Genomic DNA, 55,226 nt, shown 5'->3' on the forward strand with positions numbered 1-55,226 from the left:
AACGGTTACGAACAGGAGCAGTACCCGACCGATGCCCGCCCAACTGTGATCCTCGTGCAGCATGTGGGAGAACTGGGTGAGCGCGAACACGAAGGAGACCAGGTCGCGCAGCGGCCCGACCAGGTCATGCTCGGTGGCTGAACTCAGCGGTTCCAGCCGGATCGACGACCGCAGCACCGCGACTCCGATGCCGGCGGCGAGGGCAATCTGGGCGTGGAGTAGGAGCTGTTGGCTGTCCGGATCGCCGGGACGCCACCCGCGGGCCGCTGCCAGTTGTTTGCCGGAACGGACCAGCACGCCACGCCGGATCTCGTCGGCCTCCGCGTGCCCGGACGACCGCAACAGCAGTGCGAGCTGGCTCGACAGGCCCGCCGCGCCGAGGCCGGCGATGTGCCGGGCGATGGCTTTGGGCACCCGGTCGGCGGGCGTCTGACCGGTGGTTCGGCCCAGTTCGTCGCCAGCGGCACGCAGGCACGCCTCGAACAGGCCTTCCTTGGACGTGAAGTAGCGGCTGATGAGCGCCACGTTGACGCCCGCGTCGTCGGCGATGTCCCGGACGGTGGTGGCCGCGTAGCCGTCCCGGGCGAAGCGTTGGCGGGCGGCGTCGAGCAGCAACTGGCGGGTCTCGGCCGCGTCCCGACGGCGACGCTGGGCTGGTTCGCCGGCGGTGTTGCTGGTCGCGGGGACGGGCGGTTCTGCTGTCACGACGCGCGTCCTTCCTGTCGCTCTGGCGCGGAGTCGGTGTGTTGCCGTCCATCCGCCGCTCGGTGCGGGCCAGCAAGTAAACATATGTTGACTTTCCGTCCACCGCAAGGTCCGGTACGACCCGAGGGTGACGTAAACGACTGTTGACATGAGTTCCGGGCTGCGGATACTGGCTAAGTCAGCAAACGTTTACATTTAGTTCGGGGATCTCATGACCCACACCATCGAGGAGTCGACGAACCTCGACTCCGCGTCCGGCGCCGCCCCGCGCGCCAACAGCAGCCTCCTGGTGCTGTACCTGTCGCTGGGCGGCCTGGCGTTCGCGGTGCTCCAGTCGCTGGTCGCGCCCGCGCTGTCGACCATCGGAAGGGACCTGGGCGTCTCGACCGGAGACATCAGCTGGGTGCTCACGGCGTACCTGTTGGCCGCCTCGGTGTTGACGCCCATCCTCGGACGTCTCGGTGACATGGTCGGCAAGCGCCGGGTCCTCATCGGCGTCCTCGCGGCCCTCGCCGCGGGCACACTGCTCGCCGCTCTGGCCCCCAACCTGACCGTGCTGATCGTCGCGCGGGCGCTACAGGGAGCCGCCGGAGCGATCCTGCCGCTGTCGATCGGCATCGTCCGCGACCAACTGCCCCGGGAGAAGGTCGGCGTCACCGTCGGCCTGCTGTCGGCGATCTTCGGGGTCGGCGCCGGTGTCGGCATCGTGGCCGCGGGCCCGATCGTGGAGCACCTGTCGTGGCACTGGCTGTTCTGGCTGCCACTGGTCCTCGTCGTCGTCGCGCTGCTCGGAACCATCTTCGGGATGCCCGAGTCGCGGGTCCGCACGCCCGGACGGCTCGACATGCTCGGCGCGGCCATCCTGTCGGTGTCGCTGGTCTCGTTGCTGCTGGCCGTGAGCAAGGGGCAGGGCTGGGGCTGGACCGAGCCGAAGACCATCGGCCTGTTCCTGCTCGGGGTGGTCGCGATGGTGGTGTTCGTCCGGGTCGAGCTGCGGGTACGCGAGCCCCTCATCGACATGCGCCTGATGCGGATCCGCGGTGTCTGGGCCACCGACCTCGTCGCCCTGATCCTCGGTTTCGCGATGTTCGGGACGTTCGTGCTGGTACCGACCCTGCTGCAACTCCCTGCGGCCACCGGGTACGGGTTCGGCAAGACGGTGTCCCAGGCGGGCCTGTTCCTGCTGCCCACCGTCCTGATGATGGTGGTCTTCGGCCCCCTCGCGGGTCTGCTGGACCGCCGCTTCGGCCCCAAGGTGCCGATGTTCCTCGGCACGGTCGCGGTCGTCGTCGCGTTCGCGCTGCCGGCGCTCGCGCACGGCGCGACCTGGCAGGTGCTGCTCTCCGGGGTGCTCACCGGCGCCGGCATCGGCCTGGCGTTCGCGGCGATGTCCAATGCCATCATCGAGAGCGTCCCGGCCGGGCAGACCGGCGAGGCGAGCGGCGTCAACACCATCGCCCGCACTATCGGCAGCAGCATCGGCGCGGCGGTCGTGGCGGCCGTCATCACCTCGAAAAGCACTCCACAGGGGCTACCCACCGACACGGCGTTCACCGCCGGCTTCTGGGTGTGCGCGGGCGTCGCGGTCCTGGCCGTCTTCGCGGCACTCGCCCTGCCCTCGGCGCGCCGCCGCCACGAGCAGGCCGTCGCCGCCGGTGTCGACGACCTCCCGCCCGAGCCGGTCGAGCTGCACCTGCCCACTCGGCAGCACTGAGCAAGCGGCTGACAGGCGCAGGCCGTGCCCACCAGGAGTGGGCACGGCCTGCGCCGTTCGGTGTGACCTCGACCTGCTCGCTATCCGCCCAGTCGAAGGTGCCAGCGCGCACCCTGGCTGGTGAGCCGGACGACAGCCAACGGCTCGACGTCCACCTGACGGTACGTCGCCATCGGAAGGCCGAGGGCGTGCACCACCGCGACCCGGATCACCAGTGGGTGGGTGACCGCGATGACTCGTCCACCGGCCCGGTGCTGCGCGTCCAGCCAACTGCCGACCCGATCCCGCACTGCCGTGACGGACTCACCGCCGTGCGGCGCGCAGTCCGGGGCGGACAACCAGTCGTGCAGCGCCTGCGGCTGCGATTCAGCGACCTCCTCGAGCGACCGCCCGGACCAGTCCCCGTAGTCACAGTCGGCCAACGCGGTCTCGACCGTCGGCAGCAGGCCGAAGGCGTCGGCGGTCTGTCGGGCGGCCACCGCGGGGCTGGACAGGCAGGTGGCGTTCTCCCCGAGGGGCCAACGCCGGTCTGCACCCGCGCGGGCCTGGACGAGCGCGGCACGCAGGCCACCCTCGTCCAGGCCGTCGTCGGCGCCGCCGAAGCGGGCCCGGCGCAGCGCGGCGGTGTGACCGTGGGCGACCAGCCGAAGGCTGGTGCCGGTCACGTGCTCGGCAGCGCGGAACCGGCCCGGCGACGCCGCTCGTGGTGCATCAGGGCCGCGAACAGCAGGCCGATGCCGGTCCAGAGCACGACCTGGGTGCCGAGCGAGGCAAGCCGGAAACTCCACAGCAGGGTCGCCGGGAAGTCCGCCGGAACCTCCTGGAAGGACGGCATCACCACGTACGACACTGCCGTGACCAGGAGGAACCCGCCCACGGCCGCCGCGGCGCGAAGCCACGTCGGTGCGTGGGCACCGACCGACCGGTAGCCCAGCGAGCCGGCCCACACGGCCACCAGCCCGAGCACCACCATCAACAGGTAGGTGACGGTCCGTTGGTTGATGGTGGCCGGGTCGCCGACCGCCGGTGGGTTCGCCGGGTACTTGAGGAACGGCACGATCACCGCACCGAGCAACGCCGCGCCGGCCAGCAGCAGACCCCACCGCCCGTCGTCGTCGCCGCGCCGCCGACGGGCCAGCAGGACGTACGCCGTGGCCAGCAGGCCACCCATCGCGGCCCCGAACAGGGCGGTGGCGAGGAACAGGCCGCCGCGCTGACCCGTCCGGCTGACCAGCGCGTCCTCGTGATCGTGCGCACCAGCAGCAGGCTCGGCGTGCGTCGCCGCCTCCTCGATGGCGATGGCCGCCTCGACGTGCGGTTCGCCGGCGACGTACGCGAACGCCCCGGCGAGCAGGCCGGCGATCAGGCCGGCCAGCAGCCCGCGGACGAGGACGGCGAGGAACGGGGGAGTGCTGGTGGTGGTCAGTGGCACGGGACGCCCAGCAGGTGCCGGCCGTCGTGCATCAGCTCGTGCAGGTACATCCCACTGCGCGACACCGCCCCCTGGTCGAAGGCGACGAGATACGTCAGCAGGGCGAGCGCGGCAACGGTCGCCAGAGCAGTCCACAAGAGACGGGCACTGCCGGCGGGGTACACCACCGGCTGGCTGGTAGCGGAGCTAGACATGAATACACGAACCTCCCCAGGGATGACGCGTCCCCATCGCAAGGCTGCGGACGACCGAGCGTCCTGGCTCGCGGACCCCGATGGTGATTGGGGAACCGCTCACAGTGGCGCGACCGCGCCGGATTCACACCGGCTTCCCTCGCGTCGCCGCAGATAGTGCGTCGACGGTATCGGTGCCGCCGCAGGCGGTCAACCCGGACCCGCGCCCGGACGCGTCCGTACACCGGTACGTCGACGAGGCGGACCAGCCGCAGGTGCCGGGTGGATTCGTCAGACCAAAAGGCGACACTGCCGGAGGCCGCTTGTGGTGCGCGTTCGGGACTCGACAACAGGCTGTTACCGCTAACATGGTCAATCTGCCAGATCGGCTCCGTGGCTCCGGGTTGACCCGGAGGGTTCGATCAGCGGCGGGGCGGGGTGTGCGGTGGACGGGAACGCGTCAGGGACGGGTCCGGTGACGACCGGCGAGGTCGCGCGACGAGCGGGCATCGTCGACGCGCACCATCACCTCTGGGTCCGGGCGCGGCACCCACAGCCCTGGATCGATCCGCACACCATGGCCGCGATCGACGACGACTTCACACCGGTCGAGCTCGCCCCGGCGACCCGGGCCGCCGGGGTCACCCAGACCGTGGTCGTCCAGTCGGTCGCCGTTCGGTCGGAGACGCCCGAGTTGCTCGGCATCGCGGCCGACGACCCGCTCGTCGCCGGGGTCGTCGGCTGGGTCGACCTCACCGCCGCCGATATCGGCCGTCGCCTCGCCCGACTACTCGGGGCGCGCGGCGGCGAACGGCTGGTCGGGATCCGGCACCTGGTCCAGTCCGAACCCGACCCGACCTATCTCGATCGCCCCGAGGTGCGGCGCGGCATCGCCGCGGTCGGTGCCGCGGGTCTCGCCTTCGACCTCCTGGTGCGCCACCGTCAGCTGCCGGCGGCCGTCCGGCTCGTCCGCGACCTGCCCCAGGTGCGGTTCGTCCTGGACCACCTCGGCAAGCCCCCGCTCGGACGCGCCGATCTCGGTGACTGGCAGCGCGACCTGCGGGCGTTCGCGGCCGAGTCCAACACCACGGCGAAGCTCTCCGGCCTGGTGACCGAAGTGGACGGTGGGTCCTGGACCGCGGCCGACCTGCGGCCCGCGGTCGAGCACGCCCTTGACGTGTTCGGGCCGGATCGGCTGATGTTCGGCTCGGACTGGCCGGTGTGCCTGCTCGCCACCTCGTACACCCGCTGGGTCGCCGTCCTCGGTGACCTGCTGGACCCGCTGTCCGACGCCGAGCGGGCCGCGATCTGGCGCCGGACCGCCGGCCGTGTCTACCGGCTGTCCCCGTCCTGAGACGGCAGCGCCTTCCCGCCTGGGGACATAGGATCTTATCGATAACATGCTGGCAGTGGCAGTCGGTGTCGATTTGGTCAGACGTATGGCTTCGGTAGCACAGGTAACGATGGCAAAACATGCTCGCAAGACCTTGGCAACATACGTGAATGCGTGGCAAGGTAACGCCTGATCGCGGGAAACATCCGATCTATCTCCAGGGTTGTGCGGGCACCTCGCCGCACCGCCGGCCGAGCGGGGTCGGTCGCTCACAGACGTTCGGCTCGTCGGCGGGTCCCCGTCGGACGCCGGCGCCACGCTTGGGGAGGTCAGGTCCGACGATGAGTAGCGCCGAGGCAACCGCCGGCACACAGCGCGGCGAACTCAGCGACTGGTTCCGGGAACGGATCTCGCACGCCGTTTCCGAGTTCACCGCCGCGACCGCGTTGGTCGTCCTGTTCATCGCCTTGACCTTCGCGAGTCCCTACTTCCTGACAGCGGACAACCTCTTCAACATCGGGGCCCAGACGGCGGTGATCGCCATCATCGCCACAGCCCAGACGATGGTCATCATCACGAAGGGCATCGACCTGTCCGTGGGGTCGGTCGCCGCGCTCGCCGGCGTACTGGGCGCGATGGTCGTGCGCGACCTCGGCTTCTCGCTCTGGGCGGCGACCGCGGTCGCGATCGGCGTCGGCGCGCTGGCCGGGCTGTTGAACGGGCTGCTGGTGACGGTGGCCCGGATTCCGCCGTTCATCGCGACGTTGGGGACCATGTCCGTGGGCCGAGGCCTGGTCTTCATCATCACCGGCGCGGTCGGCGTCTACGGCCTGCCCCGGTCCTTCCAACTGCTCGGCAACGGGCAGATCCTCGGCATTCCGTTCGCCGTGGTGATCACCGTCCTGGTCGCCGTCGGGGTCGCCTTCCTGCTCTCCCAGACCCGCTTCGGTCAGTACACCTACGCCATGGGCTCCAATCTGGAGGCGGCCCGCCGCTCCGGCATCCGGGTCGGGCGGCACCTGACCGGCGTGTACGTGCTGGCCGGCGTGCTGGTCGGGCTGGGCGGCATGATCGCCGCGTCCCGGGTCAACTCCGGCCAGCCCAACTACGGGATCTCGCTGGAACTCGACGTCATCGCCGCCGCCGTCATCGGCGGAGCCAGCCTGTTCGGCGGGCAGGGCCGAATCGTCGGGACCATCATCGGCGCGTTCCTCATCGCCCTGGTCCGCAACGGCGCCGTCCTGCTCGACATCAGCATCCACTACCAGCAAGTGATCGTCGGCGTGATCATCTGGGCCGCCGTCTACTTCGACCAGTACCGCCGCCGGCGGCTGGAATCACGGGGTTGACATGCCATTCCGAGAGTCCGAACGAGGAAGGACACACACCATGGCACACACCACCACCAGCCGGCGGACGCGAGGACGACTCCTGCGCGCGCAGGCGATCCTGGCCGCGGCCGCGGCGACCGCCCTGCTCAGCGCCTGCGGCGGGGTCGAGGTCCGTGACGGCGGCGACAGCGCGACCAAGGACGCGAGCGGCCCGTTGAAGCTCGCCGTCGTACCCAAGGCGGTCGGCGCCGACTACTGGAACACTGTCAAGGCGGGCGCCGAGTGCGCCGCGCAGCGCGCGGGGGACGTTACCGTCCAGTGGGACGGGGTGACCGCCGAGACCGACGTCGAGGGCCAGGTCAACCTGATCCAGAACTTCGTCACCAAGAAGGTCGACGGCATCGTCTACGCGGCGACCGACTCCAGCGCGCTGGCACCGGCGACCGACAAGGCGCTCAGCGCCAACATCCCGGTCGCCATGATCGACTCTGGCACCAGCCCGCAGCCGTCGAACGTGCCCCTCTTCGCCACCGACAACCGTGCGTCGGCGACCGAGGCGGCGAAGCTGCTCGCCACCGAACTCGGCCCCGGCAACCACGAGGTGGCGCTCGTCGAGTTCCAGCCCGGATCGCAGACCAACACCGAGCGGGTCGACGGCTTCAAGGCCGGCCTCGCCCAGTACCCCAACCTGAAGCTGGTCGGCCAACAGCCGAGCAAGAGCGACGTCAACGAGGCCCGACGGGTCACCGAGAACATCCTCACCGCCAACCCCAACCTGAAGGGTGTCTTCGCGGCCAACGAGCCGAGCGTGCTCGGTGCCGCGCAGGCCATCCAGGCCGCCGGCAAGTCCGGCAAGGTGGTCATCATCGGGTGGGACGCCGCCCCGGACGAGATCGCCGGGGTACGCAGCGGCCAGATCTCGGCCCTGGTCGTGCAGAACCCGTTCAAGATGGGCTACTTCGGCGTCGACAAGATGGTCAAGCACCTTCGGGACAAGGCGCCGCTGGCGTCGGCCGACACCGGCGTCACCTTCGTCACCAAGGAGAACATCGACTCGGCGGAGATCAAGGCGGTGCTCGAGCCCAGCTGCGCCAACCCGCCGGTGCAGTGATGGGCGTGAACCCCACGGCCACCCCGACCAGCGACCAGCAACCCACCGACGCGGAGCCGCCGGTCCTCGAAGCCCGCGGCATCGTCAAGCGGTTCGGGCACGTCGAGGCGTTGCGCGGCGCCGACTTCACGGTCCGCCGCGGTGAGGTCGTCGCGCTGATCGGCGACAACGGCGCCGGCAAGAGCACCCTGATCAAGACCCTGTCCGGTGTGCACCCGCCGGACGAGGGCGAGATCCGGGTCGGCGGCCGTCCGGTCCAGTTCTCCACCCCCGTCGACGCCCGACGGGCAGGGGTGGAGACCGTCTACCAGGACCTCGCCGTCGCCGACGACCTCAGCGTGGCCGCCAACCTGTATCTCGGCCGGGAGATCCTTCGCTCCGGACCACTCGGCCGGCTCGGGCTGCTGGACAAGCGCGCCATGCGCCACGGCGCCGCCGCCGCCCTGGACGAACTGGGCGTACGGATCCCCCGTGTCACCACCCCCATCGCGATGCTGTCCGGTGGGCAGCGGCAGTGCGTGGCGGTGGCCCGGGCCATCATCTGGGCTACCAACGTGGTCATCCTCGACGAGCCCACCGCGGCCCTGGGGGTGGTCCAGACCGGGCGGGTGCTCGACGTCGTCCGGCGGGCCCGCGACGCCGGCATGTCGGTGGTGCTGGTGAGCCACAACATGCCGCAGGTCCTCGAGATCGCCGACCGGGTCGAGGTGCTGCGCCTCGGCCGGCGCGCGGCCCAGCTCCGCGCCGACGAGGCCACCACCGACGATCTGGTCGCCGCGATGACCGGCAGCACCAGCGTGGGTCGGGACGAGCGGTGAGGGCCGCCGTCCAGGGAGGCGCCCGCGGTCCCGCGGGTCCGACGAGCCGCGGCGGCGCTGCACCGCCGCTGCGGCTGAGCCCACTGGGCTTCGGGGCCTCCCAGGGCGGCAATCTCTACCGGGCGACGTCCGACGAGCAGTTCGCCGCCGCCGTGGACACCGCGTGGGCAGGCGGCATCCGATACTTCGACACCGCACCGCACTACGGGCTGGGCCTGTCCGAACGACGCCTGGGCGCGGCCCTGCGCTCCCGCCCCCGCGCCGAGTACGTGGTGTCGACGAAGGTCGGCCGGCTGCTCGTGCCGTCACCGGAGACGGCGCACCAGCGGGATCCGGAGGGGTTCGACGTTCCCGCCGATCACCGCCGGGTCTGGGACTTCAGCCGCGACGGCGTCCGCCGTTCGCTGGAGGCGAGCCTTCGGCGCACCGGCCTGGACCGGATCGACGTGGTGTATCTGCATGACCCCGACGAGCACTGGCAGCAGGCCGCGAACGAGGCGATCCCGGCCCTGGTGGAGTTGCGGGAGCAGGGCGTGATCGGCGCCGTCGGGGCGGGAATGAACCAGTCGGCGATGCTGGCCCGCTTCGTGGCGGAGACCGACGTGGACGTGGTGATGTGCGCCGGCCGGTACACCCTGTTGGAACAGGGCGCGCTGACCGACCTGCTGCCCGCCGCGCAGGCCCGCCACGTCGGTGTGGTGGTCGCCGGTGTCTACAACTCCGGGCTGCTGGCCCGGGACATGCCGCCGACCGACGCCGTCTACGACTACCAGCAGGCGCAGGCAGAGGTGATCGACCACGCCCGCCGGATAGCGCGGGTCTGTCAGACGTACGGCGTCACGCTGCCCCAGGCGGCGTTGGCGTTCGTCCGTCGTCACCCGGCAGTGGTCTCGACCGTTGTCGGCATGCGCGACGACGTCCAGGTGACCGAGACCCTCCATCGGTCCGGTGTCGACGTCCCGGAGCAGCTCTGGACGGCGTTGTACGACGTGGGGCTGCTCGACGTACAACCGTGAGGGTCGGTCACGACCGGGCCGTCTCGATGCTGGCGTCAGCGTCGTCGGGTAACCCCTGCAACGACTCCTCCACACCGATCAGGTGGTTGGCCATCCGGGTGCGCGCCCGTTCCGGGTCGCGTGCCACGAGGGCCTTCAGGATCGCCACGTGCTCGTCATGGGTGCGCAGGTCCGCGCCCTCCTCGTGCAGACTCCGCCAGAGCCGGCCACGGATGGTGCGCCCGGCGAAGGCTTCGATCAGACCGACAAGCACCGGATTCTCGGCGTGCACCGCGATGATCCGGTGAAAGGCGATGTCGATTTCCATGATCCGCTCGTGGTCCGGCGGTGACTGGCCGACCAGCCGGGCCGCCTCGTCGAGCAGGTCACCCGCCTGGGCCAGGGCCTCGTCGGTGATCCTGGTCGCCGCCAGGCAGGCGGCCTCGCACTCCAGCAGCCGGCGGACGGTGTGGATGTGCCGGGGGTCGCCCTGGCCCTGGAAGTCGACCACGAAATTCATCGGGGCCAGCAGCTGTGGCGCGTCGAGGTTGGTGACGTAGGTGCCGTCGCCCTGACGGATGTTGACGATCCCCAGGATCGACAGGGCCGACATCCCCTCGCGCAGGGAACCTCGCGAGACGCCGAGCTGCTCGGCGAGGTCCTTCTCGATGGGCAACCGGTCCCCGGGCCGGAACTGCCCTTCGAGGATCATCCGTTTGATGCCGTTGACCACTTCGTCGGTGCGAGACATGATCCCCCTAGCGGCCGGCGGGGGTGGCCTTCCCACCCGCGATCACGTACGCCGCCTCCGGAGATGACACGGTAGTCGGGTCTGTCGCCGCCCAGTAGTGGCCGTCGGGGAAACGGTAGAGCGCCACCGACTCCTGACGCATCCGGGTGGAGTAGCCGGGCTGGCTGGGCAGGACGTATCCGCTGCCGGAACCGGTGTCGCGGATGATGCAGGGATCGGTGAAGTGCTCGTGCAGGTGGTCGACGAACTCGGTGACCCGGTTGGTGAGGTCCCCCGAGATCGCGACGTAGTCGAGCACCGACACGTGTTGGACCATCTCGCACAGCCCGACACCGCCGGCGTGCGGGCACACCGGGACGTTGAACTTCGCGGCGAGCAGCAGCACGGCGACGATCTCGTTGATGCTGGCCAACCTGCCGGTGTCGAGCTGGCAGAAGTCGATGGCCTCGGCCTGGAAGAGCTGCTTGAACATCACCCGGTTGTGGCAGTGTTCGCCGGTGGCGACGCCGATCGGAGCGACGGCGCGGCGGACGGCCGCGTGGCCCAGGATGTCGTCAGGGCTGGTCGGCTCCTCGATCCACAGTGGCGTGAAGCGGGCGAGGGCGGTGACCCACTCGATGGCCTGACCGACGTCCCACACCTGGTTGGCGTCGATCATCAGGTTGCGATCCGGGCCGAGGATCTCCCGTGCGATGGCGCATCGGCGGATGTCGTCGTCGAGGTTGGCGCCCACCTTGAGCTTGACGTAGCCGTAGCCGGTGTCGACCGCCTCCTGGCACAGTCGGCGCAGCTTGTCGTCGCCGTAGCCGAGCCAGCCCGCCGATGTGGTGTAGGCGGGGTAGCCGGTCCGGTCGAGTTCGGCGAGGCGGGCGGCCTTCGTGCTCTCCTTGGCCCGCAGGATGGCCAGTGCCTCGTCGCGGGTCAGCGCGTCGGACAGGTAGCGCAGGTCCGCGATGTCGACGAGTTGCTCGGGGGTCATGTCGACGAGCAGCCGCCACAGCGGTTTGTCGGCGACCCGGGCGACCAGGTCCCACGACGCGTTCAACACGGCGGCGAGGGACAGGTGGACGACGCCCTTCTCGGGGCCGAGCCACCGCAGTTGCGAGTCGGAGGTGAGCAGGCGGTAGACCGCGCCCATGTCCGCTGCCATCGTTGCCACGTCCTGGCCCACGAGGAGCTGTGCCTGGTGGACTGCCGCCGCCGCGACGATGTCGTTGCCTCGGCCGATGGTGAAGGTCAGGCCGTGCCCCGCGAGTGGCGCGCCCACGCCGTCGACGCCGTCGGTGTGCAGGACGACGTAGGCCGCCGAGTAGTCGCCGTCCTTGTTCATGGCGTCTGACCCGTCAGCGGTCAGGGAGGTGGGGAAGCGGACGTCTTCGACGGTGACGGCAGTGATCTGCGGCATGCGCTCCTCGCCCGGCTAGGCTAAAGATCAGATGATCACTGGGAGTATACGGAGGGCCGCTCCGGCGCGTCAACGTTGTCGATCACCTCGGGCGTGCAGACATATGATGTTTGCCCTCTCGGATCGCGCCGCCTTGACTCCGATCATGCCGGTTGGCGGGCGAAGGTGACGCGCGCGGCGGACCCTGGAGATTGGATGTTCCGGCCCGTCGCGAGGTATCGACGACGGCGTATGGGCCTGGTCTCCAGTGCTGTGGCCTCGATACGTCAAATCTTTGTCGAATGTCGACACCCGTGCGCAGAGCCTCGTCTCCGGTGCCCGGCATCGGTCGGCCGCAGTGTGCTCCCGGGGGTTGGTGACGGTGGTCACCGCATCGCCGTCGACACGCCCGAGACCGACATGTGGGGTGTGACAACGGCTGCGTCCCTATATATGGTGTCGAACGCAGCTGGTTCGGCCGCTCATCCGGTGCGGTTCGAGGCAACAGGGAACCCGGTGGAAATCCGGGACTGTCCCGCAGCGGTGAGTGGGAACGACAGCCGTCATCAGCACTGGGCCACCATCGGCCTGGGAAGCGACGGCCAGTAGGAGACCGGCGAGCCCGGTCGTGCCCGCGAGTCCGAAGACCTGCCAGCGCGCCGCGTACCCGCACCCGGGTGGGCGGCGGTCCGAGGCCGCGTGGGACGGCTGACGCCACCTGACCCACGCCGGTGCCGGCGTGGCGTCCGTCGGTGTCTGTCTCCTCGCGTCCGGGCCACCAGGTCTCGAACTCCGAGGAGCGAGTGGTGACAGTCACCGAGGTAGTCCCGGCCAGCGGCGACGCGACAGTGCGGCGGACGCCGATGCAGGTCCGCAAGCGCGACGGCGGCACCGAACCCGTGGACGTGAACAAGATCGTCCGGGCGGTCGAGCGGTGGGCCGACGACCTGACCGACGTCGACCCGTTGCGGGTGGCCACCCGCACCATCAGCGGCCTCTACGACGGCGCGACCACTGCCGAACTCGACCGGCTGTCCATCCAGACCGCCGCCGAGATGATCGGTGAGGAGCCGCAGTACTCGCGTCTGGCCGCGCGGCTGCTGGCCGGCTACGTCGACAAGGAGGTGCGGCGACAGGGCATCACCTCGTTCAGCGCGGCGATCCGGGTCGGCCACGCCGAGGGCCTCATCGGTGACGACACCGCCGCGTTCGTCGCCACACACGCCGCGACGCTCGACCACGCCATCGACCCGGACGGCGACCGCCGGTTCGAGTATTTCGGCCTGCGCACTGTGTACGACCGCTACCTGTTGCGCCACCCCACCAGCCGACTGGTGCTGGAGACCCCGCAGTACTGGCTGCTGCGGGTGGCCTGCGGCCTGTCCCGGACGGCGGACGAGGCGGTCGACTTCTACCGGCTGATGTCCAGCCTGGCCTACCTGCCCAGCTCACCGACCTTGTTCAACTCCGGCACCCGGCACACCCAGATGTCCTCCTGCTACCTGGTCGACTCTCCGCTCGACGAGCTGGACTCGATCTACGCCCGGTACGCCCAGGTCGCCAACCTGTCCAAGTTCGCCGGGGGCATCGGCATCGCGTACTCCCGGGTCCGCTCCCGGGGCGCGCTGATCCGGGGCACGAACGGGCAGTCCAACGGGATCGTGCCGTGGCTGCGCACGCTGGACGCGAGCGTCGCCGCGGTCAACCAGGGTGGCCGACGCAAGGGCGCTGCCTGCGTCTACCTGGAGCCGTGGCACCCGGACATTGAGGAGTTCCTGCAACTGCGGGACAACACCGGCGAGGACGCCCGCCGCACCCACAACCTGAACCTGGCCAACTGGGTGCCGGACGAGTTCATGCGCCGGGTCGAGGCCGACGAGCTGTGGTCGCTGTTCGACCCGCAGGAGGTGCCCGAGCTGCCCGACCTGTGGGGGGAGCGGTTCGACGCCGCGTACCGGCAGGCCGAGGCGCAGGGCCGCTACGTGCGGCAGGTCCCGGCCCGGGAGCTGTACGGGAAGATGATGCGGACCCTCGCCCAGACCGGCAACGGCTGGATGACCTTCAAGGACGCGTCGAACCGGCTCTGCAACCAGACCGCCGAGCCGGGCAACGTGGTGCACCTGTCCAACCTCTGCACCGAGATCGTCGAGGTGTCCAGTGACGCCGAGACGGCCGTGTGCAACCTCGGCTCGGTGAACCTCGCCGCCCACCTCACCGCCGACGGCATCGACTGGGAGCGGCTGCGCGCCACGGTGCGGACCGCTGTGACCTTCCTCGACCGGGTCATCGACATCAACTACTACCCGACCGCGCAGGCGGCGGCGAGCAACCCCCGCTGGCGGCCCGTCGGGCTCGGGCTGATGGGCCTTCAGGACGCCTTCTTCGCGCTGCGGCTGCCGTTCGACTCGCCGGCCGCCCGCGAGCTGTCCACCCGGATCAGCGAGGAGCTGTACCTGACCGCGCTGGAGACCTCCGCCGACCTGGCGCGCGACTTCGGCGCCCATCCGGCGTACCCGCAGACCCGGGCCGCGCGAGGCCAGCTCCAGCCCGACCTGTGGGGTGTCGAGGGTACGCAGACCGCGCGGTGGGACGCGCTGCGCGAGCGGGTCGAGGCGTACGGGCTGCGCAACTCGCTGCTGGTGGCGGTCGCGCCGACCGCCACCATCGCCTCGATCGCCGGGTGCTACGAGTGCATCGAGCCGCAGGTGTCCAACCTGTTCAAGCGCGAGACCCTGTCGGGGGAGTTCCTCCAGGTCAACACCGCTCTGGTACGCGAGCTGAAGGCCCGCGGTCTGTGGACCGAGCGGATCCGTTCGGCGATCAAGCGGGCGGAGGGGTCGGTGCAGGACATCGCCGAGTTGCCGGTCGGCGTACGGGAACTGTTCCGCACCGCGTGGGAGCTGCCGCAGCGGGCGCTGATCGACCTGGCCGCAGCCCGCGCCCCGTTCATCGACCAGTCCCAGTCGCTGAACCTGTTCCTGGCCGCGCCGACCATCGGCAAGCTCTCCTCGATGTACCTCTACGCCTGGAAGGCCGGGCTGAAGACCACCTACTACCTGCGCTCGCGGCCCGCGACGCGGATCCAGCAGGCCACCGTCAGCGCCGTCGCACCCGTCGCGCCAGTCGCTCTCGCGTCCGTGGCCCTCGACGCCGACGCGCTGGCCTGCTCGCTGGAGAACCCCGAGTCGTGCGAGGCCTGCCAGTGACCCCCGCCGACGCCGCCACGACCGACGCCAGCACCACCGACACGAGGACCACGCACATGCTGCTCGACCCCGGGATGGACCTCACTCTCCGCCCGATGCGCTACCCGCACTTCTTCGACCGGTTCCGCGACGCGATCCGCAACACCTGGACCGTCGAGGAGGTCGACCTGCACGCCGACCTCGCCGACCTGGACAGGTTGTCGCCGGCCGAACGGCACCTGGTCAGCCGCCTGGTGGCGTTCTTCGCCACCGGTGACACGATCGTCGCCAACAACCTGGTGCTCAACCTCTACCAGCACGTCAACAGCCCGGAGGGTCGCCTCTACCTGTCCCGCCAACTGTTCGAGGAGGCCGTGCACGTCCAGTTCTATCTCAACCTGCTCGACACGTACGTGCCCGACGAGACGGAGCGCTTCGAGGCCTTCGCGGCCATCGAGAACATCCCCTCGATCCGGCGTAAGGCCGAGTTCTGCTTCCGGTGGATCGACTCTCTCAGCGACCTGCGGGAGCTGCGGTCCCGCGAGGACCGGCGCACGTTCCTGCTCAACCTCATCTGCTTCGCCGCCTGCATCGAGGGGTTGTTCTTCTACGGCGCGTTCGCCTACGTCTACTTCCTACGTTCCCGTGGTTTGCTACACGGTCTCGCCTCGGGCACCAACTGGGTGTTCCGCGACGAGTCCATGCACATGGCGTTCGCGTTCGACGTCGTCGACACCGTGCGCGCCGAGGAGCCGGACCTGTTCGACGACGACCTCGCCGACCAGGTTCGCCGGATGCTCACCGAGGCGGTCGAGTGTGAGGTGCAGTTCGCCGAGGACCTGGTGGGCCACGGCGTGCCCGGTCTGACATTGGCCGACATGCGGGAGTACCTCCAGCACGTCGCCGACCGCCGCCTCGCCCAGCTCGGCATCGCGCCGCACTACGGGTCGAACAACCCGTTCGGCTTCATGGAGTTGCAGGACGTGCAGGAGCTGTCCAACTTCTTCGAGCGGCGGGTGTCGGCGTACCAGGTCGGGGTGACCGGCACCGTCGCCTTCGACGACGACTTCTAACGACCTCGGTCCCTGCGCTTCCGTTGATCAGGTGATGAAAAGTAGCTTGGAGACGACCTCAACAGCTACTTTTCATCACCTGATCAAGGAAGTGGCCCGTTCGGGGGTGGTCGCCTGCCAGGGAAGGAACGTGCTGATGGTCGAGATCACCGTGCGGCCCATGACCGACGCCGACGCCGACCGGGTCCTGGCGATCTACCAGGCCGGCCTGGACACCGGTGACGCCAGTTTCGAGGTCACCGCGCCGGGCTGGGCGGTGTTCAGCGCCGCTCGGCTGGGCGGGCACCGGTTCGTGGCCGTCGACCCGGGTGGAACGGTGCTTGGCTGGGTCGCCGTCTCGCCGACCTCGACCCGCGCGGTGTACGCCGGTGTGGTGGAGCACTCCGTGTACGTCGACCCGGCAGCCCAGGGCCGTGGCGTCGCCCGACTGCTGCTGGACGCGTTGATCACCTCCACCGAGGCCGACGGCGTCTGGACGATCCAGTCCGGGGTCTTTCCGGAGAACACCGCCAGCCTGGCGCTGCACCAGCGTGCCGGATTCCGGGTCATCGGCGTCCGTGAGCGGGTTGGTCGCCACCACGGACGCTGGCGCGACGTCATTCTGTTGGAACGGCGCAGCCCCACCATCGCCTGAGAAGTCCGCCGGTCGGCGGCGGCTGTCACCGTCGGGCGGCGCAGGCCACACACGTACGTGCTGACGGGCGGGCAGCCAGCCGTGCGGCGGGAATCGGGCGGCCACAGCCCTCGCACACGCCGTAGCTGCCGTCGTCGACCCGTCGCAGCGCGACGTCCAGCTCGGCCAGGCGTCGGCGGGTGGCGTCCAGGACGGCCGTGAGCTGCGCGCGTTCGAAGGCGATCGTGCTGCCCTCGGGGTCGTGCTCGTCATCGGCGTTGGACGAGCGGGACGCCTCGAAGAGGCTCCGGAGGTCGCCGTCCAGGGCGGTGGCCTGGGCCTCGGTCTGCTCGCGCAGTCGCAGCAGCTCCTCGCGGACCGCGCTGGAATCCCTGTTCATGGCCTCTCCACAGTACCTGGGGGATGACAGCTGTCACATCACTGGCATTCCGAGACGACCGGTCATATCGTGGTGTCTGTCAGGCAGTCGGAACCCTGGGCGGAAGGAGCGCACGAGATGCCACGACCGAAGTCGCCGACCTCCGCCGGAACCCGGCAACGGTTGTCCGACGCCGCGTTGGACCTGTTCCACCTGCGCGGCTACAACGGGACGAGCGTCCAGGACATCGTCGCTGCAGCCGGGGCGCCCAAGGGCACCTTCTACAACCACTTCGCCAGCAAGGAGGACCTCGCCCTGGACTCGGTGGCGAGATACTCCGCGGCGATGGGGCTGGAGATGCTCGACGAGAAGCAGGGCGGCACACCGCTTGAGCGGATCACCGATCATCTGAGATACGTCACCGGCCTCGGCGACACCATGGGTGATCGCGGATGCCTGCTCGGTAACTTCGCCACCGAGATCCCGGCGCACAGCGATGCCCTGCGCAACGCCGTCGACGCCGGCTTCGGCCGCTGGGTGGCCGCGCTCGCCATGGCGATCGAGCAGGCGCGGTCTGCCGGTGAACTGCACGGCGACGAACCTGCCACCGATCTCGCCGGCTTCGTCGTCTCCAGCTACGAGGGCGCGGCAGCCCGGGCGAAGGCATCCGGTGATCCGGCCGCCCTCCGGGAGTTCTTCACGATCACCACGGCCCGGATCCTCACCTGATCCGCGTCCGTTCCCGTCGGTAACAGTCCGGGTCTTTCCATCCGGGGCGACGTGTACCCAATCCAAGACGACCGGTCGTACGCCTTCGGCCGGGGCCAGCACCTGAATTGAGGAGTGAGACATGAGCACGTACCTGATCAATCACCTGCGTATCCCGGGCGGAGTGCCGACCGAGGAGTCCCTGCGGTACCTGGAGCAGGTGCAGGCCACCACCGAGGCGTACGGCGCCAAGTGGCTCGTCCTCGATGCCCAGGTGGAGGTCCTTGAGGGCAGTTGGCCCGGGTCGGTCGTGCTGATCGAGTTCCCCGACGCGGAGACCGCCAGGACCTGGTACAACTCGCCCGAGTACCAGGCGATCCTGGCGCTACGCGTCGATCACACCATCAACGACCTGGTCCTTGTGGACTCCGTCGGCCCGGACTTCACGGTGGCCGGCTACGCGCGTCAGATCCGCACCCTGCTCGGCCAGTGACCAGTTCTCGCTGACCTGCCGTACGCCGATTCCCGCGCACCGCACGTCGTGCGCGGGAATCGGCTACATGAAGTTGCGGGTGTGCAGGGCGGACAGCGCGGCCGCCTCGTCGGGCCGGAAACCCAGGCGGACCAGCCGGCGCTGACGGCCCTGATCCATGGCGTGTTGCAGAGCCCGCACCCGGTCGAAGCCGGCGGACACGTCGTCCGGGTGCCACCCACCCGCCGCGAGCACCACCAACGCGTCGAAGACGTCAGCGTTGAGGCCCGCCGTGTCGACGAGCGCGTCGTGACGGCGGTGGATGGCCGCCCGCAGCCGGTCGCGCAGCAGTGGATCCGACTGCGCCTGATGCTCCAGGTGTGCCATGCCGAACACCACGTGCCGGCGCTCGTCCTGCATGGCGAGCCAACAGATCCGGCGTGTCACCGGGTCCGGGGCGAACTCGTGCAGGAAGGACAGCAGATCGACGAAGCTGCCCTCGCCGAGCACGGAGAGCAGGAACGACGCCAGCGCGAAGTCCGACTCCGCGACGAGGGTGAACAGCGACTGCCGACCGCCGGCGGACGACGTGCCCATCTCGGTGCCCCGTAGCAGTGCCCGCCGGCTGAAGACCTCCATGTGTCGGGCCTCGTCGGCCACCTGCACGGCGAGAAGCTGCACGACCTCCCGGAAGTGCGGGTGGATACGCCCCAGGAACCGGGCCGGCACGACGAGCGCTGCCTGCTCGTTCTCGACCAGGTACGTCATCACCTGCACCACCGCGGCCTCGACGTCGGCCGGCAACGCGAACGGGTCGTCCCACGGCACCGCGGTCTGCGGGTCCCACTGTCGCGCGGCGGCCTGCGCGTACAGGTGGGGGGCGATGTCGGCCCAGACCAGGTCGCGGTCGTCCAGGTCGAACCGGGCTTCGGGACCGCCGGCCTCCAGGAGCGCGCCACGGGCACCGAGCCCCCATCGTCCGGGTGGCCGGCTGCTGAGCGCCGACGGCAGGGCCGGCCCGGCCCGCTCCGCGCCGAACCAGCGGTCGTCGTCCACCGACCCCCGGATGACGACGGCAACCAGGTCGCTCCGGTCACCCCGATCCGGCCACTCGACCCGGTGGCCCCGGCCACGACACCAGGCGGGCAGGTGTACGCGCAGCGCCGGGTCGCGACCGGAGACCGCCAACCGGCCTCCCGGCGGCATCCCGGCCAGGGCGCGCTGCACCAGCACGTGTGCGCCCCCGCCGAAACCCAGCACACCCAGGTCGAGCGCGGCGACAGGTGTCGCGCTCACGGCCGGTAGTCCGTGGCCGTCACCCGCCCGTCGGGGGAGTAGAAACCGCTGGTGTCGACGGCGTCGGCGAGGACGTCGTACCCCGTGATGCGGCCCTCCCGCCAGGCCGTCAACCCCTCCAGGTCCAGCAGCGGACGCACCTGCGGATCGGCGTACGACATGCCGAGCAGGAGCGTGCCGAAGAGCCGGACCCCGTCGGACTCCGGTGCGCGGACCGTCATGTTGCAGTGGTCGTAGCGTGCGGTCTGCGCCACGATCCGGGTTCCCTCGGGCGGTAACGTGCCCTCCTGGACGAACGCCAGATGGTTGGCGTCGATCATGCAGGCGGCGTCGACCTCCCCGGCCACCAGGGCGCGGGCCGCGTCGCGCTCACCGCCGATGTGGTCGCCGTGCAGGCCGACACCCACGTCGAAGCGGCGTACGTCGACAGTGACCCCGCGCGCGGCGAGGTGATGCAACGGGATCAGCGTCGCCTGTGGACTGTCGACCGCCCCGACGGCGACCACGCGTTCGGCGAGGTCCGCGAGTTGGCGCACCGGCGAGTCCGCGCGGACCACCACGACCGAGGTGAGGTCCTGGTCGGTGTCGCGCATGGTGAGCGCGCGTACGGCAGTGCCGTTGGCGGACGCCAGCCGCTCGGCCCGCAGGTAGGCCAGGGGAGAGTTCCAGGCCGCGTCGATCCGCCCGGCGATGAGATCCTCGACCTGTCGCTCGTAGTGCGAGTAGAGGACGAAGTCGAAGTCCAGGCCCCGCCCGCGCAGCCAGGTGCGGAAGCCCTCCCAGATGGTCACCACCTTCGGGTCGTACGCGACAGCGCCCAGCAGAACGGTTGGCGCGGGCATCAGCGGTTGGCCTCGTCGAGCAGTGGCAGCCCGGTGGCGACCCGACCGACGAAATCGTGCAGCGCGTCGGTGGTCGGTGCCATCACCCGGGCCGCGCGGGCGTCCCGGAAACGGCGCTCGAGGCCCAACTCCTTGCGGAATGCGCTGCCGCCGCAGAGCTGCAACGCGCCGTCGGTCACGTCGGCGACGGTCTCGCCGGCGAGCGCCTTGACCTGGAGCACCCGCAGCATCGCGTCGTCGCGGCCGGTCTCCAGGGCGGTGAGCGTGTCACGCAGGAAGGCCCGCAGCGCGTCGGTGCGGATCATCAGCCGGGCGAGGTCGCGTCGGGTGACGGGCGCGTCGCGCAGGGCGGCCCCGGTGTGCGCGAGCGTGGTCCTGGTGAGATGTCGGCCGGCCTCGGCCACCGCGCTGTCGGCCAGACCGAGACAGAAGGCGGCGTTGAGCACCAGGAACCAGGGCAGGACCGCGCCGAGCGCGGTGTCGAGCCCGGCCCCGTCGGCCGCCATCCTCGCCGTCGACGGAACCCGCAACCCGTCGGCGGTCATCGGGCGGGAGCCGTTGCCCCGCAGGCCCAGCCCGTCGAAGTCGCCTGCCACGCTGAGGCCGGCGCTGTCGGAAGGCACCAGCCACAGCGTCATCGGGCCGGCGTCGGGGGTCAGCGGAAGGCTCGACCAGACGTAGCTGTTGGCCTCGCCAGCCGCGGTGACCCAGCTCTTCCGGGCATCGAGGCGGACGGTGTCGTCGTCGGCCGCGGTAGCGGTGCCGGTCGGCGACCAGAAGTGGCTGCGCGAGCCGTACTCGGAGAACGCCAGCGTGGTGAGGTGATCGCCGGCGGCGATGGCCGCGCGGACGTCTCGTGGACCGTGCGCCTCGATGACGGCGGTCGCCGCGTAGTGCATGAGCACCACCATCGCGGTGGATCCGCACTCGGCGGCCAGCCGCTCGATCACCTCGGCGACCGCCCGCATGCCGTGGCCGGCGCCGCCGACCTCGGGCGAGGAGGCCAGGCCGAGGAGGCCGGCTGCGGCGAGAGCATCGACACCCGGACGGGGGAAGGCCCCGTCCCGGTCGACGATCGGCGCCTGCGGGCGGATCACGTCGTCGATCACCGTGCCGAGCGTGTCCGTGGAATCGGTGGCGGTCTGGGCATTGTCGACGCTGGCCGTCATGCCGGTACTCCTTCAGGAGGGCCGATGGGACGTCCGCCGACCCTATCCGAACGCGAGAACGCAGCGCGAGTGTCGAATCACCGTCTGGCGCGGGCGTTGTCCCGGTGGGATCGGCCGTGCCCGTCGTCGCGGTCGATGCGCAACTCGCGTTCCAACTCGGTGATGACCGCCCGCAGATCGTCCAGTCGTTGGGTGAGCGCGATCCGGTCCACCTCGTCCGGTACGCCGTCGCCGTCCTCGTCGTATCCGGGGGCCAGTCGCTCGGTCATCTCCAGCCGGCGGGCCTCCTCCATGGAGTTCACGATGACCGCGATGAGGATGTTGAGCAGCAGGTTGACGGTGACGACCACGTAGCTGACGTAGTAGAGCAGTGTCCACGGTGAGATCGCCATGCCCTGCTCGATGAGGTCCGGCAGCGTCTCCAGAGACAACAGCACGAACAACGTCAGCAGTGACCGGCCGATGTCGCCGTACTCCTCCGGATACCTGTTGCCGAAGATGAGCCAGCCGGCCATCCCGTAGACGTAGAGCGTCACCACGGCCAGGGCGAAGAACCCGGTCACGCCCGGCAGGCTGCGCCACAGCGCGGAGACGATGGTCCGCAGACCTGGCGAGAACCGCACCAGGCGGACCATGCGGACGACCCGGACGACCCGTAGCAGCGCCGGGTCGCCGTGCAGGCCCGGAATGAAGATCGCCGCGATCACCACGAAGTCGAAGACGTTCCAGCCGTGCCGGAAGAAGTCCTGCGGGCGTCTGCCGTACGCCGCCAACCGGATGGCGATCTCGACGACGAAGACGGCTCGGAAGAACAGCTCCAGCCCGTGCAGCACGGTGCCCGCCGGGCTCAGGTCGTCGTACGTTTCCAGGCCGAGAACGATGCCGTTGGCGAGGATGACCACGACGATGGCGATCTCGAAGGGGCGGGACCGGGCGAGCTGGTCGCACCGGTCGGCCCATCCCGAGCGCGGGCCCGGTGTGGACGGCCCACCCCGGGGGGCGGGCACGGGTGCGTCACTCACCAGTCGGCCGGCTCGATCGTGTGACGGTGCGAATGGTGTGCGGGCATGCCCACCAGCCTAGCCAAGATCAAGACAGTGGAGGTCGCGCGACCACTCAGGAGCGGGGCGTCCGCTCTGTCGTCACGGGCGCGGCGAAGAAGGCGGCGAGTGGTTCGACGGTTCTCGGGTGCGCCCGGTTGATGGCGTCGTGACCACTGCGCGGGATGGTCAGGGTCCGGGCGTGCGGCAGCGCGCGGGCCAGCGCCTCGTTCTGGTGCACGTAGTAGGGCGGGCCGTCGGCCCCGCAGGCCAGCAGCACCTCGGCGCGCACCCCGGCCCACCGGGTGGCCGGGCCGTCGTGCGCCAGGATCAGCGCCGCCTCGTCCAGCGTCGTCGGCAGCAGTTCGCCCATGGTCCGGCCGATCGGCGTACGCAGGAACGCACGGATGATCGCGGTCCGAATGCCGAGTGGGAGTTTCGCCCCCGCCATCTGCGAGTTGATCCCGGCGGTCGTGATGGCGAGGCTGCGGGCGGTGTCGCCGGCCTGTGCCGCCGCCCGGGCCGGCGCGAGCCAGCCCGACGGGAAGCTGCCGTCGATCGAGACGGCGGCGTCGTAGAGGGCGAGCCGGTCGATCGGCAGTCGGAGCGCGGCTTCGAGCGCCAGGAAACCGCCACCGCTGTGGCCGATGACGTTGCCGGACCCGGTGTGCTCCAGCGCGGCGGCGAGGTCGTCGACCTCCTGATCCGCGGTGTAGGGCATCGACCTCGGTGGCGCGTCGGCCCGTCCCCGTCGGTTGTAGAGGTGAACGCTGAACCGGTCGGCGAGTGCCGCGGCCAGCCGCCGGTAGACGTCGATCGTCACGCCGCCGCCGTGCACCACGACGATCCCCGGCCCCGTCCCGGTTGAGTGCAGCACGATCGTCGCGCCGTCCCGTGCTGTGACCTGCTCCATGTCTGGTCCACCCTTCTCCCGCCGACAAACAACTGCAAACGACGTTCGCAGTTTACAGTAGGTCAGTGAGCGACGCACCCGCGAGTACCGGCGACGGCCGCCCCGAGCCGCAGTCGATCTGGAGCAGACCCGAACGCGGCAGCCGCGGCCCCGCCCCGGCACACAGTCGGGACGCCATCGTGGAAGCCGCCATCGCCCTGGCCGACGCCGAAGGGCTGGCTGCGGTGTCGATGCGCGCGGTGGCCGCCTCGCTCGGCACCGGTGCCGGATCCCTCTACCGCTACCTGTCGTCCCGCGACGACCTGTTGGACCTGATGACCGACCGGGCCGTGGGGGAGCTGCGCCCGTACCCGCAGGTGGAAGGCGACTGGCTGGAAACGATGGTGCTGCTGGGGCGACGGCAGTTGGCGCTGTTCGGTGCCCACCCGTGGTTGCCCGACGTGATCCATCGGCCCTCGGGCGCCGGCCCGGAGAGCCTGGCCTGGTTCGACAACTGCATCCGGGTCCTGGAGCCCGTGCGCTGCCCGGTGACCGCCAAGTTCGAGGCCATCGCGATGATGACAGGCGTGGTGAGCCTCTTCGCCCGCCGCGAATCCGCCGCTGGGGCGTTCAGCTTCGCCGGGGTGGACCTCACGACGTACCCGCACCTCGTCGCGGCGTTCAGCCAGCCCGCCGGACCACCGCCCCGGGCGGACCTCGTCGAGCGGACCCTGCGCGGTCTGCTCACCGGCCTGCTGGTCGTGGAGTCGACCGAGTCGGGCTGAGCGGATCGGCGTACGGGCGGTGTCCGTCGTTCGTCCGCCACCGCGACGCCCGCTGGTCTAGGTTCTCGATGGTGAGCGGGACCAGCTGCGAAGAGGTGCGCGATGTCCGACCCTGATCTTGCCGACCTGCGCCGACGGGCCACTGACGGTGACCGGGACGCCGTCGACCAGCTCGTCGAGCTCGCGGGGGAGCGGGGTGACCTCACCGAACTGCGTCAGCTGGCCGAGGACGGCAACGCCGACGCGGCGGCCCAGCTTGTCGAACTCGCCACCGAACTCGGCGACATGGGCGAGTTGCGGCGTCTCGCCGACCGGGGCGACAAGGACGCCGCTGACCAGCTCGTCGAGTTGGCCGCGGAGCGGGCCGACGTCGGTGAACTTCGCCGGCTCGCCGACGGCGGGAACCGGGACGCCGCCGACGTCCTGGCCGAGCTCACCGAGGAGCAGGACGAGGCGGAGTAGTCGGCCGGGGCGGGGTGGCGGTCGACGTCACGTCGTGGCGGTGAGGTATCGGCGGTAGCCGAGGGCGGACTGCGCGAACCCGAGGGACGCGTAGAACCGGTGGGCGTCGGTACGCGCGGCGTTCGACACCAGTTGGACCTTGTAGCAGCCGGCCGCCGTCGCCTCGTCGAGCGCCGCCAGCATGAGGGCCCGGGCGACTCCACGACGACGCCAGTCGGACGTGACCACCACGTTCTCCACCACCATGTACGGTCGCGCCCCGTGGGTGAGGTTGGGGACGACGACGGTGTCCAGCGTGCCCACGAAGGTGTCCCCGGCGACGGCCAGCAGGAGGCGGCGGCCAGCTTGGGCGTGCAGGTCACGCCAGGCGGTGGCGAGCCGGTCGGCGTGCGGCCGTGCGTCGTTCGGAGCTAGCTGCCACAGCACGTCGAAGACCAGTTCGGGGTCGTCCTGCGCCACGGCGGCGCGGATGACGACGTCGCCGCTCACCGGGCCGACGCCGGACTGTCCAGATCGGACGATGCGGAATGCCGACGTCGTTGCCCCGCGTACCGGGAGAGCCGGCTGTCGATGTGCCTCACCATGACGCCGAGGATACGGTCACCCGGTGGCGGGCGACGGCGACCTGCCACCGCCGCCCGCTTCGGCGATGACCCCGGTCAGGCCCGCGCCGCCCGCACGGCGTCGCGCAGTGGAGTGCTCGGTCGGCCGATCAGCCGGCTCAGGTCGTCGCTGTCGGTCGCCAGCTCGCCGTCGGCGATGGACTGGTCGAGCGCGGCGACGAAACCGGCGGTGCCCGCGTCCAGGCCGACGTTCTCCAGGGCCGAGGCCAGCTCGGCGGCGGACATGTCCTGGTGAACGACAATGGTGCCGGTCACCTCGGTGACGGCCTCGGCAAGCTCGTCGAAGGTGAACGCCGTACCGCCCAGTTCGTAGACGGCGTTGCCGTCCTCATCCCGGGTCAGCGCGGCCACGGCCGCCCCCGCGTAGTCGGCCCGGGGCGCGGCGGAGATCTTGCTGCCGCCGGTGGCGCCGAGGATCGTGCCGGACCCCAGGTACTGCGGTAGCTGGTCGGTGTAGTTCTCGGTGTACCAACCGTTGCGCAGCACGGTGTAGGCCAGGCCGGACGCGGCGAGCACCTCCTCGGTGGCCTTGTGCTCGGGGGCGAGCGGGTTCGCGGTGGTGTCGGCCTTCAGGATGCTCGTGTACACGAGACGCTCGACGCCGGCGAGCTTGGCGGCGTCGATGACCGCGGTGTGCTGCGCGACGCGCTGACCGGGAGTGTCGCCGGAGATGAGCAGCAGGCGGCGTACGCCGGCCACGGCTCCGGGCAGCGTCGACGGGTCGTCGTAGTTGGCCTTGCGGATCTCGACGCCGCGCGTGGCCAGGTCGGCGGCCTTCTCCGGGCTGCGGACGATGGCGGCGATGTCGCTGGCGGGCACCCCGTTGTCGAGCAGTTGCCCGATCACCAGGCGGCCCAGCCGGCCGGTGGCGCCGGTGACGGCATAGGTGGGCATGGAAACCTCCGGAGGTAGTGACAGATCAGCATGCACTTACGAATCTACAGCACTAACCGACGGGTGGCGTGGGTTAGGCTGGTGAGGTGAGCGACATGCCGGCCCAGGACCCGGCGGGGCCTACCCAGGAATTCGTCAGCGATGTCTTCGCCCGGGGTTGCACCTCCCGCGCGGCCTTCGAGGACGTCACCTCGAAGTGGGCCTCGCTGGCCCTGTTGGCGCTCGGAGAGGGCCGCTACCGCTTCAACGCGCTGCGTCGGCGCATCGACGGGGTCAGCGAGCGGATGCTCTCCCAGACCCTGCAGACCCTCGAACGCGACGGGATGCTCACCCGCGAGGTGCTCACCGCGATCCCACCGCGCGTCGAATACTCGCTGACCCCCCTCGGCGCCCGGGTCGCCGAGCAACTGCGTGGCCTCGCCGATCTGCTGGAGGCATCGGTGCCCGAGGTGCAGACCGCCCGCGACAGCCACGAGCGCGACCGGGGCTAGGACGAACCCACGCCGGCCTCGCGCCGCGTCACGACCGTCCGTGGGCTCTGGCGGATGCGCTGGGTCGCCACGACGCATCCCAGCACCGCCAGCGCCGCCACGATCGAGGCGGGGGAGACCACCTCGCCGAGCAGCAGCGCCGACCATCCCAGGGTCAGCACCGGCTGGGCGAGTTGGACCTGGCCCACCTGCGCTACACCGCCCCGGGCCAGGCCCGCGTACCAGGCGAAGAAGCCCAGGAACATCGAGACCCCGGTGAGATAGCCGAACGCCGACCAGCCGAGAGCGTCGGCCCGCGGCGGACTGACGGCGGCGGCAACGGCCGTGACCGGAACGGTGATGGGCAGCGAGAGCAGCAACGCCCAGCAGATCGTCCGAGCGCCGCCCAACTCGCGGGCGAGCGCGCCGCCCTCGGCGTAGCCAAGGCCGCAGAGCACGACCGCCGCGAGCAGGAACAGGTCGGGCAGGGTGAGGGCACCGCGTACCGCGCCACTGGCGCCGAGAAAGGCGAGAACCGCCAGCAGCCCGCCGGCGCTCACGATCCAGAACAGCGGCGGTGGGCGTTCGCCGGCCCGCAGCACCGCGAACACGGCCGTCATCGCGGGCAGCGCGGCGATGACGACCGCGCTGTGCGCGGAGGTCTGGGTGAGAAGCGCCATCGAGGTGAACAGGGGAAAGCCGACGACGACTCCGAGAGCGACGATCGGCAGCCGTCGCCACTGACCGTGGGTGGGCCGCGGTGCGCCGGTGAGACGCAGGTACGCCCATGCCAGTAGGCCCGCGCCGACTGCCCGGCCAAAGGCGACGAACCACGGGTCGAGTTGCTGCACGGCCATGCGGGTGACCGGAAGTGACAGGCTGAAGCCGAGCACGCCCAGGGCGCCGAGACCTAGCCCGGAGAGCCGGTCCGCTGTTACCGTGTTTTCCGCAGTAGCGCTACTGTTGTCCCTCATGGAAAACGGTAACGCAGCCCAGCGCGTTATCCAAGATCTGCGGACCCTCGCGGCCGTCGCAGGCCCCGGTGCCCGGCTGCCCTCGGTACGAGAGCTGACCGCCCGACATCAGGCCTCGCCGGTCACCGTCGCCGAGGCCATCCGACAGTTGGCGGCCGAAGGGCTGATCGAGGCGCGACCCGGCCGAGGCACCTTTGTGGCCACTGCACCGGACGAGCCGGGCGTACCCGACCTGTCCTGGCAGACCGTCGCGCTCGGGCCCCGCCGGTTCGGTCAGGATGAGATGCAGGCGCTGTTGGCGCTGACGCCCGCCGGAACGATTCCGCTGTCCGGTGGCTACCTCGACGCGGACCTACAGCCTGCCGCTGCGCTCGGAGCCGCCCTCACCCGAGCCGCCCGCCAGCCCGCGAGCTGGCAGCGGGGGCCGGTCGAGGGCCGCGCGGACCTGCGCGCGTGGTTCGCCCGCGAGGCCGGGGCGGGGCTGCATGCCGAGGACATGGTGATCTGCCCCGGCGGGCAGGCCGCCCTGTCGTCCGCGTTGCGGGCCCTCACCGCGCCCGGTGATGCCCTGCTCGTCGAGTCGCCGACCTACCTGGGTGCGTTGGCCGCCGCCCGCGCGGCCGGGCTGCGGGTGGTGCCCGTGCCCGCTGACGCCGACGGGGTACGACCCGACCAACTCGCCGCCGCGTTCGCCCGCACCGACGCCCGGCTCTTCTACTGCCAGCCCCTGTACGCCAACCCCCACGGCGCGACGTTGGCGGAGCATCGCCGGGCGCAGGTCGCCGCTGTCGTCCGCGAGGCCGGGGCGTTCCTGATCGAGGACGACTACGCCCGTGACCTCACCATCGACGATCCGGCTCCGCCACCACTGGCCAGCGACGATCCCGACGGTCACGTCATCTACCTTCGTTCACTGACCAAGTCGACCGCCCCCGGGCTGCGCGTCGCCGCCATCGGAGCCCGCGGCGCGGCCGGAGCGCGACTGCGCGCCGCCCGGCTGCTCGACGACTTCTTCGTCGCCGGACCACTGCAACAGGCGGCGATCGACTTCGTCACCTCTCCGTCGTGGTCGCGGCATCACCGGGCACTGCGCACAGCCCTCCGGATACGCCGTGACGCGTTGCTGACCGCGCTACGCCGGCATCTGCCCGGCATTGCCCCCCCATCGATCCCACGTGGCGGCATGCACCTCTGGGTGCGACTCGCCGCCGGCACCGACGAGGCGGCACTGGTCGCTGCCGCGGCGGCCGAGGGTGTCGCCGTCTTCCCGGGCCGGCCGTGGTACGCGGCCGACCCCCCGGCCCCGCACCTACGCCTCACCTACGCGGCAGCCGCACCCGAACTCATGGACGAGGCCGTTCGACGCCTCGCCCGCGTCCTCGGTTGACCACCGGTCGCCTGTCCGGTGCGTGGTTTCAGGCATTCAGCGTCTCGCGCGGCGGCACACCGAAGCTGGCGTGGTATCGCGCGGTGAACCTGCTGTGGCTGGCGAATCCCCACCGACTGGCGATCGCCGAGACGGTCTCCTGGCGCGGGTCGGCGCGTATCAGGTCGTGGTGCGCTCGGACGAGCCGTACTCGACGCAGGTAGGCCATCGGGGTGGTCCCCAGGTGGCGGCGGAAGGCGAGTTGAACCGCCCGGAGGGAGACGCCGGCGGCGCTGGCGATGTCGGCCGCGCTGATGTTCCGGTCGGCGTGCTCCTCCAGGAACGTGATCGCCCGTCGCAGCGTGGCGGTGGTGGCGTCGTTCCGGTCCGCGGCGGTCGGTTCGGTGAACGCGGTGTTGGGGAAGATCGCGAGCGCCGCCGCGGCGAGCATCCGGGCGGCGTTGCCGATAACCAGTGGCTGTGCCCCGGCGGCCGGGCTGTTCAACACGACGTCGCGGACGAAGCTGGTGGTGTTGCGCCACTGCCGGGCGAGATCCGCGCTGGCGGCACCGAGCTCGGTGAACTCGATCCGACCGGGCCGGCGGGCCGGCGCGGTGGTGGCCACCTGCGCCAGCACCGACAGGTCCAGTACGCAGAGCTCCACCTCACCGGGATGCCAGTGCACGCTGCATGGCTCCTGCGGCCTGGTGACGAGAAAGACGTCCCCGGGGCCGAACCGGTGGTCCGATCCGCCGCAGGAGCGGTCGACGCGTGCGGTGCGGGTGCGACCGATGACCAGCCCATCGAGGGTGCTGGCATCGATCTCGAGGTGCCCGGTCTGTCGGGTGGTCGCGATGGCGAAGGGGCCGGTGTCGACGCGGTGGTGGGTGAGCCGGTACCCGTTCCTGCTCTGGATTCGCAGTTTCGGATCGTAGGTGTCGGACAGGAATTCCTGGATGGCCGTGGGATCACGGCTGTCGAACCGATAGGTCTGCACATGCGATGACGTCATCCGCTGTCTCCGTCCGGTGGAGGTGCCGCCGGGTGCTGGAACGGTTGCCGGCGGCAGGTTCGGGACGTGCCGGGGTGCTCGGCGATGACCGGCACTTCGTTGGCCGGAGGTGCGGTGAAGAGACGCAATATCTGTAGATGGGAATTCCACCATACGACAATCGCCGACGGGCCGTACTGCGAATTACGGCGATGTGTCAGCAGCTCGACTTCGTTTTCCGGCTAGCGCGCCGAATGGTTCTGCGTCCGCTGTCCTAGCCACCCGCGTGGCCGACAGCGAAATCTTGTTCATGATTCGTCGGAGGATGACCGACCGGCTCACTGCCGGGAGGCTGACCCACGGAGGGGGAAGCGTTGGACGGTACCGATCCTGAGCGCGTCGTTCGGCTGGCCGTCGCCGAGGCGCTGGCCCGGGTGGCGGACGAGGACAGCCTGGGTCTGGGCGAGGGAGACGCGCTGGAAGGGCTCGGGCGTGGGCTCCGGGAGGTCCTGCGCCGCGCACTCGACGACCGGGTGCCGCTGACCACGCCGGAGTTCGTCGACCTCTGCCGGAACCTCGGTCTGCACCGTGACGCCTTCGACCTGCTCGGGCACTACCTGATGACCGCGTTGCTGACCCAGCACGTCGGACCGGACGCCCTGATCCGCGTCGGCGTGCTCTTCGGCACTGTCGGGCGTTACCTGCCCGGCGCCCGTCCGGTGGGCCACCGCAACGAGGGTCCCGCCGCACGGCGACGCGACGTGCGCTCGGACAACAGCGTCGTCGGTCGGTACCGGCGCGCCAAGCTGCCGGAGCACCTTCCCAACCCGCCAAGCTGGACCTGCACCGGATGCGGCCGCGAGTGGCCCTGCGCCACCAAGCAGAGTCAACTGCTCGCCGAGTTCGGTGGAGCGCGCGCCTCCCTCGCGGTCTATCTGGGCTCCTGCCTCGTCGCCGCCGCCGAGGACCTGCCCACGATGCCGTTGCCCCGGGTCCGGCTCCGCTTCCTGGGCTGGCTGCCGCGCGCCCGGATCTGACCGGGCCGTCGGCGGGGGACCGGTCGGTGAACGCCCTGGCCCGGCCCCGCCGGGGCCGGGCCGGACGGGACACCGCGCGATCACGGGGTGACCCGCTGCTGACCGGCCCGGCGCTTCGGCCAGGTCGGGGCAGGGTGTTCATCGCGCGCACCCGCTGCGTACGGCGGCTGTTCACCGCCTTCTCCGAGGCTCCTGGATCGAAAGAGCATTCGCTTGATCGAGGAGAGGCTCTCAGGTGAGAGACAAGCATCCCGAAGAGACCGAGCACGCGCAGCTGTCCCGGCGCAAGCTGGTCAAGTACGCGGGCGTCGGCGCGACGCTGGCCGCGGCCAGCCCACTGGTCGGCGCCGGCGCGGCCTGGGCCGCTGAGGACCGCCGACCGGGTGACGACGACAAGACCGACCGGGGTAATTCCAAGAACCGGGTGTGGCGTGCGGGCGACCACCACATCCACTCCGAGTACAGCGGCGAGTTCGACACCACGAAGTCCCCGATCGTCTTCCACAAGGGCGCGGACGCGGTCTACCCGATCGTCACCAACGCCATCATGGCGAAGAACTTCGGCCTGACCTGGGCGATGTGCACCGACCACGGTGGACCGACCCACTCGAAGGTGAACATCGAGCAGGCGTACCCCGACCTGCTGCGGTCCCGCAAGCTGGTCCCCGAGGTGCTTCAGTTCTGGGGAATGGAGTTCGACGCGCCCTCGCTGGACCACCACACGCTGATGATCCCGCGCCATGAGGACGAGGCGAAGCAGCTCTTCGAGCTGGAGAGCCGATTCGCCAAGTACGACGCGTTCCCCACCGACCCGGCCCGCGACACCGAGGCCAAGATGGTGGAGTTCCTCAAGGTGGCCCGGGGCATGCCGCACAAGCCGCTGGTGATCGCCCACCACGCGTCCCGTTCGGCGCCCGGTCTCGGCGTCTACGGTCAGGACACCCCGCGCGAGTTCCGCAACGGCAACAACGCCGCGCCGGACGTCTACATCGGCTTCGAGGGCGCGCCCGGTCACCAGGCCGGCCCGCTCAACGGCGGCAAGCGGGGCGGCTACGGCAACCACCCCACCTACGGCGGCTTCGACCAGATGACCGCCCGGGTCGGCGGCCTGTGGGACTCACTGCTCGGCGAGGGCCGGCGCTGGTGGATCACCGCGACCTCGGACTCGCACGTGCACTGGACCCGGGGCGGCTCCGACTTCTGGCCCGGCGAGTACAGCAAGACGTACGTGCACGCCCGCCAGGACTACGGCGACATCATGGACGGCCTGCGCAACGGCCGGATCTGGGTCACCACCGGTGACCTGATCCGCAGCCTCGACGTCACCGCCACGTCCCAGGGCAGGACCGCCGAGGTCGGCGAGACGATCACGGTGAGCCGTCGTAGCCGTACCGATGTCGAGATCGAGATCACCTTCCGCCCGCTGGGTGGGGTGAACGCGAACGGCGACCGACCCCAGGTCCGCCGGGTCGACCTGATCGTCGGCCAGATCACCGGCCCGAGCGCCAGCCTGGACGCCGACACCAATCCCACCACCACCGTGGCGGCCCGGTTCGGCCCGCGGGACTGGCGTCGGCGGGGCGACAGCTACGTCATCCGGCACACCCTGCGCAATGTCGAGGCGGACACCTACGCACGGGTGCGCGGCACCAGCACCGACGAGGCCGAGCCGCTCGCCGACGGGCTGGAGAGCCCGTGGGACGACCTGTGGTTCTACTCGAACCCGGTCTTCGTGCACGTGCGCTGACCGGTGCGGTAGCGACATCGCGGGCCTGTCCGGCACCGCTCGACGGACGAGGTCCGGTGGTGCGGGGCAGGCCCGTTGCGCTGCGGTCGCAGGTCAGTCCGGCCTGCTGCGGCCGGCTCGGGGAGTGGCGGTTCGCCCACCCCGCGCCGCCGCGGCACCGCTGCGACGTGTAGCGGGCGCGGCAGGCTCCGGGTCGGCCTGCACCTGTGTCACCACCTCGCAGAGGTCACGCAGCGGGTCCGCCGCCTGGGCCGAGCAGGCGACCTTCTGGAGCAGTGACCGCAGCGTCGCCGACTCGGCCGGGGTGAGCGCCCCCAGCAGATGCGACTCGACCTGCCGCAGTGCGACCCGCCGCTTTTCCCAGGCGGCACGGCCGGCGTCGGTGACCTCGATGAGCCGGTTGCGCCGGTCGGCCGGGTCCGCGCGCCGGGCGACGAACCCGGGCCGCTCCAGGTCGTCGATCAGGTACGTGAGGACGGTGCGGTCGATGCCGATCTCCTCGGCGATCGCGCCCTGGTTTCGGGCCGGCCCGTTGCTGGCCGCGGTGAGTAGTTGGTAGCCGCGCGGGCCACCGGGAAAGTCGGTGAGCGCGTGCTCGGCCGCCCGGACGTAGCCGCGGAAGACGATGCCGAGCATCCAGCCCAGGTCGTCGTCGAGCGGATCGGGCCGGTCCGGCCGGTGAGAGGCACCCGTCATCCCCCGACAATACCGCAGCGAGGCAGACCTTGTTGGCAGAAGATGTTCTGTCTGGCATAAGGTTATGGTCACGGCGCATCGACCGAGGCGTCGGGGAAATGGGGAGGCTCGCAGATGAGCGACTACGGCCACGACCTGGTCTTCGGCTCCTTCGTCACGCCCAGCGCTGACAATCCGGACCGTACGGTCGGTGTCGCCGTCCTGGCCGAGCAGGTCGGGTTGGACCTGGTCACCTTTCAGGATCACCCGTACCAGCCGGCGTTCCTCGACACCTGGACGCTGCTGAGCTTCGTGGCGGCCCGCACCAGCCGGGTGCACCTGGCGGCGAACGTGACGAACCTGCCGCTGCGCCCGCCGGCGGTGCTCGCCCGCAGTGTGGCCAGCCTGGATCTGCTCAGCGGTGGCCGGGTCGGCCTCGGCCTCGGGGCAGGGGCGTTCTGGGACGCCATCGAGGCGATGGGCGGTCGGCGGCTGACCCCCGGCCAGGGCGTACGGGCGCTGGAGGAGGCCATCGAGGTCGTCCGTCAGCTCTGGGACGTCGAGACGCGCGGCGGAGTGCGGGTCGACGGCGAGTTCTACCAGGTGGTGGGTGCCAAGCGCGGTCCGGCTCCGGCCCACGCGGTGCCGATCTGGCTGGGCGCGTACAAGCCCCGGATGCTCCAGCTCACCGGTCGTCGGGCCGACGGTTGGCTGCCCTCGCTGGGCTACCTCCAGCCCGGTGATCTGACCAGGGGCAACGCGATCATCGACGACGCCGCGCAGCAGGCTGGCCGGTCCCCGCAGGACGTGCGTCGGTTGCTCAACATCGCCGGGGAGTTCTCGGGCGTCGGGCGCGGCCCGCTGAACGGACCCGCCGAGCAGTGGGCCGAGGAGCTGGCTGAGCTGGCGCTGGAGGAGGGCGTCGGCACCTTCATCCTGGGCAGCGACGACCCCGACGACCTGCGCCGCTTCGCCGGCGAGGTGGCGCCCGCCGTCCGCGAGCTCGTCGCCGCCGAACGTGACCGGGGCGCGGCTCCGGCACGTACGCCGGAACCGGAGCCGGAGCCGGTCGCTGCGCCGCCGGTCCGGGCGAGCCGCGCCACCGCGACCGGTGGTGCGTTCGCCGTGGTGCCGACCCCCGACGACGGCGTACGGCGAAGCGAGCGGCAGGTGTGGGACGAGGCGGCCCGGCCGACCGGGCCCGCGCCCGACCCGGAGCGCACCTACACCCCGCAGGAGCAGGCCACCGGCGCGCACCTCGTGCAGGTCCACGACGGGCTGCGCGCCGAGCTGACCCAAATTCACGACCTGATCGAGCAGGTGGCGGCCGGCGAGATCGACGCCGGTGCGGCCCGGTCCCACATCAACACGATGACCATGCGGCAGAACCGGTGGACCCTCGGCGTCTACTGCGAGTCCTACTGCCGCATCGTCACCACCCACCACACGATCGAGGACCAGTCGCTCTTTCCCAGGTTGCGGGCTCGTGACCCGCGACTCGCCCCGGTGGTCGACCGGCTGGAGCAGGAGCATCACGTCATCCACGACGTGCTGGAGGGTGTCGATCGGGCCCTGGTCGCGTACGTCGGGTCTCCGGATGGGCTCGCCGAGCTGCGGGCCGCGGTGGACCTGCTGACCGACGCCCTCCTGTCGCACCTCAGCTACGAGGAGCGGGAACTGGTTGAGCCGTTGGCGCGTCTGGGCATCGCCTGATCAGCGCGCCGCTGCGGCGGCTCGGGGTTGCCCCGATCTAATCTGAGAGACTACTCTCGAAACATGTCTCTCAAGAATCCGTACGGGGATTTCGAGATCACCGAGCCGCAGGCGCTACGGGCGCTGGCCCACCCGGTGCGGCTGGCCATCCTCGAACACCTTCAGCGGCACGGCCCGGCGACGGCGACCGGGCTCTCGCCGCACGTCGGCGCCACACCGTCGGTGGTCAGCTGGCACCTGCGGCACCTCGCGACCTTCGGACTGGTCAACGACTGGGACGGCGCCACCAGCAAGCGGGAACGCTGGTGGCAGGCCGTCGCCCGGGGCTTCCGCTTCACCGCGCCCGACAGCGCCGAAGGGCAGTCCGCCAGCCAGCAGTTGCGCGGCGAGATGTTCGCCCGCAACGCCGACGCGCCCCAGCAGTGGCTGCTGCGAGAGGAGCCCCGGCTGGACCCCGAGTGGCGCGCGCTGGCCGGCATGGCCGACACCCGGTTCGTGGCCACGGCCGATGAGCTCCGCCAGCTGGAGGAGTCGATCGAAGAGCTGATCGCCCCGTACGTGCGGCGCAAGGAGGAATCGGCCCCGGACAGCGCGCGGATCGTCCGGATGCTGCGCTACCTCCTGCCCGAGCCCGGCGACGACGACGCGGCCACGTCATGACCGCCACCGGCACCGGCTCCGTCAGCGCCACCGGCGCCGTGCCCCCGCCGGCCCTGCACCGCGACCGACGGTTCCGCACCTTCTGGATCAGCGAAACGATCTCCCAGTTCGGTGACCGGATCAGCGAACTGGCTCTGCCGCTGATCGCCGTCACCCTGCTCACCGCGACGCCCATTCAGGTGAGCGTCCTCACCGCGCTGATCTGGCTGCCCAACCTCCTGGGCCTCTTCCTCGGTGCCTGGGTCGACCAGCGCACCCACAAGCGGCGACTCCTGATCATCGCGGACCTGGTCCGCGCCGCGGTGCTGCTCAGCCTGCCGGTGGCCTACCTGTTCGACGCGATCACCCTCACCCAGCTCTACCTGGTGGCACTGCTCACCGGCCTCGGAGCGGTCCTGTTCGCCATGGCGCGTCAGGCGTTCTTCGTCGCGCTGGTGCCGCGATCGGCGTACGTGGACGCGAACAGCAAGCTGAGCATGAGCCGGTCGCTGTCGTTCATCGCCGGCCCGGCCGTCGGCGGCGGGCTCGTCCAGGCCCTCAGCGCGCCGGTCGCGATCCTCGTCGACGCGGTGTCGTTCCTCGGCTCCGCGCTGCTGCTCCACCGCATCCCGGTGACCGAGACGCCGCCACCGCCGCGTCGAACGTCCACGCTGGGCCTGGTCCGCGAAGGGCTCACGCTGGTGCTGCGGCACCCGGTGCTGCGGGCCGCCCTCGGCTGCACCAGCACTGTCAACTTCTTCACCTTCATCGCCGGCGCGCTGCTGGTCCTCTACGCCAGCCGCGAACTCAACCTGTCGGCCGGCGCGATCGGGATCGCCCTCGGGTTCGGAGCGCTCGGCGGCTTCGCGGGAGCGGCGCTCGCACCACGGGTCTCCCGCGCCATCGGCCTGGGCCGTACCGCCATGATCGGGGCGGTGCTCTTCCCCGCGCCGCTGGCGCTGACCGCGCTGGTCTCCGGACCTACCTGGACGAAGGTGGCCATGCTGGCGGCCATCGAGCTCGTCTCCAGCATCGGCGTGATGCTCATGGACGTGAACCTCAACGCCCTGCTCACCGCCGTGACACCCGACGACGCGCGGGGACGCCGGGCCGGCGCCTACAGCGCCGTCAACTACGGCATCCGACCGCTCGGTGCGCTGGTCGGCGGCACCTTGGGCACCACCATCGGGCTGCGGCCCACCCTGGCCATCGCCGGCCTCGGCGGCGTGCTCGCCGTGCTGTGGTTGTTCGCGTCACCGGTGCGCCACATCCACACCCTCGACGAAACGGCGACCTGACCGACGAGGCGGCGCGGTGTCCTGGGCCGCGGCCCAGGACACCGCCCGTCAGGCGGCCTGCGCCAGCAGGATCCTGGCCAGCTCGGTGGGCTGGGAGAACATCGGCCAGTGGCCCGTGTCCATGGTGACCAGTCGCCACTGGTCACTGGTCAGCAGCTTGGCCACCGTGTCGTTGGGCTCGGGCCCGTCGAGCAGGCACTTGACGTACGTCGCCGGCAGCTCACCCAGCGGCCGGCCCACCACGGCCGGCTCGGTCAGCGTCGCGCCCGGATGCGGCGTGGAACCCTCGATCAGCCGGGCGACCTGCTCGTCGGTGAGACCCTGACCATCGAAGTCGGCCGCGCCGAGCGGCGCCCAGTCGCCGCCGTTGTCGGCGAGCTGCGCCTCGAACGCCGCCTGGCCCTGCCACCAGCCGGAGGCGAACGACCCACCGTCGACCGGCACCTCGGAGTCCACGAAAACCACCCGGCTCAACCGGTCGCCGATCCGCTCGGCCGCCTGACCCGCGGGAATGCCCGAGTAGCTGTGCCCGACCAGCACCACATCGTGCAGGTCGCCGCTCTCGATCTCGTCGACGATGTCCTGCACGTGGGTCTGCTGCCCGGCCGGGACACCCCGCTTGTCGGCGAGGCCGGAGAGGGTCAGCGGGTGGGTGCCGTGCCCGGCCGCCCGCAGGGGCGGCACCACCTCGTCCCACGCCCACGCCCCTAGCCACGCCCCTGCCACCAACACGAAATCAGCCATGGCCGGGACCCTAGCGGCACCCTGCGACAGCGCCGACACGTCAGGACAGGCGCGTGCCTGGCCGATGACCGCGAACGGTCATCCGGTGGCCAGGACGGGGGAAACCCGGTGCGGATTGGCGGCTGCCGGACTCAGCTCTCAGACGTGGTCCCGGGCGGGCGGCCCGATCTCGACGGGCATCCGGTAGATCTGGGCCGGGTAGTCGACGGCCGCGACGCCGCCGTTGAGCCCGGCGGTCAGGTGCAGTTGGGCCGCCGGCATCCAGAGCCGGGCATCGGCGTCGAGCCACATCGCGTCCACCCAGGCCAGTCGGGGGTCGGCGACGAGCGTCCGTACGCTGCGGTCGGGTGCGAGGACGAGGACGCGCCGCCGTTCCAGGTCGCTGAGATAGATGGTGCCGGTGGCATCGATGGCCGTGCCACCGGTGCTGGGTGTGTCACACCAGCGTCCGACAGCCCGGGCCAGCTCGTCGGGGGACACCGACGGGTCGTCCAACCACCGGGTGGCGATCCGGGACATTCCGCCGGAGGCCGGCTGGTAGTAGAGCCAGCGACCGTCCGGCGACACCTCCAACTGGTCCACGTGCAGGCGTACCTCGGCGCCGTCCGGGTCACGCAGCACGCGACCGTCGGCGACCACCGGGCCGCCCGCCGTGCTCGGATGCCCGTCGAGCACCCGTCTCGACCGACCCGAGTCGAGATCGAGCACGATGAGGCCCGCCGCCCCGGCGTCGCTGAGATACGCCGCCCGGCCGTTGAAGCGGACGTCGTCGACGTAGCTGCCCGGGTGCACCGCCTCGTCGAGGTGGTAGACCCGCTCCACGCGGTCGTCGTCCGGGTCGACAACGATCAGCCGAGCGCCGCCCGGCACCTGCGCGCCGCCGATCTGCGGCGAACCCGAGTCGACGATCCACAACCGGCCGTCCGGGCCGGCGCGCAACCCGTTGACGTGCACGAACGCCCCGCCCGGCGGCTGGTCGGCGCGGTTCCAGGCGACATCGGGGTACGGGACACGACGACCGTCCGGCAGTGCCTCCACCACCTGCACGCCGGGCCGATCCGCCGACGGGTAGCTCAGGAACACCCGCCCCCGCACTGTGGTCACGCCCGTGCACACCCGGTCTTCCTGGAACACCGGCGTCAAACGGTGATCCTGTTCGGTGGGCAGCGACGACATCGCGCGGTATCCCCGGAGCGTGCCGGCCGAAACCGCCGGTTGAAGGCGCCGCCGTGCTCAGCGCATCTGCGGTGCCGGGGGGCCGACCCGGGCGGCGAGCCGCTTCGGAGCCATGACGCAGTAGCTCTCGGTGAGCAACTCGCGCACCTCCTCCCAGTCGGTGTTGTCGTCCAGGACCATGCCCATCACGGTCGGGCTCCAGTCCGGTTTGTAGAAGGGGTGCCCGGTGGCGAGGAGCCCGGCGATCTCGTCGAGTGGCGACCGGAAGGTCAGCAGGCAGGCGGGCTGGTCGAGTGCGGCGGCCCGGGCGTGCACCGGCTGGCGATCGGGGTCGACGGTGAGCACGTGGGCGATGGTCCGCTTGCGAATCCGCCAGCGGGTGCCCACCCAGGCAGGCTCCTCGTAGGTCTCCGGCAGGCCGAGACAGATCGGCCGCAGCCGGTCGAGGACCTCGGGCGGGACGTCTGCGGGTGCGGTCACGGACAACGATGCTAGTGCTGTGTCCACTGACGTTGGCCGGGTTGTGTCAGACCCTCGTGGTTGGGTTCGGGTATGCCCAGACGTAGGGACTCAGGAGCGCCGCGGGTGGTGCATCGCACCGCCCGGGTCGGCCTGCGTCTGACCCGGGCGCAGCGGCAACGCTGCTTCGGCCTGCTCCGCGCGGCCGGGGATCTTTGGGCGTGTGTATTGGAATACAACAGCTGGCGGCATCGTCGTCACGATCGGCCGGTCGCGAGCTATCAGGAGTTGTGTCGACTGCTCGCCGCATCTGGTCCGGGCACGTTCGGTGAGCTCGACTCGACCGGCGCCCGGTCGGTGTTGCGTCGCTATTCTGATGCGTGGTTCAGCGCTGCCGCCCGCCGCAGGGCGGGGCATGGTGAGGTGCGGTATCCGCGGCGGCGACGGTCGTTGATGCCGGTCCGCTGGTATCACGGCACGTTCGGTCTGAGTGAACGGCGGCTGCGGTTGCCGACCTCGGCCGGGAGCCCGCCGCTGGTGGTGCGCCTGGACCGGGCGGTTCCCTACCCCCATGATGCGGTGCGGTCAGTGACGCTGGTGTTCGATCAGGGGCGGTTGTGGGTCGAGGTCACCGCGGAGCTTCCGGTCGCGACCTACCCTGCGGCTCAGGAGCCGCAGCGGGGGCGGGTCGCCGGGGTCGACCTGGGCATCATTCACCCGTACGCGGTGGCAACCGGTGACGGGCAGATGTTGCTGGTGTCCGGGCGGGCGATCCGCGCCGAGCACCGTCAGCACCTGGCCGACACGAAAGGCCGCCGCCGGGCGACCGCCGCCCGTGCACCGACGAGGGGCCAGCGGGGTTCGCGGCGGTGGCGCAAGACCCGCCGGCGGGCTCGGCTGATGGAGGGGCGGCATCGGCGTCGGGTACGGCAGGCCGGGCACGAGGCCGCGAAGACCGTGATCGGCTGGGCAGTGCAGCACCGGGTCGGGACCCTGACCGTCGGTGACCCGCGTGGTGTCCTCGATCTTCAGGCGGGTCGGCGGCACAACCTGCGGTTGCGGCAGTGGCAACTCGGCCGGGCGATCGCGGTCCTGAAGGACAAGGCGGAGCTGGCCGGGATCACCGTGTATCTGGTCGATGAGCGGGGTACGTCGTCGACCTGCCCGGTGTGCCGGCGCAGAGTGGTCAAGCCCCGCGGGCGGACCATGATGTGCAGGAGTTGCGGGTTCGTCGGGCATCGCGATGTTGCCGCGGCGTTCACCATCGCCACCCGGACCCCGGGCGGCGTCACTACCACTGCACCCGACATGGGTGCGGTCATCACGCACCGTCGAGCAGGCCGACACCTTCCCGGTGCCGGGCTGTCCCGGCGTGACCCACGCCGCCCACCAGCGGTGTCAGGGTCGGTTGGCCGGCTGAGGCCCGCCCCACTACCGGTGGGGAGTCGCTCGCTCCGACAACGTCTGGGCGAGGAACCACAACACCACCGACAACCCGGTGAACGTTAGTGGTCACAGCACTAGCCGTACGGTGTGACAAGTTCCGCTCGTCGAACCCCACCCCGCCCGGTGGTGCGCGCCCTGCCGATCCGCCAGGATGGGCCGGGGCGACAGTGGGCCGTCGCCCTGGCCCGACCAGCCCCCTGCGCCCGCTGAGGAGTGCCGTGCCGTCCACCCTGCTCTCCCGCCGTGACCTCGACTTCCTGCTGCACGAGTGGCTGCGGGTGTCCGAGCTCGTCGAGCGCCCCCGCTACGCCGAGCACTCCCGGGAGACCTTCGACGACGCCCTGGATCTCGCCGAACAGGTGGCCACCGAGCAGTTCGCCCCGCACAACCGCGCCGCCGACCTGGCCGAGCCCACCTTCGACGGGCAGCGGGTGCGGCTGATCCCGCAGATCCGTGCCGCGTTGGACAGCTTCGCCGAGACGGGCCTGCTCACCGCCGGGCTGGACGCCAGTGTCGGCGGCCTGCAACTGCCGCACGCCGTCGCGGCGGCGTGCTTCACCTGGTTCCAGGCCGCCAACGTGGCCACCTCGGCGTACCCGTTCCTCACCCTGGGCAACGCCAACCTGCTGCTGGCCCACGGCAGCCCCGAGCAGGTGGACACCTACGTCCGGCCGATGCTGGACGGCCGATTCTTCGGCACCATGTGCCTGTCCGAGCCGCACGCCGGCAGCTCGCTGGCCGACATCACCACCCGCGCCGAGCCGCAGGCGGACGGCACGTACCGGCTGCACGGCACCAAAATGTGGATCTCCGGTGGTGACCACGAGTTGGCCGAGAACATCGTCCACCTGGTGCTGGCGCGCATCCCGGGCGCGCCGCCCGGGGTCAAGGGCATCTCGCTGTTCATCGTGCCGAAGGTGCTGGTCGGCCCGGACGGGACGCTCGGTGAGCGCAACGACGTGGCCCTGGCCGGGCTCAACCACAAGATGGGGTTCCGGGGCACCACCAACGCCCTGCTCAGCTTCGGCGACGGCGCGCACACCCCGGCCGGCCGCGTCGGCGCGGTGGGCCACCTGGTCGGCGCGCCGCACCAGGGTCTGGCGCAGATGTTCCACATGATGAACGAGGCCCGGATCGGGGTCGGGGCGGGCGCCACCGCGCTGGGTTACACCGGCTATCTCAAGAGCCTGGCGTACGCGAAGGAGAGGCCGCAGGGCCGGCCGGTCGGCGCGAAGGACCCGGCCGCCGCGCAGGTGCCGATCATCGACCACCCTGACGTACGACGGATGCTGCTGGCCCAGAAGAGCTACGTGGAGGGCGCGCTGGCGCTGGTGCTCTACTGCGCCCGGTTGCTCGACGAGCAGACGACCGCACCGGCCGAGGCCGACCGCGAGCGCGCGCACCTGCTGCTGGACGTGCTCACCCCGATCACCAAGAGTTGGCCGTCGCAGTGGTGCCTTGCGGCCAACGACCTGGCGATCCAGGTGCTCGGGGGCGCCGGCTACACCCGCGACCACGACGTGGAGCAGCACTACCGGGACAACCGGCTCAACCCGATCCACGAGGGCACCCACGGCATCCAGGCACTGGATCTGCTGGGGCGCAAAATGGTCATGCAGGGCGGCGCAGGTCTCACCCTGCTGACCACGACGATCGGTGACACGGTCGAGCGGGCCCGCAAGGTCGGGGGAGAGGCGTCCGAGCTGGCCGAGCGGCTGGCCGCCGCGGTGGACCGGGTCACCGCTGTCACCCGTCGACTGTGGGCTGACGGTGACCCGGTGGTCGCGCTGGCCAACGCCAGCGCCTACCTGGAGGCCGTCGGGCACGTGGTGATCGCGTGGATGTGGCTGGAGCAGGTGCTGGTGCTGCCGCCGGAAGGCGCCGGCGACGCGTTCCACGCCGGCAAGCGGCAGGCCGCTCGCTACTTCTTCACCGTCGAGCTGCCCCGGACCGGCCCGCAGTTCGACCTGCTGGACAGCCGGGACCGGACCACGCTCGACATGCGCCCGGACTGGTTCTGACCCTCAGCGTCGTCGGCCCTGATGCTGCACCGCCTGCCGCCCCTTGACGACGCCCCAGACGATCACGATCACCAGCGCGATCAGACCGATGATGATCAGCCAGCGGACCGCCTCGAGGATCAGGCCGAGCAGGATCAGCACGCCGGCGACCACGCCGACGACCCAGAGCAGTGCACGCATGTCGACCTCCAGTGACCGGCCGTGCCTGGTGCGGCCGGCCCCGGTTTCTCATTCCCCGTCCGGCCGACACCATGCGCGGGCGGCACACCCGACGTCGATCAGGGGCCGGTACGCGCCACGTAGACGGTGTTCGCCGACTCCCCGCCGGTCAGCGGGTTGGCGAACGGCACGACGTGCGCGCGTACGCTCACGAACACCTCGCTGAGCGCGGCGGTGAACTCGGCGTCCGGCGGGTCGTCCGACCAGAGCGCGAAGACTCCCTCGGGGCGTAGCAGGGCGGCCAGGCGACGCAACCCGGCAGGCGGGTAGAACGCCGCGTGGCTCGGGTGCAGGACGTTGCGCGGGGAGTGGTCGACGTCGAGCAGGACCGCGTCGAACCGCCGGCCGGGCACCTCGGCGTCGAAGCCGGTGTCACCGGCCACCGCCGCGAAGAAGTCGGCTTGCACGAAGCGGGTCCGAGGGTCCTCGGCGAGCCCCGCCGCGAACGGCAGCAGCCCTCGTTGGTGCCAGTCGATCACGTCCTCGATCGCCTCCACCACGAACAGTGAGCGCACCCGGGGGTCGCCCAGCGCCGCGCAGGCGGTGTAGCCCAGCCCGAGGCCGCCCACCACCACGTCGAGCGAATCACCGGCCACCTCGGCGAGACCGAGCCGGGCCAGCTCGATCTCCGCGACCGGGAAGAGGCTGGACATCAGGTACTCGTCGTCGAGCTTGACCTCGTACACCTCGACCTGGAGTGCCGGGTCCCGGCGTCGGCGCAGGCTGATCGCGCCGATCGGCGTCTCCCGCCAGGCCAGCTCTTCGAAACGCGCGCCCACGGGTGCCCTCTCGCCGCCGGATTCGTCCACGGATGGTACCGGTTGCCCCGCGACGGGCGGCCACGCAGGGTCCACAGGACATCGACGCAGCGCATATCCTGTGCCCGGCCGATCCACCGGAGGGGAAGTAACTGCTGGCGTTCTGACGGTCAGGAGTGTTCAGTGGTCGTCTAGAGGGGCGGTGTGAACTTGAGGGAGTGGGCGGCGGCTACCGGCGTCTCGTACGCGACGGCGGTACGAGTCCGGGACGTTGCCTGTTCCCGCGTACCGGCTCGCCGCGCGGCCGAGGTGGTCATCGAGGATCCGACGTGAAGACGATCCAGGCTTACCGGTTCGCCCTCGACCTCACCCCAGGCCAGGAACGCGCCGTGAGGGCGCATGTGGGGGCCGCGCGAGTGGCGCATAACTGGGCGCTCGCCCGGGTCAAGGCGGTCATGGACCAGCGCGCTGCGGAGCGCTCCTATGGGATGCCGGATGAGTTGCTGACGCCGTCACTGCCGTGGTCGCTCGCCGGGCTGCGCAAGGCGTGGAACGAAGCGAAGGCTGATGCGGCGCCGTGGTGGGGTGAGGTGTCGAAAGAGGCGTTCAACACCGGCCTGGACGCTCTCGCCCGCGGCTTGAAGAACTGGGCTGACTCCCGTCAGGGCGGGCGGGCCGGCAGAGCGGTCGGTTTCCCCCGCTTCAAGTCCCGCCGCCGTGGCACACCGGCGGTGCGGTTCACCACCGGCGCGATCCGGGTCGAGCCCGACCGCCGCCACGTGGTGCTGCCGAGGCTGGGTCGGTTGAAGCTGCACGAATCCGCCCGCAAGCTCGCCCGCCGTATCGAGGGCGGCACCGCGCGGATCATGTCCGCCACCGTGCGCCGCGACGGCGGACGGTGGCACGTCTCGTTCACCGTCGAGGTGCAGCGGACCGAACGGCAACCGGCCCGGCCCGCCTCGGTGGTGGGTGTGGACGTCGGAATCAAACATCTTGCGGTGTTGTCCACCGGTGAGCGGGTCGACAACCCGCGCCACCTCGTCGCCGCGCAGGCCCGACTGCGGGCGCTCGGTCGGGCGTCGTCGCGGAAGTCCGGCCCCGACCGGCGCACCGGCTGCCGCCCCTCGAACCGCTGGCAACGCGCCTCGGACCGACTTGGTCGCGCCCATGCGCGAGTCGCGAACCTGCGCCGCGACGGGCTGCACAAGCTCACCACGAGGCTGACACGCGAACACGGCACCATCGTTGTCGAAGACCTGAACGTCGCGGGCATGCTGCGCAACCGGCGGCTGGCCCGGCACATCGCTGACGCCGGGTTCGCCGAGATCCGCCGTCAGCTGGCATACAAGACCGGATGGAACGGCGGCCGGTTGCTCGTGGCCGACCGCTGGTATCCGTCCTCGAAAACCTGCTCGGGTTGCGGCGCGGTGAAAGCCAAGCTCGCCCTGCACGAGCGTGAGTACGACTGTGAGGCGTGCGGCCTGGTCATCGACCGTGACCGCAACGCCGCACTCAACCTGGCCGCCCTCGCGGCTGAGCTCAGCACCACCGCCGGGAGTGGCTCGGTGGCAGCACGCGGAGCCGACCAGAAGGCCCACACACAAGGGCAGGTGGCTGTGAAACGTGAACCCGGCACGGCATCCGCCGGCAAGACCGGGACCGCCCCCACCGCAAGGCGGGGCAACCAATCACGCGCTCACTAGAGCGCACCGAAAGGTAACGGACTCATGCCGTCGCGGCAGGACCAGCTGCACTCCTACCAGTTCAGCGTCCAGCGGGCGGTCGCCGCCCTGGTCATGCGGGAGACCGACCCCGCGCAGTCGCCGTTTCGGCGGCTGGCCGGCGCCGGCCTGGCCAGCGTCCTGGTGGCGGCGATCGGGCTCGGTGGCTTCGCCCTCTACGGTCTGTTCGCCGGCGGCGGCAAGGGTTGGCGGGATCCGGGCGCGGTGATCGTGGAGAAGGAGTCCGGTGCCCGCTTCGTCTACCGGGAGCAGAAGCTGCACCCGGTGCTCAACTACGCCTCGGCGCTGCTCATCGTCGGTGCGGACCGCTCGAAGACCGTCCTGGTGTCCCGACGCACGATCGACGGAGTGCCGCGCGGGCTGCCGTTGGGCATCGCCGACGCACCCGACTCGCTGCCCGCCCCGAGCCGGCTGGCCGCCACGGCATGGACGGTCTGCTCGACCGTCCCGGCCGGCACGGGCGTCGAGGCGCCCCGCTCCGCGTTGCTGATCGGCACCGAGCCCGACGGCGGTCGGCCGTTGGGCGACGACGCGCTGCTCCTGCGCCACCCCGACGGCGGGCTGCACCTCGTCTGGCATCAGCGCCGCTACCTCGTCCGTGATCCGAGCCGGGTGCTGGCGGCGCTCGCCACCACCCGAGCCCAGGCGGTCGGGGTCGCGCCGGCACTGCTCAACTCGCTGCCCGCCGGCACCGACCTCGCCCCACTCGATCTGCCCGCGTTGGGTCGGCCCGCCACCCGGGTGCCGGGTGCCGCGATCGGCACAGTCTACCTGGTGAGCAACTCCGGCGGCGGTCGGCAGTACGCGGTGGCGCTCGACGCCGGCCTGGCCGGCATCACCGAGTTGCAGGCGGGGTTGCTGCTGGCCCGCACCGGGCAGGTCGAGCCGGTGCCGATGACGTTGGGTCGGTTCGCCGCGCTGCCCACGGTGCCTGATCTCGCGCCGACCGGGCCGAACGCCCCGCCACCGACCCCGCCCCGGCTCGCGGCCGGCGAGGGCGGGGCGCTCTGCACACGCATCGGTGACGACGGCGGGGTTGGTGAGGTGCGGTGGGGCGTACCGCTGCGGGACCTGACGGCCGTGCCCCGTACGGCGCGGACCGGCGGCGCGGTGCTGGCCGACCACGTGGTGGTGGAGCCGGGCCGCGGCGCGGTGGTCGAGGCCGCCGCGGCGCCCGGCGCGACCGGCGGCGCGATCTCCGTGGTCACCGACCTGGGCCGACGGTACGTGCTGGCCGACCGGGAGGTGCTCCCGATGCTCGGCTACCGCGACGTGCGGCCGGTGCGGTTACCGTCCGGGCTGGTCAGCCTGGTACCCGCCGGCGCCACCCTCGACCCGGTCGCCGCCCGCGCCGTCGCCGCCCCGGACTGACCCCCGCCCGAAACCCGCCGCCACCGGCGCTCAGTCGGCTGGGCGGCGTAGGACGGTGACCGCGAACGGGGCGTCGTCGCGCCACGGGCGCAGGTCCCAGGTGGCGAAGCGCTGCTCCACGCGCAGCCCGGCGGCCACCGCGTCGGCGTCGAACGCGGTCAGCGGGTAGCCGCGCTCCGTGCCGAAGCCCACTGTCAGCACACCATCGGGTCGCAGGTGCTGGGCCACCCGGCGCAGCACCTGCGGTTCGGTGCCGACGGCGACGAAGGCGAGCACGTTGCCGGCCAGCACCGCCGCGTCGAACGGCTCGGCCTCACCCAGCGCCGGTAGATCCAGCTCGGCGAGGTCGGCGACGAGCCACGTCGGGCCGGGATAGTCGGCGCGGGCGGCCTCCACCAGCGCGGGGTCGGCGTCCACCCCGACCACCGTGTGGCCCCGCTCGGCCAGCGCGGCACCGACGCGGCCGGTGCCGCTGCCGGCGTCGAGAATGCGGGAGCCGGGGGCGACGAGGGCGTCCACCAGTCGGGCCTCGCCGGCCAGGTCCGCGCCCTCGGCCATGAGCTTGCGGAACCGGTCGATGTACCACTGTGAGTGCTCGGGACCGGTGTCGGTCGCCCAGCGGGTCGGGTTGGCCATGAGGCCACCGTATCCGGGCCGGCGGGGGCCGGGCGTGCGACCCGGACGAGACCATCATCCCTTCTCCGCGCCGCTGGTCAGGCCCTCGGTGAGCAGCCGTTCGCTGGCGAAGAAGAGGATCACGATGGGCAGGGTGAGCACGACCGACCCGGCCATCAACACCGTCTTGGGGACCTCCACCCCGTCGGCGAGCAGGGACAACCCGAGCGACACCGTCCACCTGTCGGGTTTGTCGACCAGGAACAGCAGGGCGAAGAGGAACTCGTTCCAGGCGATCATGAAGTCGTAGAGCGCGACCGCCATGATCGATGGCATCGCCAGGGGCAGGCTGACACGGCGGATGATGCCGAGCCGGCCGGCGCCGTCGATGGCGGCGGACTCCTCCAGGCTGACCGGGATGGTCTCGAAGTAGTTCTTCAGCATGTAGACCGACACCGGCAACGTCTGCGAGATGTAGACCAGCACCAGACCGAACAGCGAGCCGCGCAGCCCGGCCCGGGTGAAGACCACGAACAACGGGATCGCGATGACGATCGACGGAAACAGGTAGACCGCCAGGAAGAGGAAGTCCACCTGCCGCCGGCCGAAGAACCGCAGCCGGGCCACCGCGTACGCGCCGGGGATCGCCACCAGGAGAGTGAGCACGGTCGCCGCGACGGCGACCAGCCCGCTGTTGCGGATGAAGGTGAGGAAACCCTGGCCGCCGTCGTCGGTGGCCTTGAGCACCTCGGCGTACGTGGCCACGGTCAGCTCACCGAAGCCGACCACCAGCGCCCCGGGGTCGAGCAGCAGCCGCTCGATGGGGCGCACCGAGAGCACCAGCATGTAGTAGAAGGGGAAGGCCGTGATCACCAGGAACACGGCTATCACCAGGCGGCGCAGCCAACGCAGGCTCACCGTCTCGACCACGTCCCGGTCCATCAGCCCACCCTCCGTCCGAAGAAGCGCAGATAGATCAGCACGAACACGATGAGCACAACGGCCAGCACGACCGCCTGCGCGGCCGCGGCTCCGATGTCGGTACGGGCGGTCAGGAACTCGTACACCCGGACGCTGACCACCTCGGTGCCGGCCGCACCGCCGGTGAGCAGGTAGACGTCGTCGAACTTGTTGAACGTCATGATGAAGCGCAGCACGCCCAGCAGGGCGATCACCGGCAGCAGTTGCGGAAGCAGGATGTGCCGGAACCGTTGGGTGGGGGTGGCGCCGTCGACACGGGCGGCCTCCTCCAACTCGCCGGGCACCGCCTGGAGTCGGGCCAGCAGGAACAGGAACGCGAACGGGAAGTACCGCCACGCCTCGAAGACGATCACGGTGGCCAGCGCGGTCGACTCCTGGGTGAGGAACGGCACCGGGGCGTCCCAGCCGAGCAGGCGTTGACCCCACGCGTTGACGATGCCGAGCTGCGGGTCGAGCATCACCTGCCAGACGAACGTGACGGCGACCACCGGTGCCACGTACGGCAGCAGCATGGACGCCCGGACCAGGGTGCGGCCCCGGAACGGGCGGCGGACGACCAGTGCGGCCACCAGGCCGAGCAGTATCGACCCGACGGTGCCGCCGATGCTGTAGATCAGGGTGACCCACAGCGTCTCGGCGAAGCCGGGGGTGTGCAGCACCCGGTCGATGTTGTCCATGGTGAACTCGCCGAACAGGCCGGTCTTGCGCAGCGTGGCCAGCCGGACCCGCTGGAAGGCGAGCACCACTGTCCACACGATCGGAATGCCGATGACCGCGATGGTGACGAGCAGGGTCGGTGCGACCAGCGCGAGCCCGGCCCGGGATTCGCGGCGGCGCAGGGTCAGCGGTCGGCGCCCGGGTGGCGCCGGCTGCTCCCTGGTGGGGGAGCGGCCGGGGCCGGGCGCGGTGGTGGTCAATTGACGCCCGCCTTGATGGCGTCCACGTCCTTCGTGGCGCGCTTGGCGGTGGCCGCCGCGTCGGACTTGCCGGAGACGAGGTCGCCCAGCACCTTGGGCACCGGCAACTCGCCGAGCATGGCGCCGACGAGTTTGCCCTGCCCCTGGCTGAGGCCCCAGCGCCCGAAGGTGTCCGGGCTGCGGCGCAGCGTGGCCAGCACCTCGTCGCCGTACACGTCGGTGAGGGGCTTCTTCGCGTCCACGCCGGCCTGGCTGGTGTTCCAGGCGGTCAGGTACGCCTCCGGCTCGGCGGGGGTGCCCTTGCGCACCGGGAAGCGGCCCTCCGGCGACATGCCGAACCAGCGCGGGTAGCCGTCACCGAGCATGTACTCCACGAAGGACTTCGCCGGGTCGGTCACCGCGCCGTCGAGGACCGCCCACGAGCTGATCTCCCCGTACTGGGCTGGTTCGGTGCCGTTCGGGCCCTTGATCGCGGTGACGAACCCGCTGTTCTTCGCGAGGAACGCCGGGTCCGCCTGGCACTGCGGGCAGGTCGGCTTGGCGTCGTTGCGCAGCCCGGCCAGCTCGTCGAGGATGAACGGTGACCAGATCACCATCGCGGCCTTGCCCGCGAAGTAGGTGGCCCGGGTGGTGTCCACGTCCTGTGCGCCCTTCACCGAGCTGGTGCGGATCAGGTCACCGTAGAAGCGGAACGCCTCGACGCACTGGGGCGAATCCAGTGTCACCTTTCCCGAGTCGTCGGTGAGCTGGCAGCCGTTGGCCAACGCCAGGTGCTCGAAGGTCTGTTGGGTGAACACGTCACTGGGGGCGGTCGCCGCGGTGATGCCGGCGACGCCGCCGGTGTTCAGTCTTGCCGCGGCGGTGGTGATCCGCTCGTACGTGTCGGGGGCGGGCAGGCCGGCCGCGGCGAACAGGTCCTTGCGGTAGACGAGCAGCTGCCCCCAGCCGTCGCTGGGCACGGAGAGCTGTGTGCCGTCGTCGGAGGTGAGCTCCAGCGCTCGGGGGGAGAACGTCTGCCTGCCCAGCTTGTCGACGACCTCCGCGTTCGCCGAGGCGTGCAGCAGCTCGTTGCCGGCGAGCGTACGGATGCCGGCGAGCGAGACCGACCCGACCACGTCGGGCAGGTCGCCGGCGGCGGCGTTTGCGGCGATCAAGGAGGGGAACTGGTCCTCGTTGACGGTCACGAGATCGACCTGGATCCCGGTCTTGGCGGTGAAGTCGGCGATGATCGCCTTGGTGGCGGTGACCCGGTCGGCTACGTCCTCCAGGCTCCAGACGGTGATCTTCTTGCTGTTGCTGTCGGATGCGTCGTCGCCGCAGGCCAGCAGGGTGGACGCGGTCAGTGCCAGGATCACTGTGGTGGCGAGTATCCGCCTCGGAGGTGCTGACATCGGTGGCACTCCTCTCGAAGGGTACATGAAGGATCCAACACCTTCGATTGATCAATAGCAAGACATATGGCGATTTTTTGCTATCCTGGAGCCCAGTGCTACCGGGATGTGACACATGGGCAACTGGGTGGTCTCTCTCGCCGGGCCTCGACGCATCAGCCTTGAGCCCTGCCCGCCGGATCCGCTCGGCCCCGGCCAGGTCCGAGTCCGCACCTGCTACTCGGGCATCTCCGCCGGCACCGAGCTGACCCTTTACCGGGGCAGCAATCCCCGGCTCAGCAAGGACTGGGACGACGCCGCCCGGATGTTCGTCCCCCGACAGACCCCGGTTCCCTACCCGTTGATCGGCTTCGGCTACGAAGAGGTCGGCGAAGTCGTCGAGGTCGCGCCGGACGTCACCGACCGACACCCGGGGCAGCTCGTCTGGGGCATCTGGGGGCACCGGGCCGAGGCCGTGCTCGCCGCCGACGCGGTCCGCGTGCTCCCCGCCGGGCTGGATCCGCTCGCCGCGGTCTTCGCCCGCCCCGGCGCCATCGCGCTGACCGCCGTGCTCGCCGGTGACCTGCACCTCGGCGACTGGGTGGGCGTCTTCGGCCAGGGCGTCATCGGGCTGCTCGCCACCCGGCTCGCCGTGCTCTCCGGGGCCCGGGTGGTGGCCGTCGATCCGGTACCCGACCGGTTGGAGTACGCCGCCCGGTACGGTGCACACTCGACTGTGGACGCCACTGTCACCTCCGCCGCCGCCGTGCTGCGCCAGGCCACCGCCGGCCGGGGGGCCGACGTCTGCCTGGAGTTGTCCGGCGCGTACCCGGCGCTGCACGAGGCGATCCGCTCCACCACCCACGCCGGCCGGGTCGTGGCCGCCGGCTTCTACCAGGGCCAGGCCGACGCGCTCGGCCTCGGCGAGGAGTTCCACCACAACCGCATCCAGTTGGTGGCCGCCCAGGTCTCCGGGCCCACCCCCGCGCCGAGCATGGCCGGCCGGTGGACCGGAGACCGGGTCGCGCAGACCTTCATGGACCTGGTGGCCGACCGCAGCGTCGACCCGCTGCCGCTGGTCAGCCACATCGTCGACGCCAGCGCGGTCGCCGACGCCCTCGCGCTGCTCGATCGCGGCGCCGGTGACGTCCTCCAAGTCGTGCTGAGGTTCTCATGACCACCATCGCGCTGGCCTGTCAGGAACAACTCCTGCCGGGCACCAACCTGATCCAGAAGTACGCCCTCGCGGCCGCCCTCGGCTACCAGGGCATCGAGCTACGCGGCCGCGGCGACCTGGCGTTCGCCCGCCGGTTGCCCGAGCTGCGCCGGGCCCGCGCCGCCGGGGTGGTGATGCCCACCGTCTGCGTCGAGATGGACCACTTCATCGGCGACTTCGACCCCGCCCGGTCCGCCGATGCCGTCCGCAACCTGCGCTCCCAACTCACGGTGATCGCCGAGCTGGGTGGCGTCGGGGTGATGACCCCGGCCGCCTGGGGGATGTTCTCCCGACGACTCCCGCCGTTCGATCCGCCCCGCCGGCCTGACGGCGACCGGCAGGTGCTCCTCGACGCCCTCGGCGAGCTGGGCGAACACGCCCGGGCCGAGGGGGTCACCCTTTTCCTGGAACCCCTCAACCGGTACGAGGACCACATGGTCAACCGTCTCGACGAGGCGGTGGCGCTCTGCGCCGCGCTCGGGTTGCCGTCGGTCCGGGTGGTCGCCGACACCTTCCACATGAACATCGAGGAGGACGACGTGCACCGCGCCCTGCGCGCCGCCGCGCCGTACCTCGGGCACGTCCAGGTCAGCGACTCCAACCGGTACCAGCCCGGCGCCGGGCACCTGGACTGGCCGGCGCTGGTGCGCACCCTGCTGGAGCTGGACTACCGGGGCTGGCTGGCGCTGGAGTGCCGGCTCCGCGGCGACCCGGTCCGGGCCCTGCAACAGGCGGCCACGGTGCTGCGACACGCGCTGCCCCGGCGGGCTGCCGCGTGAGCGCCGACGCCGGGCCGACGAGCGTCGACGCGACCGCCGGTGTCGGCCTGCCCGCTGACACCGGGGCGACGCGCGCCGACGCGGCCGGCACGGGTGGCCCGGCCGACGCGGCCGGGCTGCGTCGGCTCGCGATCGACACGCTCGACGCGAACTGGGAGCACGACCACACGGTGCCCTCACGCACGCTCTACCCGCACCAGTGGAGCTGGGACTCCGCGTTCATCGCGATCGGGTTGGCCCAGGTCCGTCCCGACCGCGCCTGGCGGGAGCTGGCCAGCCTGTTCGGGGCGCAGTGGGCCGACGGACGGGTGCCACACATCGTGTTCAACCCGGCGCTGCCGGTCGGCGCGTACTTCCCGGGGCCGGAGATGTGGCGATCGGCCGACGTGCCGGGAGCACCGACGGTCGCCACCTCCGGCCTGGTCCAGCCGCCGGTGCACGCGCTCGCCGCGTTGTTGGCGTACCGGCGGACGCCCGACCCCACCGCCCTGGCCGCGCTGCGCGTGCTCTACCCCGCGCTGGTCGCCCAACAGCGCTACCTGGCCGACCGGCGGGACGTGGCCGGTGACGGACTGGTCTGCATCGTGCACCCGTGGGAGTCCGGGTTGGACAACAGCCCGGCGTGGGACGAGCCGATGGCCGCGGTGCCGGCCGAGGCGGCAGTCATGCGGGCGTACCGTCGGCACGACACCACGCACGCCGACGCCGCGCACCGCCCCACAGACCTCGACTACGCGCGTTACCTGGCGATCGTCGCCGCCTACCGCGACCACTGGTACTCCGACCGGGACCTGGCCGGCGGGCACCCGTTCCTGGTGGAGTGCCCGCTGTTCAACGCGGCGTTCGGGGCCGCCGAACACGCCCTCGCCGAGATCGCCGCGCTCGTCGGTGGCGACCCCGGGCCGCACCGGGCCCGCGCGGCCCGCATCACCGAAGCATTGGTACGCCGGCTGTACGACACGGACACCGGCACGTTCCAGCCCCGTGACCTGCGCACCAACCGTCTGCTGAGCGCCCGTACCGTGCTCGGGCTGACCCCGCTGATCCTGCCCGACCTGCCGACCCGGCATGTCGACGCGCTGGTCGTCGAGGCCCGGTCGGCGCGCTTCGGAGTGGCCCGTCGGATGGACCGGCCGCTGCCCACCCACGACCGCACCGCACCCGACTTCGAGCCGCTTCGTTACTGGCGTGGGCCGAGCTGGCTCAACATCGGCTGGCTGGTCCGGCGTGGGCTGCTCGGGCACGGGCGCCCGGAGTTGGCCGCCGGGCTGCGCGGCTCGATGATCGGTCTGGTCGCCAGGGCCGGCTGCCACGAGTACTTCCACCCGGATACCGGTGCCGGGCTGGGCTCACCGGCGTTCAGTTGGAGCGCCGCGCTGCTGCTCGACCTGCTCGCCGACTGAGCGCGGTGCCGGGTGGTAGCGTCCCCGATCCCGGCGGCAGCAAGGAGCATCGTGCGCGAGATCGACAAGGTGGCCTGGATCCTCGTCGAGGACGGTCGGGTGCTCAGCACCCGGTCGGTGGGCAAGGACGTCTGGTACCTGCCAGGCGGAAAGCGCGAGCCGGGCGAAACCGACCTGGAGACCCTGCGACGGGAGATCGACGAGGAGTTGAGCGTCGAGGTCGACGTGCCAGGTGCCGTGCACCTGGGCACCTTCACCGCTCAGGCGCACGGCCACACGACCGGCATCACAGTGCGGATGACCTGCTATCGGGCGGGCTATCGGGGGCAGTTGCGGCCGGCCAGCGAGATCGCCGAGATGGCCTGGCTCGGGTACGCGGACCGACACCGCACCTCACCGGTCGACCAGATCATCTTCGACCACCTGCTGGCCGAGGGTCTGCTGGCCTAGCGGCCCGCTCCCGGCGCTGTTTGCTCCCGTCGGGCGCGGGTAACCGCCCCGGCGTGACCGACAGCACGGGCGGCGACGGGTTTCCGCACTTCATCGACGCCGTGTCCCGGCGCTCAGGCCTACCGACCGGGCAGGCTGCCGCTCTCGCCCGCGCCGTGCTCACCACGATGGCGGAACGCGTCACCAGTGCCGCGCCCGATCCCGCCGGGCACCTGCCCGACCAGGTCGACGGCTACCTGTACGACTTCGCACCGGATGCCCACCCGACCGACTCGGCCCCGGCCGTCACGACCGGCGGTGATGGGCTCGACACCGGTGTGGGCCTCGACGTCGGCGGGCCGGACGCGCCGCCACCCATGGACGCCGGTCCGGTGGACTTCCTGCGCCGGGTGAGCCAGCGTGCCGGAGTGGACGCGGCCACGGCACGGCTGGGCACGGGCGCCGTCTTCGCGACCCTGCGCGAGGCGGT

55 protein-coding genes and 2 riboswitches (1 of these 57 running past the window's edge) are annotated in these 55,226 nt (G+C 71.0%); of the genes, 29 read left to right on the plus strand and 26 right to left on the minus strand.

Translation table 11 applies throughout. The features are described 5' to 3' along the window. Positions 1-705: TetR family transcriptional regulator (locus AB0B68_RS25935; RefSeq protein WP_357263257.1), on the minus strand; the 705-nt coding region annotated here is incomplete at its 3' end. A gap of 211 nt (positions 706-916) precedes the next feature. On the opposite strand from AB0B68_RS25935, the gene AB0B68_RS25940 reads away from it, so the two are divergent. Beyond that, positions 917-2,419: an MFS transporter gene (locus AB0B68_RS25940; RefSeq protein ID WP_357208417.1), complete on the plus strand. Its 1,503-nt coding sequence runs from the start codon at positions 917-919 to the stop codon at positions 2,417-2,419. A gap of 80 nt (positions 2,420-2,499) precedes the next feature. Here the strand turns inward: AB0B68_RS25940 and AB0B68_RS25945 are convergent, their stop codons facing one another. Genes AB0B68_RS25945 through AB0B68_RS25955 form a run of 3 tightly spaced genes read right to left on the minus strand, consistent with a single transcriptional unit; the run spans position 2,500 to position 4,045 of the window. Further along, positions 2,500-3,084, minus strand: coding sequence for a histidine phosphatase family protein (locus AB0B68_RS25945; protein WP_357263259.1), 585 nt, complete (start codon positions 3,082-3,084; stop codon positions 2,500-2,502). Then, positions 3,081-3,851: a CbtA family protein gene (locus AB0B68_RS25950; RefSeq protein WP_357208005.1), complete on the minus strand. Its 771-nt coding sequence runs from the start codon at positions 3,849-3,851 to the stop codon at positions 3,081-3,083. The genes AB0B68_RS25945 and AB0B68_RS25950 overlap by 4 nt, the downstream gene beginning before the upstream one ends. Next, on the minus strand, positions 3,842-4,045 hold the full coding sequence (locus AB0B68_RS25955) for a CbtB domain-containing protein (RefSeq protein ID WP_357263262.1): 204 nt from the start codon (positions 4,043-4,045) through the stop codon (positions 3,842-3,844). The genes AB0B68_RS25950 and AB0B68_RS25955 overlap by 10 nt, the downstream gene beginning before the upstream one ends. 58 nt (positions 4,046-4,103) lie before the next feature. Further along, positions 4,104-4,183, minus strand: a riboswitch (cobalamin riboswitch). Between the two features lie 316 nt (positions 4,184-4,499). Between AB0B68_RS25955 and AB0B68_RS25960 the strand changes: the two genes are divergently transcribed. From AB0B68_RS25960 to AB0B68_RS25980, 5 genes are all read left to right on the plus strand, one after another. Continuing rightward, positions 4,500-5,378 carry an amidohydrolase family protein gene (locus AB0B68_RS25960; protein WP_357263265.1) on the plus strand — a complete coding sequence of 293 codons (879 nt, stop codon included), beginning with the start codon at positions 4,500-4,502 and terminating at the stop codon, positions 5,376-5,378. Positions 5,379-5,698: 320 nt separating this feature from the next. Beyond that, positions 5,699-6,706 (plus strand): ABC transporter permease, encoded by a 1,008-nt coding sequence (locus AB0B68_RS25965; RefSeq protein WP_091406814.1) that lies wholly within the window; start codon positions 5,699-5,701, stop codon positions 6,704-6,706. Positions 6,707-6,746: 40 nt separating this feature from the next. After that, entirely contained in the window at positions 6,747-7,799 is a 1,053-nt protein-coding gene (locus AB0B68_RS25970) for an ABC transporter substrate-binding protein (RefSeq protein ID WP_357208000.1), read from the plus strand. Further along, positions 7,799-8,617 (plus strand): ATP-binding cassette domain-containing protein, encoded by an 819-nt coding sequence (locus AB0B68_RS25975; RefSeq protein ID WP_357228834.1) that lies wholly within the window; start codon positions 7,799-7,801, stop codon positions 8,615-8,617. The genes AB0B68_RS25970 and AB0B68_RS25975 overlap by 1 nt, the downstream gene beginning before the upstream one ends. Continuing rightward, positions 8,614-9,633 carry an aldo/keto reductase gene (locus tag AB0B68_RS25980; protein WP_357263268.1) on the plus strand — a complete coding sequence of 340 codons (1,020 nt, stop codon included), beginning with the start codon at positions 8,614-8,616 and terminating at the stop codon, positions 9,631-9,633. The genes AB0B68_RS25975 and AB0B68_RS25980 overlap by 4 nt, the downstream gene beginning before the upstream one ends. A 7-nt stretch (positions 9,634-9,640) precedes the next feature. Here the strand turns inward: AB0B68_RS25980 and AB0B68_RS25985 are convergent, their stop codons facing one another. Further along, positions 9,641-10,363, minus strand: coding sequence for a FadR/GntR family transcriptional regulator (locus AB0B68_RS25985; RefSeq protein WP_357201415.1), 723 nt, complete (start codon positions 10,361-10,363; stop codon positions 9,641-9,643). A gap of 7 nt (positions 10,364-10,370) precedes the next feature. Beyond that, the gene (locus AB0B68_RS25990; RefSeq protein ID WP_355010111.1) at positions 10,371-11,768 is read right to left on the minus strand and encodes an enolase C-terminal domain-like protein; all 1,398 of its coding nucleotides are present in this window, start codon (positions 11,766-11,768) and stop codon (positions 10,371-10,373) included. A 432-nt stretch (positions 11,769-12,200) separates the two neighbouring features. Beyond that, a riboswitch (cobalamin riboswitch) is annotated at positions 12,201-12,418 on the plus strand. Between the two features lie 192 nt (positions 12,419-12,610). Between AB0B68_RS25990 and AB0B68_RS25995 the strand changes: the two genes are divergently transcribed. The 3 genes from AB0B68_RS25995 (at position 12,611) to AB0B68_RS26005 (ending at position 16,639) form a co-directional block, all read left to right on the plus strand. Then, positions 12,611-14,953 (plus strand): ribonucleoside-diphosphate reductase subunit alpha, encoded by a 2,343-nt coding sequence (locus AB0B68_RS25995; RefSeq protein WP_357263385.1) that lies wholly within the window; start codon positions 12,611-12,613, stop codon positions 14,951-14,953. 56 nt (positions 14,954-15,009) lie between these two features. After that, positions 15,010-16,005 (plus strand): ribonucleotide-diphosphate reductase subunit beta, encoded by a 996-nt coding sequence (locus tag AB0B68_RS26000; RefSeq protein ID WP_357201421.1) that lies wholly within the window; start codon positions 15,010-15,012, stop codon positions 16,003-16,005. A gap of 136 nt (positions 16,006-16,141) precedes the next feature. Continuing rightward, the gene (locus AB0B68_RS26005) at positions 16,142-16,639 is read left to right on the plus strand and encodes an N-acetyltransferase family protein (protein WP_357263388.1); all 498 of its coding nucleotides are present in this window, start codon (positions 16,142-16,144) and stop codon (positions 16,637-16,639) included. A 25-nt stretch (positions 16,640-16,664) separates the two neighbouring features. Here the strand turns inward: AB0B68_RS26005 and AB0B68_RS26010 are convergent, their stop codons facing one another. Then, entirely contained in the window at positions 16,665-17,018 is a 354-nt protein-coding gene (locus tag AB0B68_RS26010) for a TraR/DksA C4-type zinc finger protein (RefSeq protein WP_357201408.1), read from the minus strand. Positions 17,019-17,135: 117 nt separating this feature from the next. Here AB0B68_RS26010 and AB0B68_RS26015 point away from each other — a divergent pair, with 117 nt between their 5' ends. Both AB0B68_RS26015 and AB0B68_RS26020 read left to right on the plus strand, forming a co-directional pair. Beyond that, positions 17,136-17,726, plus strand: coding sequence for a TetR family transcriptional regulator C-terminal domain-containing protein (locus AB0B68_RS26015; RefSeq protein WP_357201405.1), 591 nt, complete (start codon positions 17,136-17,138; stop codon positions 17,724-17,726). Between the two features lie 121 nt (positions 17,727-17,847). Next, entirely contained in the window at positions 17,848-18,198 is a 351-nt protein-coding gene (locus tag AB0B68_RS26020) for a DUF1330 domain-containing protein (protein ID WP_357201402.1), read from the plus strand. 63 nt (positions 18,199-18,261) lie between these two features. Here the strand turns inward: AB0B68_RS26020 and AB0B68_RS26025 are convergent, their stop codons facing one another. The 5 genes from AB0B68_RS26025 to AB0B68_RS26045 all read right to left on the minus strand — a co-directional run bounded on the left by AB0B68_RS26025 (position 18,262) and on the right by AB0B68_RS26045 (position 23,437). Continuing rightward, positions 18,262-19,473: a ferritin-like domain-containing protein gene (locus AB0B68_RS26025; RefSeq protein ID WP_357263271.1), complete on the minus strand. Its 1,212-nt coding sequence runs from the start codon at positions 19,471-19,473 to the stop codon at positions 18,262-18,264. Beyond that, on the minus strand, positions 19,470-20,315 hold the full coding sequence (locus tag AB0B68_RS26030; protein WP_357263274.1) for a PhnD/SsuA/transferrin family substrate-binding protein: 846 nt from the start codon (positions 20,313-20,315) through the stop codon (positions 19,470-19,472). Before AB0B68_RS26030 ends, AB0B68_RS26025 begins: the two co-directional genes overlap by 4 nt. Further along, positions 20,315-21,484: an acyl-CoA dehydrogenase family protein gene (locus AB0B68_RS26035; RefSeq protein WP_357263277.1), complete on the minus strand. Its 1,170-nt coding sequence runs from the start codon at positions 21,482-21,484 to the stop codon at positions 20,315-20,317. Before AB0B68_RS26035 ends, AB0B68_RS26030 begins: the two co-directional genes overlap by 1 nt. A gap of 77 nt (positions 21,485-21,561) precedes the next feature. Further along, the gene (locus tag AB0B68_RS26040) at positions 21,562-22,506 is read right to left on the minus strand and encodes an ion transporter (protein ID WP_357263280.1); all 945 of its coding nucleotides are present in this window, start codon (positions 22,504-22,506) and stop codon (positions 21,562-21,564) included. A 94-nt stretch (positions 22,507-22,600) separates the two neighbouring features. Then, positions 22,601-23,437, minus strand: a complete 837-nt coding sequence (locus tag AB0B68_RS26045) for an alpha/beta fold hydrolase (RefSeq protein WP_357263284.1) — start codon at positions 23,435-23,437, stop codon at positions 22,601-22,603. Between the two features lie 65 nt (positions 23,438-23,502). Here AB0B68_RS26045 and AB0B68_RS26050 point away from each other — a divergent pair, with 65 nt between their 5' ends. Continuing rightward, positions 23,503-24,201, plus strand: a complete 699-nt coding sequence (locus tag AB0B68_RS26050) for a helix-turn-helix domain-containing protein (protein ID WP_357263287.1) — start codon at positions 23,503-23,505, stop codon at positions 24,199-24,201. 102 nt (positions 24,202-24,303) lie between these two features. After that, a complete protein-coding gene (locus tag AB0B68_RS26055; protein ID WP_357201381.1) occupies positions 24,304-24,663 on the plus strand; it encodes a hypothetical protein in 360 nt (119 codons plus the stop codon). Between the two features lie 27 nt (positions 24,664-24,690). On the opposite strand, the gene AB0B68_RS26060 is transcribed toward AB0B68_RS26055, so the two are convergent. Both AB0B68_RS26060 and AB0B68_RS26065 read right to left on the minus strand, forming a co-directional pair. Continuing rightward, positions 24,691-25,152, minus strand: coding sequence for a GNAT family N-acetyltransferase (locus AB0B68_RS26060; RefSeq protein ID WP_357263290.1), 462 nt, complete (start codon positions 25,150-25,152; stop codon positions 24,691-24,693). A 170-nt stretch (positions 25,153-25,322) separates the two neighbouring features. After that, a complete protein-coding gene (locus AB0B68_RS26065; protein WP_357263293.1) occupies positions 25,323-26,180 on the minus strand; it encodes an SDR family oxidoreductase in 858 nt (285 codons plus the stop codon). A gap of 95 nt (positions 26,181-26,275) precedes the next feature. On the opposite strand from AB0B68_RS26065, the gene AB0B68_RS26070 reads away from it, so the two are divergent. Then, complete coding sequence (locus AB0B68_RS26070) at positions 26,276-26,671, plus strand: helix-turn-helix domain-containing protein (RefSeq protein WP_238659412.1); 396 nt, start codon at positions 26,276-26,278, stop codon at positions 26,669-26,671. On the opposite strand, the gene AB0B68_RS26075 is transcribed toward AB0B68_RS26070, so the two are convergent. Beyond that, positions 26,668-27,624, minus strand: a complete 957-nt coding sequence (locus tag AB0B68_RS26075) for a DMT family transporter (RefSeq protein ID WP_357263297.1) — start codon at positions 27,622-27,624, stop codon at positions 26,668-26,670. The genes AB0B68_RS26070 and AB0B68_RS26075 overlap by 4 nt on opposite strands. Between AB0B68_RS26075 and AB0B68_RS26080 the strand changes: the two genes are divergently transcribed. After that, positions 27,623-29,011: a PLP-dependent aminotransferase family protein gene (locus tag AB0B68_RS26080; RefSeq protein WP_357201369.1), complete on the plus strand. Its 1,389-nt coding sequence runs from the start codon at positions 27,623-27,625 to the stop codon at positions 29,009-29,011. The two genes, AB0B68_RS26075 and AB0B68_RS26080, sit on opposite strands and share 2 nt — an antisense overlap. A 28-nt stretch (positions 29,012-29,039) precedes the next feature. Here the strand turns inward: AB0B68_RS26080 and AB0B68_RS26085 are convergent, their stop codons facing one another. Continuing rightward, positions 29,040-30,002 carry an AraC family transcriptional regulator gene (locus AB0B68_RS26085; RefSeq protein WP_357201366.1) on the minus strand — a complete coding sequence of 321 codons (963 nt, stop codon included), beginning with the start codon at positions 30,000-30,002 and terminating at the stop codon, positions 29,040-29,042. Between the two features lie 353 nt (positions 30,003-30,355). Here AB0B68_RS26085 and AB0B68_RS26090 point away from each other — a divergent pair, with 353 nt between their 5' ends. Next, entirely contained in the window at positions 30,356-31,018 is a 663-nt protein-coding gene (locus AB0B68_RS26090) for a hypothetical protein (protein ID WP_357263300.1), read from the plus strand. A gap of 235 nt (positions 31,019-31,253) precedes the next feature. Continuing rightward, on the plus strand, positions 31,254-32,765 hold the full coding sequence (locus AB0B68_RS26095; protein WP_357263303.1) for a phosphoesterase: 1,512 nt from the start codon (positions 31,254-31,256) through the stop codon (positions 32,763-32,765). A 93-nt stretch (positions 32,766-32,858) separates the two neighbouring features. Here AB0B68_RS26095 and AB0B68_RS26100 read toward each other — a convergent pair whose 3' ends face one another. Beyond that, a complete protein-coding gene (locus AB0B68_RS26100; RefSeq protein WP_357201359.1) occupies positions 32,859-33,461 on the minus strand; it encodes a MarR family winged helix-turn-helix transcriptional regulator in 603 nt (200 codons plus the stop codon). A 114-nt stretch (positions 33,462-33,575) separates the two neighbouring features. On the opposite strand from AB0B68_RS26100, the gene AB0B68_RS26105 reads away from it, so the two are divergent. The 3 genes from AB0B68_RS26105 (at position 33,576) to AB0B68_RS26115 (ending at position 37,090) form a co-directional block, all read left to right on the plus strand. Then, entirely contained in the window at positions 33,576-35,153 is a 1,578-nt protein-coding gene (locus tag AB0B68_RS26105) for an LLM class flavin-dependent oxidoreductase (protein WP_357263306.1), read from the plus strand. A 63-nt stretch (positions 35,154-35,216) separates the two neighbouring features. After that, the gene (locus AB0B68_RS26110) at positions 35,217-35,813 is read left to right on the plus strand and encodes a helix-turn-helix domain-containing protein (protein ID WP_357263309.1); all 597 of its coding nucleotides are present in this window, start codon (positions 35,217-35,219) and stop codon (positions 35,811-35,813) included. Next, positions 35,810-37,090 (plus strand): MFS transporter, encoded by a 1,281-nt coding sequence (locus AB0B68_RS26115; RefSeq protein WP_357263312.1) that lies wholly within the window; start codon positions 35,810-35,812, stop codon positions 37,088-37,090. The genes AB0B68_RS26110 and AB0B68_RS26115 overlap by 4 nt, the downstream gene beginning before the upstream one ends. A gap of 48 nt (positions 37,091-37,138) precedes the next feature. Here AB0B68_RS26115 and AB0B68_RS26120 read toward each other — a convergent pair whose 3' ends face one another. The 3 genes from AB0B68_RS26120 to AB0B68_RS26130 all read right to left on the minus strand — a co-directional run bounded on the left by AB0B68_RS26120 (position 37,139) and on the right by AB0B68_RS26130 (position 39,490). After that, positions 37,139-37,834: an alpha/beta hydrolase gene (locus tag AB0B68_RS26120; protein ID WP_357204564.1), complete on the minus strand. Its 696-nt coding sequence runs from the start codon at positions 37,832-37,834 to the stop codon at positions 37,139-37,141. Between the two features lie 138 nt (positions 37,835-37,972). Further along, a complete protein-coding gene (locus AB0B68_RS26125) occupies positions 37,973-38,968 on the minus strand; it encodes an L-dopachrome tautomerase-related protein (protein WP_357263317.1) in 996 nt (331 codons plus the stop codon). A gap of 99 nt (positions 38,969-39,067) precedes the next feature. Further along, complete coding sequence (locus tag AB0B68_RS26130; RefSeq protein ID WP_357204566.1) at positions 39,068-39,490, minus strand: MmcQ/YjbR family DNA-binding protein; 423 nt, start codon at positions 39,488-39,490, stop codon at positions 39,068-39,070. Between the two features lie 105 nt (positions 39,491-39,595). Here AB0B68_RS26130 and AB0B68_RS26135 point away from each other — a divergent pair, with 105 nt between their 5' ends. Together AB0B68_RS26135 and AB0B68_RS26140 are read left to right on the plus strand one after the other, a co-directional pair. Beyond that, a complete protein-coding gene (locus AB0B68_RS26135; protein ID WP_357263320.1) occupies positions 39,596-40,978 on the plus strand; it encodes a transposase in 1,383 nt (460 codons plus the stop codon). A gap of 155 nt (positions 40,979-41,133) precedes the next feature. Beyond that, positions 41,134-42,936 carry an acyl-CoA dehydrogenase gene (locus tag AB0B68_RS26140; protein WP_357263323.1) on the plus strand — a complete coding sequence of 601 codons (1,803 nt, stop codon included), beginning with the start codon at positions 41,134-41,136 and terminating at the stop codon, positions 42,934-42,936. A gap of 3 nt (positions 42,937-42,939) precedes the next feature. Here AB0B68_RS26140 and AB0B68_RS26145 read toward each other — a convergent pair whose 3' ends face one another. Together AB0B68_RS26145 and AB0B68_RS26150 are read right to left on the minus strand one after the other, a co-directional pair. After that, positions 42,940-43,116 carry a hypothetical protein gene (locus AB0B68_RS26145; RefSeq protein WP_355010015.1) on the minus strand — a complete coding sequence of 59 codons (177 nt, stop codon included), beginning with the start codon at positions 43,114-43,116 and terminating at the stop codon, positions 42,940-42,942. Positions 43,117-43,214: 98 nt separating this feature from the next. Then, entirely contained in the window at positions 43,215-43,934 is a 720-nt protein-coding gene (locus AB0B68_RS26150; RefSeq protein WP_357204575.1) for a spermidine synthase, read from the minus strand. A 308-nt stretch (positions 43,935-44,242) separates the two neighbouring features. On the opposite strand from AB0B68_RS26150, the gene tnpB reads away from it, so the two are divergent. Together tnpB and eccB are read left to right on the plus strand one after the other, a co-directional pair. Beyond that, entirely contained in the window at positions 44,243-45,616 is a 1,374-nt protein-coding gene (gene tnpB, locus AB0B68_RS26155; protein WP_357204576.1) for an IS607 family element RNA-guided endonuclease TnpB, read from the plus strand. Between the two features lie 24 nt (positions 45,617-45,640). Further along, positions 45,641-47,026, plus strand: coding sequence for a type VII secretion protein EccB (gene eccB / locus AB0B68_RS26160; protein WP_357263327.1), 1,386 nt, complete (start codon positions 45,641-45,643; stop codon positions 47,024-47,026). A gap of 30 nt (positions 47,027-47,056) precedes the next feature. On the opposite strand, the gene AB0B68_RS26165 is transcribed toward eccB, so the two are convergent. The 4 genes from AB0B68_RS26165 to AB0B68_RS26180 are packed head-to-tail and all read right to left on the minus strand — an operon-like array spanning position 47,057 to position 50,930. Next, positions 47,057-47,662, minus strand: coding sequence for a class I SAM-dependent methyltransferase (locus AB0B68_RS26165; protein WP_357263330.1), 606 nt, complete (start codon positions 47,660-47,662; stop codon positions 47,057-47,059). 54 nt (positions 47,663-47,716) lie between these two features. After that, on the minus strand, positions 47,717-48,583 hold the full coding sequence (locus AB0B68_RS26170) for a carbohydrate ABC transporter permease (protein ID WP_357204581.1): 867 nt from the start codon (positions 48,581-48,583) through the stop codon (positions 47,717-47,719). After that, on the minus strand, positions 48,583-49,539 hold the full coding sequence (locus AB0B68_RS26175; protein ID WP_357263334.1) for a sugar ABC transporter permease: 957 nt from the start codon (positions 49,537-49,539) through the stop codon (positions 48,583-48,585). Before AB0B68_RS26175 ends, AB0B68_RS26170 begins: the two co-directional genes overlap by 1 nt. Beyond that, entirely contained in the window at positions 49,536-50,930 is a 1,395-nt protein-coding gene (locus AB0B68_RS26180) for an extracellular solute-binding protein (protein ID WP_357263337.1), read from the minus strand. The genes AB0B68_RS26175 and AB0B68_RS26180 overlap by 4 nt, the downstream gene beginning before the upstream one ends. A gap of 115 nt (positions 50,931-51,045) precedes the next feature. On the opposite strand from AB0B68_RS26180, the gene AB0B68_RS26185 reads away from it, so the two are divergent. From AB0B68_RS26185 to AB0B68_RS26205, 5 genes are all read left to right on the plus strand, one after another. After that, positions 51,046-52,086, plus strand: coding sequence for a zinc-binding alcohol dehydrogenase (locus AB0B68_RS26185; RefSeq protein ID WP_357263341.1), 1,041 nt, complete (start codon positions 51,046-51,048; stop codon positions 52,084-52,086). Continuing rightward, on the plus strand, positions 52,083-52,904 hold the full coding sequence (locus AB0B68_RS26190) for a sugar phosphate isomerase/epimerase family protein (RefSeq protein ID WP_357231060.1): 822 nt from the start codon (positions 52,083-52,085) through the stop codon (positions 52,902-52,904). Before AB0B68_RS26185 ends, AB0B68_RS26190 begins: the two co-directional genes overlap by 4 nt. Positions 52,905-53,020: 116 nt before the next feature. Continuing rightward, a complete protein-coding gene (locus tag AB0B68_RS26195) occupies positions 53,021-54,307 on the plus strand; it encodes a hypothetical protein (RefSeq protein WP_357204595.1) in 1,287 nt (428 codons plus the stop codon). Between the two features lie 51 nt (positions 54,308-54,358). Then, positions 54,359-54,757, plus strand: a complete 399-nt coding sequence (locus AB0B68_RS26200; RefSeq protein WP_350860946.1) for an NUDIX domain-containing protein — start codon at positions 54,359-54,361, stop codon at positions 54,755-54,757. 53 nt (positions 54,758-54,810) lie between these two features. Next, positions 54,811-55,226: the 5' portion of a DUF2267 domain-containing protein gene (locus AB0B68_RS26205; protein ID WP_357204591.1), read on the plus strand. 70 nt of this gene lie beyond the right edge of the window; the window shows 416 of its 486 coding nt (coding positions 1-416); its start codon is at positions 54,811-54,813; the stop codon falls past the right edge of the window.

The organism is Micromonospora sp. NPDC049049, from assembly GCF_040649115.1.
Taxonomy (GTDB): Bacteria; Actinomycetota; Actinomycetes; order Mycobacteriales; family Micromonosporaceae; genus Micromonospora.

Excerpts from the sequence above, each read along its gene's own strand:
- AB0B68_RS25940 (WP_357208417.1), top strand. The coding sequence starts at position 917 with ATGACCCACACCATCGAGGAGTCGACGAACCTCGACTCCGCGTCCGGC.
- AB0B68_RS25955 (WP_357263262.1), bottom strand. The coding sequence starts at position 4,045 with ATGTCTAGCTCCGCTACCAGCCAGCCGGTGGTGTACCCCGCCGGCAGT.
- AB0B68_RS25965 (WP_091406814.1), top strand. The coding sequence starts at position 5,699 with ATGAGTAGCGCCGAGGCAACCGCCGGCACACAGCGCGGCGAACTCAGC.
- AB0B68_RS25970 (WP_357208000.1), top strand. The coding sequence starts at position 6,747 with ATGGCACACACCACCACCAGCCGGCGGACGCGAGGACGACTCCTGCGC.
- AB0B68_RS25975 (WP_357228834.1), top strand. The coding sequence starts at position 7,799 with ATGGGCGTGAACCCCACGGCCACCCCGACCAGCGACCAGCAACCCACC.
- AB0B68_RS25985 (WP_357201415.1), bottom strand. The coding sequence starts at position 10,363 with ATGTCTCGCACCGACGAAGTGGTCAACGGCATCAAACGGATGATCCTC.
- AB0B68_RS25990 (WP_355010111.1), bottom strand. The coding sequence starts at position 11,768 with ATGCCGCAGATCACTGCCGTCACCGTCGAAGACGTCCGCTTCCCCACC.
- AB0B68_RS25995 (WP_357263385.1), top strand. The coding sequence starts at position 12,611 with ATGCAGGTCCGCAAGCGCGACGGCGGCACCGAACCCGTGGACGTGAAC.
- AB0B68_RS26000 (WP_357201421.1), top strand. The coding sequence starts at position 15,010 with ATGCTGCTCGACCCCGGGATGGACCTCACTCTCCGCCCGATGCGCTAC.
- AB0B68_RS26005 (WP_357263388.1), top strand. The coding sequence starts at position 16,142 with ATGGTCGAGATCACCGTGCGGCCCATGACCGACGCCGACGCCGACCGG.
- AB0B68_RS26010 (WP_357201408.1), bottom strand. The coding sequence starts at position 17,018 with ATGAACAGGGATTCCAGCGCGGTCCGCGAGGAGCTGCTGCGACTGCGC.
- AB0B68_RS26015 (WP_357201405.1), top strand. The coding sequence starts at position 17,136 with ATGCCACGACCGAAGTCGCCGACCTCCGCCGGAACCCGGCAACGGTTG.
- AB0B68_RS26020 (WP_357201402.1), top strand. The coding sequence starts at position 17,848 with ATGAGCACGTACCTGATCAATCACCTGCGTATCCCGGGCGGAGTGCCG.
- AB0B68_RS26030 (WP_357263274.1), bottom strand. The coding sequence starts at position 20,315 with ATGCCCGCGCCAACCGTTCTGCTGGGCGCTGTCGCGTACGACCCGAAG.
- AB0B68_RS26035 (WP_357263277.1), bottom strand. The coding sequence starts at position 21,484 with ATGACGGCCAGCGTCGACAATGCCCAGACCGCCACCGATTCCACGGAC.
- AB0B68_RS26045 (WP_357263284.1), bottom strand. The coding sequence starts at position 23,437 with ATGGAGCAGGTCACAGCACGGGACGGCGCGACGATCGTGCTGCACTCA.
- AB0B68_RS26055 (WP_357201381.1), top strand. The coding sequence starts at position 24,304 with ATGTCCGACCCTGATCTTGCCGACCTGCGCCGACGGGCCACTGACGGT.
- AB0B68_RS26065 (WP_357263293.1), bottom strand. The coding sequence starts at position 26,180 with ATGCCCACCTATGCCGTCACCGGCGCCACCGGCCGGCTGGGCCGCCTG.
- AB0B68_RS26070 (WP_238659412.1), top strand. The coding sequence starts at position 26,276 with ATGCCGGCCCAGGACCCGGCGGGGCCTACCCAGGAATTCGTCAGCGAT.
- AB0B68_RS26080 (WP_357201369.1), top strand. The coding sequence starts at position 27,623 with ATGGAAAACGGTAACGCAGCCCAGCGCGTTATCCAAGATCTGCGGACC.
- AB0B68_RS26075 (WP_357263297.1), bottom strand. The coding sequence starts at position 27,624 with ATGAGGGACAACAGTAGCGCTACTGCGGAAAACACGGTAACAGCGGAC.
- AB0B68_RS26085 (WP_357201366.1), bottom strand. The coding sequence starts at position 30,002 with ATGACGTCATCGCATGTGCAGACCTATCGGTTCGACAGCCGTGATCCC.
- AB0B68_RS26100 (WP_357201359.1), bottom strand. The coding sequence starts at position 33,461 with ATGACGGGTGCCTCTCACCGGCCGGACCGGCCCGATCCGCTCGACGAC.
- AB0B68_RS26105 (WP_357263306.1), top strand. The coding sequence starts at position 33,576 with ATGAGCGACTACGGCCACGACCTGGTCTTCGGCTCCTTCGTCACGCCC.
- AB0B68_RS26110 (WP_357263309.1), top strand. The coding sequence starts at position 35,217 with ATGTCTCTCAAGAATCCGTACGGGGATTTCGAGATCACCGAGCCGCAG.
- AB0B68_RS26115 (WP_357263312.1), top strand. The coding sequence starts at position 35,810 with ATGACCGCCACCGGCACCGGCTCCGTCAGCGCCACCGGCGCCGTGCCC.
- AB0B68_RS26120 (WP_357204564.1), bottom strand. The coding sequence starts at position 37,834 with ATGGCTGATTTCGTGTTGGTGGCAGGGGCGTGGCTAGGGGCGTGGGCG.
- AB0B68_RS26145 (WP_355010015.1), bottom strand. The coding sequence starts at position 43,116 with ATGCGTGCACTGCTCTGGGTCGTCGGCGTGGTCGCCGGCGTGCTGATC.
- eccB (WP_357263327.1), top strand. The coding sequence starts at position 45,641 with ATGCCGTCGCGGCAGGACCAGCTGCACTCCTACCAGTTCAGCGTCCAG.
- AB0B68_RS26165 (WP_357263330.1), bottom strand. The coding sequence starts at position 47,662 with ATGGCCAACCCGACCCGCTGGGCGACCGACACCGGTCCCGAGCACTCA.
- AB0B68_RS26170 (WP_357204581.1), bottom strand. The coding sequence starts at position 48,583 with ATGGACCGGGACGTGGTCGAGACGGTGAGCCTGCGTTGGCTGCGCCGC.
- AB0B68_RS26180 (WP_357263337.1), bottom strand. The coding sequence starts at position 50,930 with ATGTCAGCACCTCCGAGGCGGATACTCGCCACCACAGTGATCCTGGCA.
- AB0B68_RS26185 (WP_357263341.1), top strand. The coding sequence starts at position 51,046 with ATGGGCAACTGGGTGGTCTCTCTCGCCGGGCCTCGACGCATCAGCCTT.
- AB0B68_RS26190 (WP_357231060.1), top strand. The coding sequence starts at position 52,083 with ATGACCACCATCGCGCTGGCCTGTCAGGAACAACTCCTGCCGGGCACC.